This window comes from Amycolatopsis sp. NPDC051045 (genome assembly GCF_040682955.1).
In the GTDB taxonomy this organism is placed as follows: domain Bacteria; phylum Actinomycetota; class Actinomycetes; order Mycobacteriales; family Pseudonocardiaceae; genus Amycolatopsis.
Genome location: NZ_JBFBCC010000023.1, coordinates 57,672 through 113,708, shown reverse-complemented (window position 1 = coordinate 113,708; position 56,037 = coordinate 57,672). Strand labels below are relative to the sequence as shown.

The following is a 56,037-nucleotide window of genomic DNA, read 5'->3' as shown; positions in this document are numbered from 1 at the left end:
CGCGCAGCCGGCGGAGAACACGCGCAGCGACCCGTAGGCCGCGGCGACGCCCACCGTCAGCACGCCCAGCGCGATGGCGGTGGGCCGCACGAACCGGGGCAGGGGCCCGACTTTCAGGGCCGAGGGCGGCGGCAGCGGCCTCGCCGAGGCGAGCACGCGATCGTTCAGGGCCGGCAGCAGGCTGAGCGCGGCGAGGGTCGCCACCAGCACCACCACGAGCACGGCGGCGGCCAGCGGCGCCAGGCCCGCCGTGCCGGCGAGCGCCACCGCGGTCAGTGAGACGGCCAGGCCGACGCCGGAGACGAGGGCGGCGTTTCCTGCCGTGCTCGCGACGATCCGGGCGGCGCGCGACGCGTCGTTCCCGCTCGCCCGCGCTTCCCGGCTCCGGCAGAGGGCGAACAGCATGTGCTGGACCGCGACCGTGATGACGATCAGCAACGCGGCGTCGGCGATGAGCGGCGATATCGGGACGGACTCGGAAACCGCGTCCAGCAGGGCCGCCGACGCGGCCGTGACCACGCTGATGAAGAGCGCGGACACGAGCAGCAGCAACCGGGAGAACGGCGCGATCAGCAGCACCGCGACCGGGGCGGCGACCACCGGCCACCAGTTCGCCGCCACGTTCGGGTCGGACAGGGAGCCGTCGCCCAGCCGGCGCCCGCCGGCGAGGCCGGGCAGCTCGGCGAGGGCCACGAACACCAGCCACAACGCGATGACCGCGCTGGGGTGCTCGGCCGACCAGCAGGAGGCGCGGACGGCGAGCGAAGGCTTCACGATCGTCCCCGTTCGACCCGATGGGCAAGGCGGCGTTCGCGGCCGTCCCTATCCGCGCATGAGTTCGAGTCTACTGGATCGTGACCACGCGTTCACGGGGTGTGAGACCCGGATCCGCGGTGGTGCTAGGCCGTGTGTGGTGGATCACAGCCCCGGGCCCGGTCATCGGCCGGGCCCGGTGGGCTGGATCGCGGTGCCGTCTTCGAGCAGGCCGTCTTCGAGCAGTTCCTCGCCGTAGAGGTCCGCCACCCACTGGTCGTGGTAGACGGTGTCGAGGTAGCGGTCACCGAGATCGGGAGCGATCGCCACCGCCGTCCCGATCTCTTCGTGCCCGGCCAGCCAGGCCAGTGCTCCGCTCACCACGGTCCCGGTCGAGCCGCCGAAGCAGAACCCCGCCCGGGTGAGGGCCCGGCAGGCGCGCACGGTGTCCGCCTCTTCCACGTGCACCACATCGTCGACGTAGGCGAGGTCGAGCATCGGCGGCCGGATCCCGGTGCCCAGGCCGGGGATCATCCGGCGTGCCGGAGGGGTCCCGAAGGTGACCGAGCCGACCGTGTCGATCGCGACCACCCGGGTGGCGGGCTGGTGCTCGCGCAGGTACCGGGCACACCCCATGAGCGTCCCGGTGGTGCCCGCCCCGATGAAGACGACCCCGGCGTCGGGAAAGCCCCCGGCGATCTGCGGACCGGTCGTTTCGTAGTGGGCGCGCCAGTTCCCGGCGTTCTCGTACTGATTGAGCCACACGTGGCCGCGCTCGGCGCACAGCTGCTTGACGAGTTCGATGCGCGCGCCCAGCAACCCGTGCTCCGGGTGCGGCTCGGTGACGATGCGGACTTCCGCGCCGAGCGTCTCCATCAGCTGCCGGGCCCCGAGCGTGCACCGCGAGTCGGTGACGCAGACGAACCGGTAGCCGGAGCTGGCGGCGACGAGGCTCAGCGCCACGCCCAGGTTGCCGGACGAGCTCTCCACGAGCGTCGAGCCGGGCCGCAGGTCGCCGCGGCGTTCGGCGGCGGCGACCATCGACCGGGCGGCCTTGATCTTGATCGACCCGGCGAAGTTGAAGCCCTCGCACTTGAGGTAGAGCGAGCGGCCGGCGAACCGGCGGAGGTCGACGAACAGGTCGTCGGTGTTGAAGTCCTGCGGAACGGTGATTATCGGCACGCGAAGCTCCCGGTCATCGCTTGCCGTACCGGTCGAGTTCGAAGAAGAACTCGTCCACGGTCCGCAGGTCGCCGGAAGCGCGCAGGTGGTCGTAGACGTGCTTGCCGACGGCGAGGTCGAGCACCCCGAGCCCGAACGGCGAGAAGATCAGCGGCCGGTCCCGGGGCAGGGTGGCGCGTCCGGTCATCACGTCGTGCAGGGTCCCGGACAGGAAGTCCCGGCCGCCGGTCCGCTGCTCGGCCAGGTGCACCGACGTGTTCGCCTTGAGGCAGTGCTCGACGTCGTCGACGACGTTGGTCGCGGCGAGGATCACTTCCGGGGCCAGGTCGCGCAGCGAGACGTGCAGGACCAGCGGGTTGTGCGCGAACCACGCCGGGTCGTGGACGTGCGGTTCGCCGGCGACGGTCGCGAACACGACCAGGTCGCTCCCGCGGATCAGGTCCTCCGCGGTGTCGTGCACGGTGACCGACGGCTGCCCCGACGCGCTCAGGTAGCCGCTGAACCCTTCGGCGTGCGCCGGGTTCAGGTCGAACACACCGACGTCGTCGAAGCTCCAGCCGGCGGCGGCCAGGTACGCGTGGACGTAGCGCGCGATCAGGCCGGTGCCGACGATGCCGAGGCGCGCGGGCCGGGCCCGGTCCCGGGTCAGCCAGTCGGCGGCGAGCGCGGCCGACGCGGCGGTGCGGGTGGCGCTGATGATGGAACTTTCCAGGCAGGCCAGCGGATAGCCGGTCTGCCGGTCGTTGAGGACCAGGATCGCCGAGGCCCTGGGCAGCCCGCTCGCGACGTTCTCCGGAAAGCTCGAGATCCACTTGAGCCCGTCGACCGCGATGTCCCCGCCGATCGACGCCGGCAGGGCGATGATCCGGGACGACGGCCGGTCGGGGAAGCGCAGGAAGTAGGACGGCGGGTTGACCGTGTCGCCTTCGCCGTGCAGGCGGTAGGCCGACTCGATCAGGTCGATGACCAGTTTCTCCTGTCCACTGAGGACTTCGTGGACCTGCGCCCCGGAGACGACGGCGAACTCCGGGACGGACGTGCTCGTGCTCATGCTGGAAGCCTCCTGAGGCGATGGGTGGGCGTGGGTCACGCCGCGGCGAGCGTGGTGAGGCGCTCGGTGATCCGGTGGTCCAGTTCGTCGAGGTCCGCCACCGATGGCCCGATGAGCACGCCGTACAGGCGCCCGGCGAACGCCTCGCCCGCGGCCGCGAGGCCGGCGCCGGCGTTGACCGTGGCGAAGTTGTTGACGAGCAGCCCGCTCCCGGAGCCGAAGAACAGCAGGTCCCCGAGCGTCTCCCGCAGCCGCGCGAACGGCAGGGGAGCGGCGAGGCGCACCGGGTAGTGCCGGGCCATCGCGACGGCGCCGTCGGGCACGAACCGCTCCTGGAGCGGCACCTGGTAGGTCGACATGTTGTTGCGGGCGTTGATCTCCAGCACGGGGAAGATCCCGCCGTCCGGTTCGACCAGCGCGTCTACGCCGACGACGCCGTAGTAGCCGTCCGCGGCCAGCCGGGCGCCCAGCGCGTTCGCCGCGTGCCGGATCACTTCGTGCTGGAGCTCGTCGAGCCGGGCGGGCATCCGGTGTCCCTTGTGGACACCGTTCTCGGTGATCGCCTCCTTGACGAAGTCGAACCGCACCGAGCCGTCGCGGCCCACCGTGAACTGGTAGTTCAGGTCGGCGCGCTTTTCGACCCAGGTCTCGGTCACCAGGGCGAGCCGGTCGCGCCCGGCCCGCTGCGCGGAGCGCTCGATCATCCGCTGCAGGCGCAGCAGCCGCTGTTCGCTCGTGACGACGGCGATGCCCTTCCCCGACACGCCGAACGCTTCCTTCACCACCACCGTGCCGCCGTCGGCGAGCACCTTGGCCGCTTGCGGCACCGCCTCGGCCAGCTCGGCGGGTGTGTCGCAGATCCAGCCGGGCGGCTGCCGCAGCCCGAGCTCGTCGGCCAGCCGTCTGCTGTAGACCTTGCTGTTGACGGCTTTGCAGAGCGCGGCGGGCGGGGTGGCCAAGGGAACGCCCGTCCGGGCCGAAAGTTCCTCTTCGACGGCCGACGCGCCGTGCGGCAGCAGGTGCGCGCCGTCGGTCGCCAGCTCGGCGAGCGCGGCGACGAGCGCCGGGTCGGCGAGCGCGTCCTGGCTGACGTTGCGCGCCGGGTCCGGTGCCGCCACGACGTGGATCTCCGGCAGCTCGAAGCCGAGGCCGAGCAGGTAGCGGTGGTAGTCCGGGTCGGGCGCGTGCTTCAGCACGACGTGATCGCCCTTGCCGCCGAGCAGCAGCGCGAACTCGTCCATGCTGTTGACCACCGCCGTGCTGCCCGCGGCGGACACCCGCGGCAGGCCGAGCTCGTCGGCGGCCCACAGCTCCTCGACCTCGAAGTTGCCGAGGAAGACGAACGGGTGCTCGGCCGAGCCGAGCGCGGCCGCCTTCAGCCGGGCGATGAACCGCGGGCTCGTGGTATCAATCGACACAGTATCGGTGCTTTCGGACTCCATGACGGAGCCTCCCCTCAGACGACCAGACCGCCGTCGATTTCGAATACGCTTCCGGTGATGTAGGCGGCGCGGTCGGAGGCCAGGTAGGCCACCAGGTCGGCGACCTCCTCGGCCGTGCCGAACCGGCCCAGCGGGACGGCCGCGCGCAGCTTCTCGCGGGCCTTGTCGGTCATCTGGGCGGTCATGTCGGTTTCGATCAGGCCCGGCGCGACCGCGTTGACCCGGATGCCGAACCGGCCGACCTCCTTGGCGAGCGCCTTGGCGAGGCCGATGACGCCGCTCTTGGACGCCGAGTAGTTGACCTGGGTCGGGTTGCCGTGCACCCCGGACACCGACGACAGGGCGACCACGCTGCCGCGGCGCTGCTTGAGCATGAGGAACACCGCCGGCTGGCAGACGTTGTAGACGCCGTCGAGGTTGGTGCGCAGCACCTGCGTCCAGCGTTCCTCGGTCATCGTCACGAACGCGCCGTCCCGGGTGATGCCCGCCGACGTCACCACGGTGTCCGGGACGCCGAGGTCGGCGGCCGTCCGGGCCACCCACTCGCCGGTCGCTTCGCGGTCGGTGACGTCGACCTTCGTCGCGACCGCGCGCCGCCCGAGGTCGTGCACCTCCTTGGTGAGCACGTCGGCGGACTGCTCGTCCGCGCGGTAGCAGAACGCGATGTCGTGGCCGCTTTCGGCGAGTTTCAGCACGACCGCGCGGCCGATGCCCCGGGAACCGCCGCTGATCAGCGCGACCTTGGGCGCGCTCATCCGACGGGCTCGCCGAGCCGCAGCAGCGTGCACGCGACCGAGCCGTCGTCGTCGCAGGTGGTGACCACCGTGTGGTCGGCGCCGGACCGCCCGGCCGATTCGGCGACGCTGAGGACGGCGGCGAGCTGGAACATCGCGCTCGCCGAAGCCGTGTCACCGAGGAGATCCGCGGACGGGACCCGGTCGACGGCCGCGTCACCGAACAGCTGCCGCAGGGCCACCGTCTCGACCGGTTCGCCACGCGAGTCGGTGAAGCCGCTGCCGGTCGCGGCCCACACCTGCTCGGGGGCGACCCCGGCGGCCGACAGCAGCGCGCGCACCGCCACGGCAACCGTTCCGGCGAGGTCACCGTCCAGGCACACCCGGGACTCGAACCCCTCCAGGGTGCCGAGCACCCGGCGGCCCGGGGGCCGCAGTTCGGCGGGCTCGAGCAGGAACATGGCGCAGCCCTCGCCGATCACCACCGGGTCCGGCCCGCCGCGGCGGTGGTGCTCCACCCACGCCCGTGCCGGCGAGTACTCCTCGGCGGCGCCGCAGAGCACCCGGGTCGCCCGGCCGGTCCGCAGCAGCCGCCGGGCGTAGTTGAAGGCGTGCGGGCCCGTGGTCCGGCCCGCGGCGATCGTCGCGTTCGGACCCTTCAGCCCGTGCCAGATCGCGGCCTGCCCGGCGGCGCAGTTCATGACGCAGCCGGGTACCGCGGCCGGTTCGACGTGGTCGGGTTTGTCGCCGGTGAGCGACGCGCGGGTCAGGTCCATCATGCTCTGCACGCTGCCGGTCGTGGTGCCCAGCACGAACCCGATGTCGTCGCGCTCGTCACCCGGCTCGACGCCGATGTCGGCGAGCAGGTGCTTCGCCGCGACGACGGCGAGCCCGCTGACCCGGTTCATCGCCCGGGTGCCCTTCGAACCGAGGATCGCCCGCGGCTCGAAGCCGGGAACGGTGCAGGCCGTCTCGCCGGGGCCCCGCGACCAGCGTTCCGGGTCCAGGGTGGACACCGGCGACGTCCGGGTGCGGACGCCGTCGGCGAAGGAAGACCGGTCGTGGCCGAACGGCGAGATCGCCGTCCAGGCGGAAATGACCGGGGCGTTCAGCGTTCCGGTGCTCATGCCACCGCCTCCCTGGGACCGTCGTAGCGGCCGATCAGCACGACCGAGTTGTTGCCGCCGAAGGCCCAGCCGTTGTTCTGCACGATCCGCAGGTCCGCCTCGATCGACACGTTGGGCACGCAGTCGACGGCGCACTCGGGGTCGGTCTCGATGTGGTTGATCGTCGGCGGGATGAACCCTTCGGTGATGGCGACCGAGCAGCCGATGGCGGCCAGGGCGCTCGCCGCGCCCATCGAGTGGCCGAGCATCGACTTCATCGACACCACGCGGGGTGTGTCTTCGCCGAACAGCTCGCGGATCGCCGCGGCTTCGGTCTTGTCGTTGGCGTGGGTACCGGTTCCGTGCGCCGAGATCAGGTCGACCTCCGCGGGCTTGACGCCGGCGTTCTCCAGCGCCAGCTCCATGCACCGGGCGATGCCGCCCTGGTGCGGGGCCACCGGGTGGTGGGCGTCGCAGGAAAGGCCGTAGCCGAGCACTTCGCCGTAGATCCGGGCGCCGCGCGCGAGCGCCGAGTCCAGGCTCTCCAGCATCAGGATGCCGGCGCCCTCGCCGGTCAGGATGCCCATCCGGTTCTTGTCGAACGGGCGGCAGAAGTCCGGCGCGATGCTGCGCAGCCGGTAGAAGGAGGTGAACGTCTTGCGGCAGACGGCGTCCGCGCCGCCGCACAACGCGAAGTCGGCTTCCCCCAGCCGGATGGCGTCGAACGAGTGGCCGATCGCGTAGTTGCCCGCCGAGCAGGCCGTCGCGATGCTGCCGACCTCCACATTGGACAGCCGCAGCTCGTGGGCGATCGACGTGGCGAGCCGGCCGGCCGAGGTCCGCCGGGCCAGCCGCGGGCTCATCGCCTCCGGCCCGCCCGCGATCTCCAGCGAAACCATGCTGTCGAGCTCGTGCGACTCGCCGTCGGTCGTGCCGACCGAGAGCAGGCAGCGCGCGTCCCGGAGCACGTCGAGGTCGATGCCGGAGTCCGCCACCGCGAGCCGGGCGGCCGCGGTCGAGAACCGGCTGGCTCGGCCGAGTGAGTCGATTTCGACGTTGTGGATCCAGCGTTCCGGCTCGAAGCCGATGACCTCGCACCCGTTGTTGTGCTCGAAGCCGGTCGTGTCGAAGACGCTGATGGGCCGGACGTTGCTGCGCCCGGCGCGGAGCGCGGCCGTGAACTCCTCGATGCCCGTGCCGAGGCTGGAAACCACCCCGCAACCGGTGATCACCACCCGTCTGCCGGGTGTGGTGGACTGTTCGCTCATCGGATCTTCCTTACCAGCCGGCGGATTCCGCGACGACCTCGTAGGCGCTGTTGAGATCGACCATCCGCCGGAACTGCGCCTGGTCGATCGTGACGCCGAACTCCTTCTCCAGCGCCGCGAGGACGTCCATCAGCGTGAGCGAGTCGGCTTCGTGGTCCTCGATGAAACTGCTCGTCTCGGAAAGCTCGTTGTCCTCGAGTTCGAGGTGCTCGCGAACGATCGCGCGGATCTGTTCCCTACGTTCGGACACTGCCGCTGTCATGACGACTCCTGTACCGGTTTCGGACGAACTTCGGCCTCGCCGGAAACTAGCCAGGGGAGATGACCGCCCTCTGACCGAACGCTGACGAAGCCCGGCGTCGGTGAGCCGTCAGCCGTCGGTCATCCCGGTGCGCCACGATCGTGCTTGTCGATCATGACCACCGGGCACGACGGGGAGGGTGGATGAGCCGGGCGGTGTCCGTGGACACGGAAACAGGGACGGCCGGTGGTCGCGCCGTCCCTGCTGTCCCATCGAGCGTTGCGGGTGAAGTGCGGATCAGTGTGGATCCGGTGTGGATCAGTCGAGCATGCAGTCCTGGACCAGGATGGCCTGGTACAGCTGCCGCAGCGCCCGGCCGGGTGAAAGGCCGAGCTCATTGCCGAGCCACTTGCTGGTGTGGTGGAACACCGACAGCGCCTCGCTTTGCTGGCCGGTGCGGTAGAGCGCGAGCATCAGCAACTCGCTGAGCCGCTCCCGTCCCGGGTTCTCGCCGGCCAGCTGCCGCAGTTCGTGCATGATGTCGTGCTGCTGGCCCACGGCCAGCCGCGCGGCGATCAGGTCCTCCTGGACGGCCAGCCGCCGCTCGTTCAGGTGCGTGGCCGCGGCCCGGCACCGCACCCCCTCCTGCACGTCCATCAGGGCCGGCCCCCGCCACTGCACCAACGCCTCCCGGAGGATCCCGGTGGCTTCCTGCGGCGCGGAGCCGACCAGGGTGGTGCCGCGCCGCGCGAGTTCGAGGAACCGGTGCGAGTCGATCGAATCGGCGGGGACCTCCAGCTGGTAGCCGCTGTAGGTCGTCCGGACGATCTCCTCCCCGCTCGCGTCGGTGATCGGCTTGAAAAGCCTCCGCAGTCGTGCGATATTTGCTTGCAGTGCGTTGCGTGAGTTGGCGAGTGACCGCGGGCCCCAGAGCTCGTCCGCCAGCTGCTCGTAGGACACCGGGCGTCCCGGCGACAGAGCCATCATCGCCAGCAAGGTCCGCACTTTCTTCGCGCGTATCGGGTAAATTCTCCCATTCGCTCTTATTTCCATGGCGCCTAGCAGTTCGATTTGCACTTCGATCGACCCCCAGATTCGGGCAGCCCGATACTTATCGACCGAGCCACCCGAAGATGTATTTTGCGTGGATAGTGGCAGAGGGCTGGTGGCTTAGGTACCTCCGTTCGGACCAGTGAAACGCCCAACTCGTGAGTAGTATCACCTGGTGGGCAGTCGAAGTTCACATGTATTCGGACATCGCCGGTGATGGTGGTGTTAGCACCACCATTAATAGTGGTGCTAACACTCCGGCGGCGCTGCTGATCTTCGCTGGTAGGGCCGCCGCGGACGGCCGGGACCGGCGGCATCCGTCCGGGGTACCTGCGCGACCGGCGAGCGGATCATTGCACCCTGAATGCACGGTGATCGACCCGGTCGCGCTCGTGGAGCCCCTGGTTGGGCCCGGCAGAGAGCGCCGGCGGCGGCTCTCCGGCGGCTGCGGTAGCACCCCCGGGCGGTGCGCCGGGACACACCGCGGGCGAGCGGCCGGATGTCCCCGGTGATCGGCGCGCAAACACCATTCGGGCATTTTCCCGTGATCGGTGCATCCGTGGGTGCGCCGTTCAGCCCGGCTTTATTGCCGGCCTTTTGCCCGGGCGGTGAACAGGACCCGATGGCCTTCGGCGCCATCTCGATGCGGAAAGCACCACTCGGGCTGCCTCGGCAAAGGCCACCACCTGAGCTTCGTGAACTGCGCCGGGACGTGGTCGTCGAGCTCGTCCGGGAACTTCTCGATGAAGTCGAGCGTCCGCCGGGATTCGATCCAGGCTTCCCCTTGGCGCCTTGTCGCGGCGAGGCCTGGACGGACGCAGAATGGTGACCTCCGGGTTGCTCCGCCGGCCGGAGCGCTACGAGGGGTCTGCGTGCACGTCAAGGAGGCCAGGGGATCCACGTGTCCGCTTTCGCGGCGATGTCCGGTTTCGCGTGATATCCTGGTCCTGATCGGACCACTCGATTACCGAGAAGTCTCGCCCGGTCGAGCCCCTGCCCGGCGAGATCCGCCCGTTTCGATGTCAGCCGTCGATTTCCGGTGCCTTCGCCCAGTCCTGATCCATGTCCGGTGTGACGCACGAGCCGCTGTTCCACGCGAGCGTGCGCGTGGACCGATGTGAAGGGGAATCTCCATGAGTGACACAGTTCTGGCCCAGGCCGCCAACATCAACCCCGGCCTCGCCGCCATCGGGTACGGATTGGGGGCGATCGGCCCGGGAATCGGTGTCGGCCTGATCTTCGCCGCCGTCATCAATGGCACCGCCCGTCAGCCGGAAGCGCGCGGGAAACTGCAGACCATCGGTTACTCGACGTTCGTGCTGACCGAGGTGCTCGCGTTGATCGGCATCGTCGTGTATTTCATCGCGTCCAACCGGTGACCCCGCCGCCTGCACGCGCCCGCCGCTCAGGTCGGGCGCGTGCAGGTCCTCGGGACGAACGTCGAGCGCCTTGGCCGAGGCTTTCACCGGCTGGGAAAGCGGCTCGCCGTCTCCCGCCGCTCGCACGGCGCGATCGCGTGGCCGCCCAGTGACCGTCCGCGGACGCTAGCTGCTCCGCATCAGGATGAAGTCGCCGTGGCCGCCGTAGCCGAGGACGTTCTCGGCGTACTGGGTGCCGTCGAAGGTGGGCAGCCACCAGCGGCGGCCGATCCGCACGAGCATCGGGTGCGGGATGTTGGTGCCGTAGGGCGCGTTCAGCGTGCCGAGCTTGCGCAGCCGCAGGTCGTAGATCGGGTATTCGCGGGCGTCGCCGTCGCTGGCGAACAGGTACCACCGGCCGCCCACCCGCTGCAGGATGGTGCCTTCGGTCTGGTCGACCGACAGGTCGGCGCCCAGCAGCGTCAGGCCGTGGTCGTAGTCGGCGCCGCGCGGCGCGGCCGCCAGCGCGGGGTGGAACACGAAGGCCGGCTGCTGGGCCGGGCTTTCGACGAACGCGATGTGCCAGCGGCCGTCGATCTTCGTCAGCGCCGGGTCCCACGAACTGACCGTCGTGGGCAGCGCCAGTTGTTCGGTCGGCAGGACGTGCACGCCGGAAAGCACGTCGGCGCGGGTGACGGCGTGGCGCACGTGGACGCCGTTGAAGGCGAAGTCGCCCCAGGAGCTCATCAGCAGGATGAACCGGTCGTGTTCGTCGTCGCGGACGATCTGGCCGGCGTGGTCACCGAGCACGACGCCGTCGCGCGCGAAGAACAGGGTCCCCACCTGCTCCAGCTTCGTCGGGTCGGCCAGGTCGAGCGTCCACACCGCCCAGTGCGCCTGCTGGAAGAACCCGAGACCGGCGTTGGTCATGGTCAGGTAGAGCTTGCCGTGGCGGATGTAGGGCCGGCCGTCGGCGTACTGCACGACGTGGGGATCGCGGACGCCGGCCTGGCCGAAGTAACCGGCCCGGACCCGGCCCAGCCGCGCCGGCCCCCGGCTGCCGTAGGCGTAGCCCAGCCCGCCCAGCACGGCGGGGTCGCGCAGGTCGATCCGTGCGCGGACCTGATCGCGCTCGGTCAGCAGCGGCTGCCAGCCGGTGCCCCGGTCGGCCAGCACCGTGACGGCGTTCTCGTTGACCACCACGGCGAAACCGAACGGTGCCCGCAGGTCCGCCGGGGCGGTCTTGACCACGGTGGTGCCGCCGGGCGTGGTGATCTCGATGCCGGCCTGTCCCGCGACGGCGTCGTAGGTGCCGAGCACGGAAACCCCGTTCCCGGCGAGCCCGGCGACGACGGGGGCGCGGTCGTCGAGCACCTGCACGGTCACCGTCCCGTAGGACGCCTTCGGCCGGATGCCGGTCTTGACGAGTGTGCCGGGCCGGGCGGGGGAGTCGAGCTGGACGAACTTCGGCGCGATCAGGTCGAACGGCCGGAACCGCTCCGCGACGGAGAACTCCAGGTCCAGCGGGCTCGTGCCGGACGCTTCGGCGGTGCCGCCGAACAGGCTCGCGGTCACGCCGGTCACCCCCAGCGCGGTGAGGGCACGCAGCACGTCGCGTCGATCGAAGTCGGTCACCTTTGACCTCCGTGGGTGGGGAGCGGGACGGCGGGGTACCCAGTTTGCAACGTGGCATGCAACGTGGCAACCGCCGTCGTCCTCAATCCTCGACGAGGGAATCCAGGAGTCCGCCGGCCAGCTCCTCGGCCGGGCGCGTCCATTGGTGGCGCAGGGTGCGGAACAACGCCGCGGCGCGCGTGCCCGGCCAGTCCGGCGGCAGCAGCGCCGGCGGCAGGACCGGGTCGTGGCGGATGAGCAGGAGCCATTCGGCGCCCAGCCGGATGCGCCGGGACAGTTCGTCGCCGGGCTCGTCGTGGGCGCTGCCGGTCCATCGGCGGAGGAAGTGCTCGTAGCCGGCCGCGATCCGGGGGAGGTCCCAGGCTTCCCGCGCGATCCGCACGGGATCGGTCCACATGAACGGTTCGGCGCGGAACACCTCGGCGTGCTCGAGGAGGTCGAGTTGGGCCAGGGCGGGCGAGATGTCGGCGGCCGAGGTCGAGACCCACAGGCCGCTGCGCAGCAGCCCGAAACCGAACCAGTCCAGCCGGGTGCGCAGCGCGTGCCGGTCCGCGCGCCGGGTCTCCGGCACCGAGAACGTCAGCAGCGTCCACCGGCCGTCCCAGTGCCGGTCGACGATGTCGCCGTCGAGCTTGCGCTGCCCGTCGCGCAGCACGGCGGTGCCGTGCTCGGTCAGTCCCAGGAACGCCTGACGGCCCCGGCGGACGGTGCGGAGCAGGTCGCGGCGGCTCATCCGGCTCAACGTCGCCCGTGTCGCGTGCTCGCCGACGCCGAGACGTCCGAGCGCGGCGAGGACACCACCGGTCGACACGGCGATCCCGCGATCCAGCACGTGGTCGCCGAACAGGGTGAGCAGCAGGGTCTCGGGCCGCACGCCCGGCGCGCCCTCGTCCTCCGCCCAGCCGGCCGCTTCGAGCATGCGCCACCTCCTCGCCGGATCCGCCGTGTCAACCTACCGCGAAGGACTGTTCGCTGTTTCTGTGACGATCGCCAATGTTTTGTCCAGTGTTCCGAACGGTTCAAGGAGTTCGAAACTTTCGCCGTGGCAGAATATTTGATGAATTGTTGACGACCGTCGTTGATCTGCCTAACCTCATTCGCGAGGGGGACCGCCGACCGGAGGTCACCGATGAGTGGATTCAGAACGGCGTTCGTGACAATCGCCAGCACCCTGCTGATCGCCGTCGCCGGAGCCGTGGTGCCGGCCCCGGCGGCGGCCGCGTCGCTGGTGGAAGTGACCGGCTTCGGGAACAACCCGGGCGGGATGCGCATGCACATCTACGTCCCGGACACGCGGCCCGCCAATCCCGCGATCGTGGTCGCCATGCACGGCTGCGGGGGTTCGGGGCCCGGCTTCTACTCCGGCAGCGAGTTCGCCTCGCTGGCCAACCGGTACGGGTTCCTCGTCATCTACCCCAGCGCCCAGCAGCAGGCCGGCTTCGGGAACTGCTTCGACACCTGGTCCGACGCGGCGAAGCGGCGCGGCGGCGGCAGTGATCCGGTTTCGATCGTGTCGATGGTGACCTACGCCGAACAACGCTACGGCGGCGACCCGAACCGCGTGTTCGCCACCGGCTCGTCTTCCGGCGGCATGATGACCAACGAGATGCTCGCCCTCTACCCCGACGTGTTCAAGGCGGGCGCGGCCTTCATGGGCGTCCCCTTCAACTGCTTCGCGAACGCCGCCGACTTCCCGCCCTGGACCAGCAAGTGCACCGGCGGCAGCATGAACCGCACGCCCCAGCAGTGGGGTGACGCGGTGCGGCAGGCCTACCCCGGCTACACCGGCACCCGCCCGCGCGTCCAGCTGTGGCACGGCACCGCCGACACGCTCGTGCCCTATTCGCTGCTGCAGGAGGAAATCGAGCAGTGGACCAACGTGTTCGGCCTGAGCCAGACGCCGACGTCCACGGACACCCCGCAGAGCAACTGGAACCGGCGCCGCTACGCCGACGGTTCCGGCACCGTCCGGGTCGAGGCCTACAGCATCCCGGGCGCCGGGCACAGCCTGCCCACGACCGGCATGGCCGCCGTCGCCATCGCCTTCTTCGGCCTGACCGGGTAACCGGGAGCACGTCGTTTCGCGCCGGTGAGGGGTGACCCTCGCCGGCGCTTTTCGCGGCCGCCCCCGTCGTCGGAGAATAATCGCCGAAAGAATCGAACGATCGGCCGGTGGTGGTAGTTACCCGGGGAACCATTGACACGCAACGAAATGCGAGGCCATAGTGCGGTGTCGCACCGGTGGCCCAGCGATTGAGAAAGCGCTTCCAGTCGCCGGTTTCGCCGCCCGACCCGCTCCCGAAGGGATCCGCGCCGTGTCCGAACTTTCCCGTCGTGGGCTGCTGAAAGCGGCCGCCGCCTCGTCGATGCTGCTGGGGTGGCCCGCGCTCGCCGAGGCGTCCGTCGTGGACGATCCGGCCGAGTTCTTCGTGAACCTGCGGTTCGGGATGTTCCTGCACTTCAACATGGGCACCTTCCACGACGCGGAATGGGTGGACCCGGGCCAGGACCCGAAGACGTTCGCGCCCACCGCGCTGGACTGCGGTCAGTGGGCGGACGCGGCCAAGGCGGCCGGGATGACCTTCGGGGTCCTGACCACCAAGCACCACGACGGCTTCTGCCTGTGGCCGTCGAAGCTGACCGGCTACACGGTGGCGAACAGCTCGCACCGCCGCGACGTGGTCGCCGAGTACGTCCGCGCGTTCCGTTCCCGGGGCCTGGTGCCCGCCTTGTACTTCTCCATCTGGGACCGGACGCAGGGCGTCGCGGCGGGCTCGGTCAGCCGGGCCGACCTCGACTTCGTCAAGGGCCAGCTGACCGAGCTGCTGACCGGCTACGGGGAGATCCCGGCGCTGGTGATCGACGGCTGGTCGTGGCAGATGGGGTTGCGGGAGGTGTCCTACGGCGAGATCCGCGACCACATCCGGTCGCTGCAGCCGCGGTGCGCGGTCGTCTGCCTGACCGGGATCACCGAACCGTGGGGCACCGACGTCGTGTTCTACGAGGAGCCGAAGGGCGTGTGGACCGCGCCGGACAACACGTACGCGGCCTGCCAGGGGCAGACGATCGCCGCCAACGGCTGGTTCTGGCACCCGAGCACGCCCACGACATCGCTGCTGACCGCGGACGACATCGTGCGGCGGCACCTCGCCGAGCTGGAACCCCGCTGGTCGACGTTCATCCTGAACTGCCCGCCGGGCCCGCGCGGCCTGCTCGACGACAACATCGTCCAGCGGCTGCGCGAAGTCGGCGCGCTGTGGCGCCCGAACCCCGCCCGGCCACCGCTGCCGCGGCAACGCCCGGCCCTGACCCACCCGGTCGCCCCGGTGTCCGCGACGGCCACGAGCGGCGAGGCGGCCAAGGCGATCGACGGCTACAGCGACTACAACGGCGGCGCCCAGCAGACGCTCTGGCAATCCGCCGCGCAGTTGCCGCAGTCGGTGACCCTGGACCTGGGGACCGTCCGGCCCGGCATCGACATGCTCACCTACCTGCCCCGCCAGGACGAGGTGGCCGGCCAGTACGCCACCACCGGCAACGTGACCGGCTTCCGGGTCGAGACGAGCACCGACGGCGTCCGCTTCACCCCGGCGGCCCGAGGCGGCTGGCCGGCGGACAAGACGCTGAAGCACGCGAAGTTCAGCCCCCGCCCGGCACGGTACGTCCGCTTCACGGCGACGGCCGCGAAGGGCGGGTTCGCGGTGGCGAGCCAGATCGACTGCGGACGGTCCTGACCCCCGGCGACTGCCGGAAGCCAGGCCACCTCGGGCGCTTGGGTCAGCGGGTGACGGTGGGGCGAGCAGCAGCCGCCCAGCGGACCGCCGGGCCCATCGCCCGGCCCGCGGCCAGGAACACCGCGCCCATGAGCAGCCACCCCGGGAAGCCCCAGCCGACGACCACCGTGCTCAGCAGGACCGGGCCGATCGCGCGCGCCACCGACGTCCCGCTGCCGAAGAAACCCTGGTACTCGCCCTGCTTGTCGGCCGGGGCCAGCGCGAAGCCGATCTCCCACGAACCCGCCGACTGGAGCATCTCGCCGAGCACCTGCACCAGTGCGCCGGCGACGAGCACCGCGAACGCCACCGCCGGCGACGTCCCCAGCGCCGAGAGCGCGAACGCCACGCAGGAGACGAGGAGCAGCACGCCGGACCGGTGGACCATCCTCGCCGCCGAACCGAGGCTCGTCAGCCGCCCCGCGACGCGGACCTGCAAGAGCACCACCACGACCGTGTTGAGCACGAACAACGCCGACACCGTCCAGCCCGGCGCCGCGGTGCGTTCGACGATCCACAGCGGGATCGCGACGCTCAGCAGCGGCATGCGCAGCAGCAGGATCGCGTTGAGCAGCGTCACCAGCGCGTAAGGCCGGTCGCGCAGCACGGCGGACTTCGGCGCGCCGGTGCGCGGGGACGACGTGCGCGGGATCGCCGGGAGTGCGTGCAGCAGCGCGGCCGTCACCACGAACGTCGCCGCGTCGAGCACGAAGACCGTCAGATACGCCGAAGCTGTGTCGGCCGAGAGCGCGAGCCCGCCCAGCCCGGCGCCGACGGCGAGCCCGGCGTTGCCGGCGGACTGCAGGTGCGCCCGGATGCGCGTCCGCCGCTCCGGATCGGCGAGCGTGGCCAGCAGTGCTTGCCGGGCGGCGGCGAGCCCGGTCTGGCAGCTGCCGTAGAGGCACGCGGCGAGGGTGAACGCCAGCGGTGAGCGCACGAAGAGGAAGGCGAGGATCGACGTCGCCGTGGCCAGGGCCAGCAGCACCGCCGAACCGCGGGCGCCGTGGCGGTCGGCGAGGTGCCCGAGGGGCACGCCCGCGACCGAGCCGACCGCCCAGCCGAGCGTGAGCCCCAGCCCCACCTGCGCCGGGGTCAGCCCGGCGATCCGCGTGAAGAACAGCACCGAGCAGGTCAGGAACGCGCCGTCGCCGAGCGAGCCGGCCAGCTGGGCGGCGGCGAGCAGGTGGCCGGCCCGCCGGGTCTTCGGACGTTCGAGAAGCGCTGTCATGGGAGGTACGTTAGAGCCCGATTTGGCCCGATCCCAGATCCAATTCTGGCCTCGTGGATTGGGCCAATATAAGGTCGCGGGATGGACTTCCACGTCAGCCTGGCCGGGCGCGGCGACCTCAGCCTCCGGATCTACCGGCAGCTGCGCGACGCCGTGCTCGACGGCAGGCTGCGCGCGGGGGAGCGGCTGCCGCCGACCCGGGAGCTGGCGCGGCGCCTGGCCGTTTCGCGCAACACCGTCGCGGTCGCCTACGACCGCCTCACCGCCGACGGCTTCCTCGCCGGCCGCGTCGGTGCCGGCACGTACGTCTGCGCCGCAGTCCCGGCGCCGAAGCCGCGCAAGGCCCCTTCGGCGCGGGGACCGCAGCCCAAGGCGGTGTGGCGGTCGCTGCCGCTCCCGGCCGCCGCGGTGGTGCCCGCACCGGCGTTCGACTTCCGCGTCGGCATCCCCGACGCCGCGCTGTTCCCCCTGGAGACCTGGCGGCGGCTGCTCGCGCGGGAACTGCGCGACGCAGCCGGGTTCGCGCACTACGCCGGGCCGGGCGGCCACCCCGGGCTGCGCGCGGCGATCGCCCGGCACGTCGGCGTCTCACGTTCGGTGCGCGCCGGCGCCGACGACGTGCTCGTCACCCAGGGCGCGCAGCAGGCCCTCGATCTGCTGTGCCGCGTGCTGCTCGAGCCCGGCGACCGGGTCGCCGTCGAGGAGCCGGGTTACCGGATGGCGAAGCTGCTCTTCGCCTCGCACGGCGCCGAGGTCATCGGAGTGCCGGTCGACGGCGAAGGTCTCGACGTCGCCGCGCTGCCCCCGCGCACGAAACTGGTGTACGTCACGCCGTCGCACCAGTTCCCGCTCGGCACGCCGATGTCCCTCGCGCGGCGCACGGCGCTGCTGGCGTGGGCGGACCGCGCCGGCGCGGTCGTCGTCGAAGACGATTACGACAGCGAGTTCCGGTTCTCCGACCGGCCCCTGGAACCGTTGCAGAGCCTGGACCGCGACGGGCGGGTGGCCTACGTCGGATCGTTCTCGAAGACGTTGCTTCCCATGCTGCGCCTGGGTTTCGTGATCGCCCCGGCGTCGCTGCGGGACGCGCTGCACCACGCGCGGCAACTGTCCGGCTGGCACGGCGACCTGCCCGCGCAAGCCGCGCTGGCCCGGTTCGTCGACGAAGGCCTGTTCGCCCGCCACCTCCGCCGGGCGACGAAGGTGTACGCGGACCGCCACGAGCGCATCACGGCCACCCTGGAAAAGACGTTCGCCGGCCGGCTGACCCCGGTGCCGTCGGCGGCGGGTCTGCACCTGTGCGCCCTGGCGGAGGACGGCACGAACCTGGAACCGATCGCCGCCCGCGCCGCCCGGGCCGGAGCGGCGGTCCAGACGCTTTCCGATCTCTGCGGGGGATTTCCGCGCCAGGGCGTGGTCCTCGGCTACGGCTCGATCCCGTTGGCGAGCATCGACGCCGGGCTGGCAGTGCTGGACGAGGCTTGGGGCTCGACATAGTGGTCAGTGCGCCGGCGCGCGGCGATCAGCAGGCCGCCGGCGCCGGTCGCCGCCGCGGTGGCCAGGACCACCAGCCAGCCCCGGCGGAAGTCCGTCAGGTCCGGCGTTCCGGCGAAGACCGCGACCAGCACGGCCGTACCCAGGACCGTGCCGACCTGCCGGGCCGTGTTGACCATCGACGAGCCCGCGCCCCAGCGGGCCGCCGGCAGGACCGTGCCGACCACCCCCGACAGGCTCGGCAGGATCAGCCCGACGCCGATGCCCGTCAGCAGCTGGCCGGGCAGCATCGCCCCCGCGTAGTCGGGCACCGATCCCATGCGCAGCAACCAGATCAGCGCGCCCGCCCCGAATGCGACGCCGCCGAGGGCGACCACCGGGCCCGGTCCGAAGCGGTGCACGAACCGGCCGCCGAGGATCGACACCGGCACCACCATCAGCGGTCCCGGGGCCAGGGACAGCCCGGCCACCAGGATCGAGTCGTGCCAGATCGAGGTCAGGAACAGCACGTTGCCGAACAGCATCGCCGCGAACCCGGCCGCGAACACGCCCGTGGTCAGGCAGGCCAGCCACAACGTCGGGACGCGCAGCGCCGGCAGGTCCAGCACCGGCACCGGGTGCCGGGCCGAGCGCCACGGGACCCAGGCCAGCGCGACGACGGCCACCGCGAACGCGAGCAGCACCGGCCGCCCGCCCCAGCCGTGGTCGGACGCTTCGACCAGCGCATACGCCAACGCGCCGACGCCGGCCAGCAGCCCGGCGGCGCCGAGGACGTCCGGGACGCCGGTGGCGGTGTCCCGCGACTCGCGCAGCACGCGCGGCCCGGCCAGCAGCGTCACCGCGCAGATCGGCAGGTTCACCAGGAACACCCAGCGCCAGGACGCTTCCACGAGCAGCCCGCCGACCGGCGGGCCGAGCGCCGCGGCGGCCGCGCCCACCGACGCCCAGACGCCGACCGCCATCGGACGCCGGTGCGGCGGGAACGCCGTCAGCAGCAGCGCCAGTGACGTCGGCATCACGAGCGCGGCCCCGATCGCCTGCACCGCGCGGAAGGCGACCAGCGCGGGGATCGACGGCGCGGCCGCGCAGGCGGCCGAGGCGAGCGTGAAGACCGCGACGCCGACGAGGAACAGCCGCTTGCGGCCGTACCGGTCGGCCAGCCGCCCGGCCGGGGCGAGGCAGGCGGCGAACAGCACCGTGTAGCCGTTGAGCACCCACGACAACGTGGCGAGGTCGTCGCCGGGGAACGCCGCCCGGATGCCGGGGAAGGCGATCGTGACGATGAACGTGTCCAGGCTGGCCAGGAACGCGGCCGCCGAGACGACCAGCAGCACGAGGCCGGGCTTCGGCGCGATGTCGGGCATGGTCCTCCTAGGTTCGAAAAAGCAACCTAGCTGGACAACATGGGTCCTAACAAGAGACTGATCAGTTCAGGGCGTCTCAGGTCACGCGGCGGCGCGCTCCTCGGCCCGGGCCTTCAGGGCCGCGAGGGTGTGCTCGATCGACCCGGCGTTGTAGCCGGGCCGGTCGGCCCGGCCGGTGACGCGCGGCCCCATGAACTTCCGCACCACCCAGCTGCCGATCCGGTACCAGTTCTCGGTGACCAGGCAGCCGCCCGGCGCCGACGCCAGCACGTACTCCCACCGCGAAACCCGCGAGCCGAACGGCGTGCGCACGTCGAAGGCGAACCGGCGGCCCGGCTCGAACGCGACCACCCGCACCCGCGTCCACCACTGCAGGTCGCCGTTGCGGTTGCGGCCGCGGAACCGCGCGCCCAGGGCCGGCCCGGCGCCGTCCAGCCAGCGGCCGCCGACGTTCTCCGGGCTCAGTTCCCCCATCCGCGGCAGGTCGGTGACCCACGACCAGACCGTGCCCGGGTCGGCCGGGACGGTGACACTGCGCGAAATCGTCGGTTCCACGCTCCGACGGTGACAGCGGTGGCCGGGGCCGGGCAAGGTGTCCCGGCGTTCACCGCAGCCGAGAAGAGCCCGCCCGGGAAAAACGGCGGCCGGTTCGGGTTGCCGTCCCGCCGTTCTGGGTATTACGCGCGCGGAGGAATCCCGCGACACGGAGGGTGCGGTGGTCAGCGTGATCCCGATCGAAGTGGTGGGGATGGCGGTCCCGGTTCCCGGTGAGGCGCCCTTGATGCTGCTGCGCGAGCCGGAGGGGGCCCGCCGCTGGCTGGCGATCATGATCGGGTACGGCGAGGCCGAAGCCCTGGTGCGCGCGCGGGAGCAGATCGCGCAGCCGCGCCCGGGCACGATCGAGCTGCTCGGCGACGTGCTCGCGGCGTTCGGCCAGGGCGTCGCCGCGGTCGAGCTGACCGAGGTGCGGGACGGCATCTTCTACGCCGACCTCGTGCTCGCCTCGGGCACCCGCGTGTCGGCCCGGCCGAGCGACGCGGTCGCGCTGGGCCTGCGCCAGGGCGCGCCGATCCGCGTGGCCGAAGAGGTGCTGGACGTCGCGTCCGTGCAGCTGGAGGTCGAGCAGGAGACCGAAGGGCCGGCCGCCGACGTGCTGGACGCCGAGGCCGAGGTCGCCCGGTTCCGCGCCGAGCTGGACGAGCTGCGGCCGGAGGACTTCGACGACCTGGGGTGAGAATCTTCTCCCGTCGGCGATGAATCCCGGCGGCGGCGCCGGTACACCCACCGCCACCGTCCGGACGGGAGACCGATGCAGGACTTCGCGACGCGCACCGAACCGCACCGGCGCGAGCTGCTGGCGCACTGCTACCGCATGCTCGGCTCGGTGCACGAGGCCGAGGACCTGGTGCAGGAGACGCTGGTCCGCGCCTGGAAGGCGTGGGCGGGCTACGATCCGGCCCGCGCGTCCGTGCGCACCTGGCTCTACCGGATCGCCACCAACGCCTGCCTCACCGCGCTGGAGGGCCGGGCGCGGCGGCCGCTGCCGTCCGGGCTCGGCGGCCCGGGCGAGGACCCGGGCGCGCCGCTGACGCCGTCGCTCGAGATCCCCTGGCTCCAGCCGTTCCCGGACGCCCGCCTCGACGACCCCGGCCTCCGCCTGGCCCGCCGCGGCACGCTCCGGCTGGCGTTGCTGGCGGCGATGCAGACGCTGCCGCCGAAGCAGCGTGCGGTGCTGATCCTGCGGGACGTCCTGGAGTTCAGCGCGGCGGAGGTGGCCGGCTTCCTCGACACGACCCCGGCCGCGGTCAACAGCGCCCTGCAACGCGCCCGCACGGGTCTCGGCGGCCTGACGGCGGACGAAGTACCCGAGCCGGACGATGCCGCGGTGGAAGCGGTCCTGGACCGCTACGTGCGGGCGTTCGAACGGGCGGACGTCACCGGCCTGGTCGGACTGCTGACCGACGACGTCGTGATGGAGATGCCGCCGGTGCCGCTGTGGTTCCGCGGCCGCGGTGACTACGGCCGGTTCATGGAGCGGCTGTTCGCGATGCGCGGCCCGGAGTGGCGGATGACCCGGACGGCCGCCAACGGCCGGCCCGCCCTGGCGGCGTACTGCCGCGACGGCGCCGGGGGGTACCGGCTGCACACCCTGCAGTCGTTGACCGTGCGCGGCGCGCGGATCGCGCACAACGTCGTGTTCGCCGCCCCCGCCGTCCTGGCGCTGTTCGGCCTTCCCGGGACTCAGCCGGCGACGCGCGCTTCGGACGGACGGCCATAGGCGCCGCCGTCGTTGCTGCGCTGCAGGAGGCCTTGGTCGACGAGGTAGCGGCGGAGCGTCGCGTGGTCGTCGTGGACCATCGACAGCTTCTCGCGGACGTCCTGCTCGGTGTAGAGCCGGCCCGGTTCGAACCGCTCGGCGAGGTACTCCAGCAGCAGCTGCCGTCGCCGGCCCGAGTGGGGGATCGAGACGAGCCGGCCGCGGCGGAAGAGCGCGTCGAGCGGGTCGGCCGGTGCCTTGGCGAGCGCGTCGCGGAACACCTCCGGCACGGCCCGGTAGCGGCCATCGGCCACGGTGACGAGCCCCGCGTCGACCAGCCGTTTCGCGAGCTTGGCGGTGGCCGGGCCCGCCTCGAATCCCTCCGGCGCTGTGCAGATGCGGGCGAAGAGCTGCAGCCGGTCCGGGTCCGCGAGGGCGGAGACCAGCGCTTCCGGTGAGGCCATGGTCTGCGACCGTACCCGCGCCCCGCCCCGGTGGTGAACCGGGTTTCCGGCGTCCAGTACGTTGCGCAGCGTGCCTCGTCCGACCGCGCCGGCGACCGTGCCCGAGGCGGTGCTGCGCACTTCGATCGTGGAGCGGCTGTTCGCCCGCAAGGACGACTCGCGGCCGTTGTTCACCCACCAGGACCACACGCGCGCCGCCGAGCACACGCTGACCTGGACGGAGTTCACCACCCGCGTCCGCGTGGTGGCGGGCGAACTGCGGCGGGTGGCCGGGCCGGGGGAGCGGGTCGCCATCCTCGCGGGCCAGGAACTCGCCTACCCGCTGGCGTTCTTCGGCGCGCTGGCCGCCGGTCTCGTCGCCGTCCCGTTGATGGTGCCGTCGAACGCCGCGCAGACCGGCCGGCTCACCGGTGTCCTGGCCGATTCCGGTGCGCGCGTGTGGCTGACGTCGTCGGCCGCGGCGGAGCGGCTGCCCGCGCACGAGCACGTCGTGGTGGTCGACGAGCTGACCGGGCCCGGCGCCGATCCCGTGCCGGTGCCGCCGGAGAGTCCCGCCTACCTGCAGTACACGTCGGGTTCGACCCGCGAGCCGGCCGGCGCGGTGATCCCCCACCGGGCGATCGTCGCGGCCTGCTGGCAGGGCAGCCGGGCCTACGCCGTCGACGAGGGCACGACCTGCGCGGGCTGGATCCCGTTCTTCCACGACATGGGCTTGATCCAGCTGCTGTGCCTGCCGGTCTTCGCCGGCGCGCGGTCGGTGTTCATGGCCCCGGCGGAGTTCGTGCACCGGCCTTCGAGGTGGCTGCGGCAAATCGCCGAGCACCCCGCCGTCTTCACCGCCGCCCCGAACTTCGCCTACGACCTGGCGGCCGACGCCGGCACCGGCGAAGACCTCGACCTGTCGGACGTGCGGGTCGCGCTCAACGGCAGCGAACCGGTCCGGCCGCGCACGATCGAGCGTTTCCAGGAGGTGTTCGGGCGACACGGGTTCCGGCGCGAGGCGCACCGGCCGTCGTACGGTCTCGCCGAAGCCACCGTGTACGTCGCGAGCGCGGGCGAGGAAGGGCCGCGCGGCGCGGTGTTCGACCGCGAAGCCCTCGCGCAGGGCCGGGCCGTCGAAACCGACGGCGGCCAGGAACTCGTGTCGGTCGGCCGGGCGGTCGGGCAGCTCGTCCGGATCGTCCGGGACGGGCAGGAGCAGCCCGAAGGCGTGGTCGGCGAAATCTGGGTGCACGGCCCGAACGTCGCGAACGGCTACTGGGGCCGCGGCGACGCCACCGCTTTCGGCGCCGAGCTCGACGGCCTGGGCGGCTGGTTGCGCACCGGCGACCTCGGCGTCGTGCACCGGGGCGACCTCTACGTCACCGGACGGCTCAAGGACCTCATCGTCATCGACGGCCGCAACTTCCACCCGCAGGACATCGAAGCGGCGGCCGGCGAAGCCCATCCCGCGGTCCGCCGCGATCGCGTCGCCGCGTTCGGCGTCACCGACGACGAAGGCGAGGGCGCGGTGGTGGTGGCCGAGTGCGCGCGCGGGGCCGACGCCGATGCCCGGGAGGTGACCCGGGCGGTGCTGCGCGCGGTGTCGCGCGAACACGGTCTCACGCTGCGTGCGGTACGTCTGGTCCCTTCCGGTGGACTTCCGCGCACATCGAGCGGCAAGGTCGCCCGATCGGCCGCGAAGGCACGTTATGGTGACGTCCGTGGGTGATCACCGCGCCGAGGTCACGAAGGTCGTCTGCGACACCTTCCGGCTCGACCCGGCTCTCGTCGAGCCCGACGCGCCCCTGGAGGAGCTGGGCATCGACTCGAAGGGCCGGATCAAGCTGCTGGCGGCACTGGAGATCTACTACGGCGTGACGATCGACCTGGACCGGCTCGACCGGTTCACCGACGTGGGTTCGGTGGCCGCCGTGCTCGCGGAGGCCCTGGGAACCGGCGGACCTACGGAGAGGCGCTGAAATGAGCGGCGGGGGGTACACCGCGACGACCGAGGCGTTGTCGACGGCCTCGAAGACGATCGGTGACCTGGCGGAGCACCTGCTGGACGACAACCCGGACCTGCAGACCCCGCAGGTGACCGCGGAGAAGTTCGGGCGGGCGCACGGCGCCCACGCGGCCAAGTACACCGCCGGCGCGCAGGCCCTGTGGGCCGCGGTCTCCGGCTACAGCAGCACGCTCGGCTCGTTCGGCACGAACCTCGGCACCGCCGGGACGAGCTACGGCACCAACGAAGACAACCAGGCCGGCACGATCACGAACGCCGGAGCGCGCTGATGGCGGACAGGAAGAAGTGGTCCGACGTCAAGGCGCTGCTGGACGATCCGAGCGTCCCGGCCGCGCAGAAGAGCGCGCTGATCAGCAGCTGGCTGCGCGAAAACCCGCCACCGCCGCCGTTCCTGGCCGACCAGGAACCGGACGAGATCAAGCAGAAGCGGCAGGAAGCCGGTAAATACGCCGAGGCGTACAGCGCGAACCCGCTGTTCGCCGGCCAGTCGGTCGACGAGGCCTACGACAAGGCGAAGAAGAGCGGCGACCAGAACAGCTACAACGAGGACCAGGAAAAGAAAGCCGTCGACGACGGCAAGGCGAAGCTGGACGCCACCCGGCCGCCCGCCGCCACCGGCGACGGAGCCGGCGCCTCCGGGACGAAGACGTCCGACGAAATCTTCGACGCCGCCGCGCCCGCGCTGAAGCTGTTCGAAACGTTCGGGTCGCTGCTGGCCAAGATCCCGGCCGACTGCCGCGGCAACACCCGCGCGCTCGACCTCGACAACGACATCCGCAAGCCCTTCGACGAGCAACGCGGGATCAGCTTCGCCGACTTCGTCGCCGATGCCGCGCACTTCAAGCGCGGTGCGGAGACGGTGGACCGGACGGTGCAGGACACCGGCTCGCAGCTGGGCACCCTGTACCGGACCTGGAGCGGCGCGGGTGCGGACGCGGCGTCCGACACCTACAACGACAAGATCCAGCCGAAGGCGACCAAGCTCTCCCAAACGCTTTCCACCGCGAGCGAGGCGACGCTGAGCACCGTCACGACGGTGTTCCAGCTGTGCAAGGGCAAGGCCGACGCGGTCGTCGGGATGTACACCGACCTGGTCGGCAAGGCCGACTACACGATGGCGCAGAAGGTGGTCGCCGTCGCCAACGGCGAGCACGGCAACGAGCAGGACCTCGCCCAGATCGCCGGCTGGATGGACCTCAACTTCGGCACCAACCTGGTCAAGACGCTCAACGACCAGGGCTGCTGCGACGGCGACGAGATCAAGAAGCACGGCCAGGACCTGGCCAAGCAGTGGGTGCAGAACCAGTTCAACCCCGACATGTGGGACCGGCTGTACCAGGGGTTCGCGAAGACCTGCAAGGACACGAAGGACCTGGTCGACCAGGCCTACGACGCGCTCGACAAGGTCATGGGCGGGATCCGCAACGAGTTCGAAGGCGTTTCCCTGCCCGGTGGGTCCGGGACGGGCGGTGCGGGTACCGGCGGTGGCTCCGGTGCGGCCGGCGGCTCCGGCGGTGGCCCCGGCGCGCCCGGTGGTTCGGGCAGTGGGTCGGGCTCGGGTTCGGGCGGGTCCGGCTCGGGCGGGTCCGGCTCGGGCGGGTCGGGTTCGGGCGGGTCCGGCGGTGGTTCCGGGTCGGGCTCGGGATCCGGTGGCTCGGGGTCCGGTGGCTCGGGCGCCGGCGGAGGTGGCGGTCCGGTGCCGTCGATTCCCGACACGGGTTCGGGGTCCGGTGTGCCGGGCGGGGGCGCCGGGTCCGGTGGCGGCTCGGGGACCGACCTGCCGAGCGGCGCGGGCAGTGGTTCCGGCAGTGGCTCCGGCGGTGGTTCCGGGTCGGGCTCGGGCGCGGGTGGCGGCGGTCCGGTGCCGCCGATCCCGGACGGGTCCACGCCGTCCGGAGGCGGCTCCACGGGCGGTGGCTCCGGCTCGCCGGCCGGCCAGGACGACGGAGCGGCCGCGGCGGCGGCCAAGCAGCAGGCGGCGGAGGCGGCCGAGGCGGCGAAGAAGCAGGCCGCGGACGCGCTGAGCCAGTTCAGCGGTCCGGGCATCCAGACGGAGTCCGGCGCCGGGTCGGGCTCGGCTGGTTCGGGCTCGGGTGGCGCGGACTCGGGTGGCGGCGCGGGTCCGGGATCCGGCGACACGACACCGTCTTCGGTGCCGCCACCGTCCGGTGATGGCCAGGACGCGGCAGCCGCGGCCGCCGAAGCGGCCAAGAAGAAGGCCGCGGATGCGCTGAAGGAGTTCAGTGGCCCGGGCATCGAGACGGAGTCGGGCGCCGGTGCCGGCGGCTTGGGCGGCGGTTCCGGTTCCGGGGACGACGGCAAGGCGGCGGCCGAGCAGGCCGCCGAGGAGGCGAAGAAGAAGGCCGCGGACGCGCTGAAGGAGTTCAGCGGCCCGGGCATCGAGACGGAGCCCGACAGCCTGCTCGGCGACAACCGCAAAAACACGGGCGACGACGACCCGGACGTCCTCAAGGTCAAGCAGGGCGACAAGACCTTCGAGATGACCGAGCCGGACCACGACGGCAAGATGGACATCAAGGTCGGCGACGGGCCCGGCGACCCGAAGGACTTCAAGCTCGACTGGTCCGACGACGGCCAACCCGGCGACGGTCCACAAGGGACGGACACCGACACCTACCGCCCCGGCCCGGACGGCAAGATCCACATCCGGGACGGTGACCTCGAGATCACCGCCGAGCAGCCCGACGGCCCGGACGGCCCGACGGTCGTCACCGTCGACGACGGCCAGGGCACCCCGACGACCTACACCCTCGGCGACGAAGACAAGGACGAGGACAAGGGCGAGGACAAGCCGGACAGCGCCCTCGGTGACACCCCGGCGAAGAAGCTCGACGACCTGCCCACCCACCGAGGCACGCTCGAGGACCTCAAGCCGCACGACGGCGGCGGCTCCGGTGACCCGGGTTCGCACGGTGGCGGGGACGGCTCGCACCACGGCGGCGGCGCCGGTGACCCGGGTTCGCACGGTGGCGGTGGCGGCCCGTCGGCGGCCGGGATCGGCGGGGGCTCGCACGGCGGGTCCGGCGTCTCGGGCGCCGGCTTCGATCCGGGCTCCGGCGGGCTCGGGGAGACGCCGATGTCGGGCGGCGCCCACACCGGTGCCGGGGCCGCGCAGCCGCAGCCGGCGGCCGCGTTCGCCTCCGCCGGCGGGGCGGCCGGGGCGCCCAGCTCGTCGATGTCCGGGATGCCCGCCATGGGCGCCATGGGCGGGGCCCAGGGAGGCGGGGGCGGCGACACCGAGCGCCGGTCCTCCGCCTACCGGATCGAAGGCGCCGTCTTCGACAACCTCGGTGAGCCCGGCCGCCGGATCATCGGCTCCCTCAACGACGACGAAGACCCGCCGTCCGCCCGGACCTGGTAGGAGGACGCATGACCGACATCGCCGGGATGAAGGCCGAGCTCGACGGCCTCGTCCGCGAACAGGCCGATCGCCGTGCCCTGCGCGAACAGCAGGGCGAGGAGATCAAGGCCCGGTCGCACGAGTACATGACCAAGCAGGTCCAGGCGGCCGAGCGGTACGTCCAGCACGTCCGCGAGATGGCGCAGCGCAAGACGAAGTCGGGCTGGAGCACCGACCGCACGCACGCCGAGCCGGCTTCCGCCTTCGCCGCGGAGGAGTATCCCGGCCCGGGCGGGTTCGCGCCGGCGCCCGCGTCGCGGCCCGTGCGGGACGAACCCCGTGCCGCACGCCGTCCCCGCACCGCCGTCGAAGAGGAAGAGGACTTCAACAACCCGTGGTGAGCGGCCACCAGAGGTCGACGGCGATCTCGCGCAGCCGCACGGTGAACGTCTCCACCGGCTCCAGCAGCCGCCGCAGCTCGGCCTCGAACTCCGCACGGCGGTCGCCGAACAGGTGCGGCGCCGAGCTCGACAGCGAGAACACGCCGGCGACGACTTCGTCGACGGTCCGGGTGACCACGCGGCCCGGCACCTCGAACCGCCGCGGGCCGTGGAACCCGGCGGCGCGGTAGATCGCCGCCTCGCCGCCGGCCGTGCCGCCCGGCAGCGAACCCCGTCCCGCGCGCCGCACCGGGCCGAGGTACCCGCGCACCAGCTCCGTGATCGCCGGGTGCACCTCTTCGTGCGTCGACGCGTGCACGTGGGCGCAGACCCCCGCCGGGCGCCAGCATGCCGCGCACCGCGGCCGCGACCGGGAGCCGGTCGAACCAGTGGAACGACTGGGCGAAGGTGACCAGCCGGAACCGGCCCAGCCCGGCGGGCAGGTCCTCCGCGCGCGGTGACATCCGGGGCTCCGCCCCAGGCCGGGGGCTTCGCCACCCGGACCCCCGCAAAGCGATCAGTGCACCCACCGGCAGTTCCCGATCCCCGCGTCCGCCGCGAGCCGGCCCGCCTCGGCGAGCATGTCCCCGTCGGCGTCGAGCCCGACCGCCTCCTCGAACGACCCGGCCAGCAGCAGCGTCAGCGACCCGGGCCCGCAGCCGACGTCGAGCAACCGGCCCGATCCGTCGAGCTGCAGTTCGGCGGCGAAGGCCGCCGCGAGGCCCGGGGGATAGGCGACGCGGCCCCGCGCGTAGTACTCCGCGCTGCCCGAATAGAGGGACGGATCCCATTCCCACGCGTCGGTCACGCCCCCCAGCGTAGATACTCGGGTGTCATGGACGACTCCGCGAACTGGTGGCGCGACGCCGTGGTCTACGAGGTCTACGTACGCAGCTTCGCCGACGCAGACGGCGACGGCACCGGGGATCTCGCCGGCCTCCGCACCCGCCTCGGATACCTGGCCGAGCTGGGCGTCGACGCCGTGTGGACCACGCCGTGGTACCGCTCGCCGATGGTCGACGGCGGGTACGACGTCGAGGACCACCGGTCCGTCGACCCGCTGTTCGGCACCGACGACGATGCGGTCGCGCTGATCACCGAGGCGCACCGGCTGGGCCTGCGCGTCGTGATCGACGTCGTGCCGAACCACACCTCCGACCGGCACCGGTGGTTCCGGGCCGCGCTGGCGGCCGGTCCCGGCTCGCCCGAACGCGCGCGCTACCACTTCCGGCCCGGGCGCGGTGCCCACGGCGAGCGGCCGCCGAACGACTGGCGCAGCGTCTTCGGCGGGCCGGCCTGGACCCGCGTCGCGGACGGTGAGTGGTACCTGCACCTGTTCGCCCCCGAACAGCCGGACCTCGACTGGGGCCACGCCGAGGTCCGCGCCGACTTCGAGGACGTGCTGCGGTTCTGGTTCGCCCGCGGGGTCGACGGCGTCCGCATCGACGTCGCCCACGGCCTGCTCAAGGACCCGGCGTTCCCCGACCTCGGCGCCGACGACGAAGAGATCGTGCGGCCGCCCGACCGCAGCCGCCACCCGCACTGGGACCGCGACGGCGTGCACGACATCTACCGCTCGTGGCGGCAGGTCGCCGGCGAGTTCGGCCCGGACCGGGTGTTCGTCGCCGAGGCGTGGGTCGACCGCCCGGACCGCCTCGCGCGGTACGTCCGCCCGGACGAGCTGCACACCGCGTTCAACTTCGACTTCCTCCGCTGCGCCTGGGATCCCGGCGCGCTGCGCGAGGTGATCGACCGGACCCTCGAGGCGCTGCACGCGGTCGGCGCGCCCGCGACGTGGGTGCTGTCCAACCACGACGTCGTCCGGCACGTGACGCGGTTCGGGCGCGGGGACGGCGAGGAGCCCGACCTGGCGCTGGGGACGCGGCGGGCCCGCGCCGCGCTGCTGCTGATGCTCGCCCTGCCCGGGGGTGCCTACCTGTACCAGGGCGAGGAACTGGGCCTGGCGGAGGTGGAGGACCTGCCCGAGGACGTGCTCGCCGACCCGACGTGGGAGCGCTCCGGCCGCACCCGGCGCGGCCGGGACGGCTGCCGGGTGCCGCTGCCGTGGTCGGGGACGGCGCCGCCGTTCGGGTTCACCGGCGACGGCACGCCGACGTGGCTGCCGCAGCCCGCCCGGTGGCGGACGTTGACCGCCGAGGCCCAGGCGGACGACCCGGGCTCGATGCTCCGCCTGTACCGCGCGGCCCTCGCCGCGCGCCGGGACCACCCCGCGCTGGGGGACGGGACGATGACGTGGTCGCCCGCGCCGGAGGGCGTGCTGTCCTTCACGCGCGAGCCGGGGTTCGGCTGCGTGGTGAACCTGACGCCCGAACCGTGGGAGCTGCCCGGCGACGCGCGGGTGCTGCTGGCGAGCGGGCCGCTGGAGGCCGGGCGCGTGCCACCGGACACCGCGGTATGGCTCACCGGGAGTTGAACGGACACCACCCGGAAGGGTTCGGTGGAGGGTGTGAAACGCGGCGAGTCGGGGTACCCGGTCGCGTTCGTTTCGCCGCCGAAACAGCCGGAGGTCTTCCGATGCCCGTGCGCACCGCCACCCCACCCGCCACCGATGTCGTGGGTGTGGCCCTGGAAGTCCTTGCGGCGCAAGGCCTGACGCGCCCGGCCGCGCACGCGGCCCTGGTTTCGATGGCGAAGGAGAGAGGCCTGACGGTGGCGCGTTGCGCGGCGCTGGTCGTGGCCGCGGTCGACGGGAGGATGAGCTGATGGCGATCACCGGAGGGTTTTCCCGGAACGAGGACACCGCCTCGGTGGGCGGGGGCGTGCTGCTCGCCGTCGGGCTGGTCGTCGCCTTCTTCGGCTGGTGGTCGTGGTGGACCGTGGCGGGCTTCGCCGTGGCCGTCGCGGGCGCGCTGTGGCTCACAGTGGCGAACCGGGACGAGTAAGCCGCCCGGGACGGGGAAAGCCTCTTCCGACCGATCACCGACCGATCATCGACCGAGGAGGAGGTTCTCCATGGCGGAGAACGACGAGGACGTCATCGAGTTGCTGCAGCGGCAGCACGGGGAGATCCGCGAGCTGTTCGCCGCGCTGGAGACCGCCGACGGCGACCGCCGGCCGGAGCTGTTCCACGATCTCGTGCGGTTGCTGGCGGTGCACGAGACGGCGGAGGAACTGGTCGTGCACCCGGAGATCCGCGACCTGGAGCCCGCGGCGGGGCCCGTCGTCGACGCCCGGCTGGGCGAGGAGCACCGGGCCAAGGAACTGCTGACCACGCTGCAGAAGATGGGGCCGGAGGCCGACGGGTTCGACACCCTCCTCGTGCAGCTGCGGGAGGACGTGCTCGCGCACGCCGAGCACGAAGAGCGGGAGGAGTTCCCGCTGCTGCGGGCCCACCGCCCGCCGGAGCGGCTGCGGGCGATGGCCGCGACCGCCAAGGTGGCCGAAGCGGTGGGGCCGACCCGCCCGCACCCCGGTGTCGAGAGCGCGAAGGCGAACCTGCTGCTGGGTCCGCCCGCGGCGATCATGGACCGCGCGCGCGACCTCATCCGCGGCGTCCTGGGGAGCTGAGCGGGATGACCGAACCCGACGACGACGTCACCGACCCGGAGGAATTCGCGGAGGAGGCCGGCACCGACCCGACCCCGCAGGAAGTCGCCGAATACGAGGAACTGGCGAAGAAGCAGCCACCCTGGTCGGCGCCGTCCTGAGTGGGTACTCCCACGGCATGGCAGCAGACCCGGCTCGCAAACTGCGGCGCTACCAGGAGATGCGCGACTTCGACCGGACCGCGGAGCCGGCCGGCGGGGCCGCGGCCGGTCCGGACGGCCACCGGTTCGTCGTGCAGCGGCACCGGGCGCGCCGGCTGCACTACGACTTCCGCCTCGAACTCGGCGGCGTGCTGGTCAGCTGGGCGGTGCCGAAGGGTCCCACGCTGGACCCGAAGGCCCGCCGGCTGGCCGTGCACGTCGAAGACCACCCGATCGAGTACGCCGGCTTCGAAGGCGTCATCCCGCACGGCGAGTACGGCGGCGGGGACGTCATCGTCTGGGACCGCGGGGTCTGGCGGCCGGTCGAGGCCGATCCGGCGCGCGCGATCGAGGCCGGGACGCTGCACTTCGACCTCGACGGCGAGAAGCTGGCCGGGCGGTTCGTCCTGGTCCGCACGCGCCGCGACGGCGGGGACAAGGAACAGTGGTTCCTCCTGCACAAGCAGGACGAGCACGCGCAGGCCGGCTGGGACGCCGAAGACCACCCGCGCTCGGTGAAGAGCGGCCGCACCAACGACGAGGTCGCGGCCCACCCCGACGCCCTCTGGCACGGCGACCGCCCCGCCGCGCAAGCCGAAGAAGCCGTCGGTGGCTGGCAGGCCCCGACCGAGGACGAGCTGGCGGCCCTCGACGCCTTGGGCGCCAAGGGCCGGTGGTCGGTGGCGGGCCGCGAACTGGCCCTGACGAACCTGGACAAGGTGCTCTTCCCCGCGGCCGGTGGCGGTGAGCCCGTCACCAAGCGGGACCTCATCCGCTACTACGTCACCGTCGGGCCGGTGATGCTGCCCTACCTGGCCGGCCGTCCGCTGAACACCCACCGCTTCCCGCAGGGGGTCACCGAGCCGGGCTTCTGGCAGAAGGAAGTGCCGCAGCACGCGCCCGGCTGGCTGACCACCTGGCGCAACGAGCGCGCCGAACCGGGGGAGAGCCAGCGCTACGCCGTGGCCGACAGCGTCGCCACCTTGGCGTGGCTGGCGAACTACGGCGCGCTGGAGCTGCACGCCTGGACCTCCCGCGCCGCCGACGTCGACCACCCGACGTGGGTGCTGTTCGACATCGACCCGGGCCCGGAGACCACGTTCGAGGAGGTGCTGGAGCTGGCGCGGCTGCACCGCACCGCGCTCGAGCACTTCGGCCTGACCGGCCGGCCCAAGGTGACCGGGCAGCGCGGGATCCAGGTGTGGGTGCCGATCGCGCCGCACTGCACCTTCGAGCAGACCCGCGCGTGGGCGGAGACGGTGTCCAGGACGATCGGGCGGGTGCTGCCCGACCTGGTCAGCTGGGCCTGGACGAAGGACAAGCGCCGCGGCCGGGCCCGGCTCGACTACACGCAGAACGTCCTCAACAAGACCCTCGTCGCGCCCTACAGCGTCCGTCCGCGACCCGGTGCGCCGGTCTCGGTGCCGCTGGAGTGGGACGAGCTGGACGACCCCGGGCTCGCGCCCGACCGGTGGACGATCCGGGACGTTCCGGACCGCCTGGCCGCGCACGGCGATCCGTTCTCGGCGCTGCTGGGTCTCGAACAAAAGCTGCCCGGCCTGTAGGTCCTCAGGCGCGCACGGTTTCCAGCTGCCGGGGCTGCAGCCGGTCGAGTTCGGCGCGGGACAGGTGCGGGCGCCCGCCCGCGTGCTCGGTCGTCGCCGCGGCCGCCGCGACGGCCAGGCTCGCCGCCGTCTCCAGCGGCCGCCGGCGGGTCAGCGCCGCGGTCAGGGTGGCGACGAGCGCGTCCCCGGCGCCGGTCGGGTCGACGACCTCGGTCTCGACGTGCGGCACGAACCAGGTGCCTTCCGGACCGGCGAAGAGGTTCCCCTGCCCGGACACCTCGAGCACCACCAGCGACGGCCCGCGCCGCCGGAGTTCGGCGGCGGCACGAGCGGCCGAAGCGACGTCATCCGCCGGCTGCCCGGTGAGGAGCTCGGCCTCGTGGCCGTCGGCGCGCACGACGTCGGCCAGGGCCAGCAGGTCCGAGGTGAGCGCGGCGTCCTGCGGTGCGCCGTCCAGCACGACCCGGGTGCCGGCGGTGTGCGCCAGCCGGGCCGCCAGCAACGCAGCCGGGGCGGGCTGCTGCAGCTGCACGATGAGGGAGGCGGCGGCCGAGATCGGGGCGGACGCGGCGAAGACGTCGGTTTCGGTGAGCAGCGTCGGCTCCGGGACGTGCTCGAGGTAGCGGCGACGGCCGTGGTCGTCGACGACGTCGATGAGCAGCGCCGTCTCCACGCCGGCGCGCCGGATCACGTGCGAGGTGCCGATCCGGTCGGCCCGGGCCTGGGCGAGCAGCGCGTCCCCGGTGCGGTCACGGCCGACGACGCCGACCAGGGACACCGACACCCCGAGCTGGCTCAGCGCCACCGCCTGGTTCGCGCCCTTCCCGCCGAGCAGTTCCTGCCGGTGCCGCACCGGGGCCGAGGAGTCCGGTGCGGGTGCGTCCGGGACCTCGATCACCAGGTCGCGGGCGATCTGCCCGGCGACGACGACTTCGCTGAACATCACCGGTACCACCGGTCGGTCATGGCGCCTCCTCGCATCACCGGATGGCTACCCGGGACGCGGCGCCCGGTAAACCGCTCGTTCGGGTCGTGCCCGGTCGTGCGGAGCAGGCCGCAGCGGATCGCAGCCGGGTGATCCCGTTCCGCCGGACGGCCGCTCCGGTTCCGCCCTCCGCGTGGCCGGGCCCACAAACCGGCGCGGTGACGGAGGCGGAGCAGCGCGTCTTGGGGTAAATCAAGGGAACCAAGACCGGTGGAGGTTCGGTGACCGAGACACTGATGAACGCGGCGGACCGCTGGAGACCGCTGACCGAATTGCTGCAGGCGCTGCTCGAGCGGATCGCCGCCGAGCTGCCCGGGTGCCTCGGCGCGGGCCTGACCGTCAGCCGCGGTGAACGGCCGCTGCGGGTGCTGGCCACCGCGGGCGTCGCCGAACACCTCCTGCCCGCCCAGCTGGCGCACGGCGGCCCGGTCGCCGTCGCGGCCGCCACCGGGGAGCCGGTCACGACCGACCGCCTCTTCGGCGACAGCCGCTGGCCCGAGTTGACCCGCGAGGCGGTGTTCGACGGCGGTCCGGCGACCGCGGCCGTCCGCGGCGCCGTCGCGCTGCCCGGGTACTGGGACGAAGACGGGTCTTTCGTGCTGTCGGCCACGCTCGACCGGCCGCCCGGCGCCGACACCCTGAGCGTCCTGCTGCGTTACGCGAAGCTCACCGAAATGACCCTGGTGGTCGCCGAGACCGCCACCGCGGGCGACCCCGACCAGATGCTCGACCTGCTGGCCTCCCGCGCCGCCATCGAGCAGGCGAAAGGGGCGATCATGGCGCTCCGGCGGTGCCCGCCGGAGGAAGCCTGGCAGACCCTGCGCCGCGCCAGCCAGGAGTTCAACGTCAAGGTCCGCGAGCTGGCCGTCGCCCTCGTCGAGCACCTGGGCGGCCACGTGGCCGCCCAGCCGGAGGGCACTCCGGAGATCCGGCCCGGTGCCCCGGCCCGCGAAGCCGCGGAACGGCTCTGGTCGGCCTTCACGACCGGCTCGCCGTGAAGAAACCGGTTTCCGGGCCGGGCGTTTGGGTATCAAGATCCCGTCCTTGATCACGTCACTGCGGTGCCGGCCCCGGCCGGCGCGGAAGGCCTGCCGAACCCGTGTCCCCCACCTCCCCGGTCCCCACCCGGTCCGCGCCCCTCACGGCGCGCCGGACGGTGTACCGCCCCGGCTTCCTGGTGCTGACCTTGGCCGGCGAAATCGATGCGCTGACCCTGCCGATCCTCGAGCGCGAGCTGCGCGCGGCGCCACCGGGGACGACCGTGGTCGACCTCAAGCAGGTGGCCTTCGTCGGCCTGGCCGGCGCCCGCGCGCTGGCGGCCGCCGCGGAGCGGGCCGGTGCCGAAGGACGGCGGTTCGGGGTGGTGGCGAACAGCCGGACCCTCGCGCGGCTGTTCCGGATCACCGGGCTGGCCGCGGTCGTCCCGATGTTCGCGTCCCTCTCCGACGCCCTGCGGGAGCTGCTGTCGGCCGAAGTGCACGACACCGCTTGCTGAGCAGGCGACGGTCCTCTCAGCGGGCGACCCAGCGGGTGATCAGGATGCCCGCGTCCTGCCGGAATTCCCCGCGGCCGTGGTCGAGGACGGCGCGGGTGAGCCGGCGGGCGATTTCCGGCGGCAGCTCGTCGGCGTCGTGGCCGAGGTGCTCGGCGATCCGCGCGCGGCCGAACGGCTCCCCGGCGCCGTTCGTGGTCTCGGTGACGCCCCGGGAGTACAGCGCGAGCAGGTCGCCGCGTTCGAGCCGGATCTCCGTGACCGGGGGCGGCCCGCCGGCCGAAGCGAACCGGGTGGCGGCGCACTCGGCGGCCGGCAGGGCCTCGCCGCCGCGGACGACCAGGGGCGCCGCCTGCCCGGCGCCGAGCAGGCGCAGGACGCCGGTGCCCAGGTCCAGCTCGGCGAGCACCCCGCTGACGGCCGGCGCGCCGGCGCGGGCTTCGAGCTCCGCGCCGACCGCGGCGAACTGCTCGGCGAGGGAAGCCCCGCCGTGGCGGGCGGCGCGGTAGGCGGCGAGGGCGTTCAAGACGGCGGTGTTCGCGCTGCCGGTGCGCGCGCCGGTGTCGAACATCGCCAGCTGCGCCCGCCCCTCCGAGAGGGCGTAGTCGAACACGGTGCCGCAGAGGTCGTAGGCCGGCTGGACGCTCACGCCCACGACGACGCGTTCGGTGGCGCCGGTGAGCGGCGGCAGGCTCTGCCACAGCAGTTCGGTGGGGGAGCGGCGGAGCCGGTGCCGTCGACGGCGGTCGAGGCCGTCGCCGTACTTGGTCGTGATGGTGACGAGGTGCCCGAGCAGCGCCGACAGCCAGCGGCACTGCTCCCGCAGCACCGGGTCGTCCGGGTCGGCGTCGCCGGACGGGACGATTTCCAGCACCCCGAGCCGTTCGACCCCGTCGAGCAGGACGGTCCACATGGTGCCTTCCCGCGTGACAGTGGTCCCGGCGCGGCGGAACACGTCGCCGCCGACGGTGGTCTCGATGTCGAGCTCCGTGGCGCCCGGCCGCAGCGGCACGAGCGTGCGCTGGTCGTAGTCCGCCAGGTAGACGTCGATCTTCAGGTCGAGGGCGCGGCCCGCCTCGGCGACGATGGCCGGGAGCCGCTCGGGCGGGGCGCGGTGGGCGCCTTCCAGCAGGTCGACGAGCGCCTTCAGAGGGCCGTGCAACGGCTTGGCGTCGGTGACCGAGTGGCTGTAGGGCGCGCGGGCCGGCCCGGTCACCTCGTCGAGCCGCTCGTTGACGGCGTGGGCGACCATGTCACGGTCGACGCGGGGCAGCGCGAACAGCCCGTTCAGGTAGGCGTCCAGCTCCAGCAGGCTCAGGCTGCCGCCGAGCGCGAAGTACCGCATCCACAGCTGTTCCAGCGTCAGGTCGCTCCGGGCGAAGCAGGCGGCGACCAGCCGTTGCTGTTCCTCCTCGGGCAGAAAACGCATGTGTTCACCCTTCCCGCGGCGCGGGGCCGACGAGCTGCTCGGCGGCCTCGGCCGGGCTGACGCCGCCGGCGCGGGCCTGGGAGAGCAGGCGGTCGAACGCGGCTTCCTCGCCGAGACCGTCCCGGCCCATGAGGAAGCCCTTCGCCATGGTGATCAGGTCCCGGTCGCGGAGGGTGTCCTTGAACCGCTCGCTGAACCGGCTGGCCCGTTCGTAGGCGCGGGCATTGGCGACCAGGACCGCGGCCCGGTCGGCGAACGTCATCAGCTCCCGCTCGTCGGAAGGCCCGAACGCACCGGGAGCCGTCGCGTAGATCTTGATGGCCCCGTGGCACCCGTCTTCGGTGACCATCGGAGCGGTGACGACCGACCGCAGCCCCGAGCCGGCCACCGCGGCGCACCACCGCACCCACCGCCGGTCGGTGGTGACATCATCGATCCGCTTCGGCGAGCAATCGGCCAGGGCGGCCATGCAGGGACCTTCGCCCAGCTCGTACTGCAGGGTGTCGGCCTCGCGCACGAGCGGCCCCGACGCGCTGGAGGTGACCAAGCCCCCATCGGCATCGACGAGGGTGACGCCCACCCCCGCGGCGGCGGTGATGGTCGTCCCGGCCAGCGAAACGATCAGTTCCAGCACGGAATCCACGGTTTCCCGCGACAGCAGCAACCCGGACATCCGGGCGGCAACGGTGGCCAGCTCACCATCCAGCGGCAGCTCGCCCGGCGCAGCCTGTTCCGACGACATGGCCGCTGATTACCAATTCCGGGTCATCGGTAAACCTGGGGGCGGGACGTCGTGGTCCCTCCAGGTCAGGAGGTGGATGAGGTGCCGGGGGGCGTGCTGGAATCAGCGTGCACCAGGTCGTGACCGCCTCTGCGCCAGTCGGTGGACCGGCGTTCGACGTGGTCGCCGAACACCGCTACCGGGTCACGGCCGGGCCGTCGGTCAGGTCGCCGACGATGTGGTCCAAGCAGCGCTCGACGATGGCGGCGATGGTGAGCACGGGGTTGACCGCGGCGGTGGAGCCGGGCATCAGGGCGCCGTCCAAGCAGTACAACCTGCGGTAGCCGTGCAGCCGTCCGCAGCTGTCGGTCGCCTTGCCGAGCGGCGCGCCGCCCAGGGGGTGAGCCGCGTGCGGGCCGATCGGGTCGAGCACTTTGATCGTCGGGAGCCCGGCGGCGACCTTGCGGACCGTGGCCGCGAACTGACGGCGCGCGGTGGCGTCGTTGGCGGGATCCCACTCCAGGTGCGTCGTGCCGCTTTCCGGCCGGTAGCGCCACTGCCCGAATCCGTCGGGCAGCCCCATCCCCAGAACGAGCAGGAGCCCGCTGGGCAGGGGGATCGGTCCGTGCAGGACCGAAAGGCCGTCGTCGTGGTCCCAGCCGAAGTACGAGGGCGGCCCGGCCGGTGGCCGGTTCCGGCGGACGGCGGGGGTCACCAGGAAGCACGCCTGGTCTCCGTTCGTGCCCCACTGCCGGCCCACGTGCTCGTTCAGCCGGGGCAGCCCGCCACTGTCGCGGGCGGCGACGAGCAGCTGCGGCGTGTGCACCGCGCCGGCCGCGAGCACGAGCTCGTCGCAGACCAGCACCAGCCGCTCGACGACCGCGCCGCCGATGTCCAGGCGGTCCACCGAAACGCGGTAGCGGCCCTCCTCGTCCTCGGCCAGCCCGGTGACCAGGTGCAGGGGGCGGACTTCGGTCCGGCCGGTCGCCTCCGCGCGGGCCAGGTACGTCCGGTCCACGCTCGTCTTCGCCCCGCTCGCACAGCCGGAAAGAGAGTATCTGCCGATGGTGACCGCGGGTGTGGCCCGGCCGGCCAGTTCCGCTTCGATCGTCTCGGCGTCGAAGCCGCCGACGATCGGCTCGACCCGCAGGCCCGCCGTACCCAGTGCCTCGTGCCAGATCCGCGCGTCGCGGTACTGGGGGTGCTGCAGCAGGGATTCGGGAAACGCCGCCGCCCCCAGCCGCCGGCGCGCCCGGGGGTAGTAGACGGCGTCGAGCTCGGCGTAGTCCAGCTCGGCCGGGAACACCCGGGAGAACGGACCGGGATGCGGCTGCCCCAGCACCCCGCCGTAGGTCAGCGTGCCGCCCCCGACGGCGGCTCCGCAGGCCAGGACGAGATCGGGGTGCACCACCAGCTCCAGCGGCCCGGTGCGTCCTCTCGCCGCCGTGACGGCACCCGCCATGGCCAGCCGTGCGGCCGTGGCCGTGACACCCCCGCGCGGCCGCAGTGACGGCCGTGCCGTGCGGCCCCACAGCAGTTCTTTCCGCCACGGCGAAGCCGCCCCCTCGATCGCGACCGGCCAGCGGCGCCCGCGTTCCAGCACCACGTTGTCCACCCCGGCTTCGGCCAGCCGGAACGCGGCGATGCTCCCGCCGACACCCGAGCCGATGATCACCGCGCGCTGTCGTTCTTCTCTGGCCGTCCCGGCCTCCACGGCGCTCATGTGACGGTCAGCTTCGCCTGGGGGATGACCAGGCGGGCGTGCTTGAGGTCGGTGTTGACGACGGTCACGTCGGTGAACGTGAGGTAGGGCAGCACCAGTGGTGGCGGTTGGGCGGGGGTGAAGTCGACCGGGATGCCGATGAGGCCGAGCAGGCTCAGGGTGCCGGTGAGCCGCAGGGTGAGCAGCTCGACCGGGTCGCCGGTGGCCGTCGAGACGCTTCCGGGGGGCGCGGTGATGGTGCCGGTGTGGCCGTCGGCCAGTTCGCTGGTCTGCCGGAGGCTGGTCAGGTCGACGCGGTGGGCGGTGAACCTGAGCACCGCGACCGTGGCGTCGCCCATCCTGGTGGTTCCCACCCCGAGGTACTGCAGGCCCGCCAGCCGCAGGACCGACGCCGTGAGCACCCACGCCCGGCCCGACGGCGGCCCGTGCGTGACCGCGGCCGCGGAGACCTCGGCGGCCGGAACGGGTTCGGCCGAGCGGGAGACCGCCGGGACGGCGGCCAGCACACCGAAGACGAGGATCGTGGTCCCCGCGGACCGGAACGAGGACGGTGAAGAGCCGGTTTCCCCCTCCCGCCCCTCGTCCGGCTCGGCGGACGGTCCGGCCGGCGGCGCCCACGCCAGCGCCAGTGCCCCGCCGACGAGTCCCAGCACCGTGCCCACCAGGAAGCCACCGAGGTTGCTGCTGACCAAGGCGGCCAGGGACACCACGATCGCCGTCACTCCCGCGGCCACCCGGTACTGGGGTCTGGTCCACAGCGCGACCGTGCAGATCAGGAGCAGGGCGGCGATGAGCAACGCCGACAGCCCGCCGATCGTCCTGATCGAAAGGACCACGTCGCCCAGCCGGAACGAGGCGTACGGCGGAAGCCCGATCACGACACCGGCCGCGAGCAGGAACAGCCCGGCTCCGAAGGGCCGACGGCGGTGCCAATCGCGGAACCTCCGCCAGGCGGCCTCGATCCGGTCACGCCGTCCGCTGCTCATCGGAAGTCCCGTCCGGGCGACCACGGGCGGACCGGGGGCTCAGAAGCACTCATTCTTGCCACTCCTCAGCGACACGGCGAGGTTCTTCAGCCGCAGGGTCTGCGCGTTGGTGCTCCAGGCGACCTGGCGCAGCCGGCCGATCGTCGCGGTGCCGGCCTGCATGCCGAACGCTCCGGGTTGGCCCTTGGCGTCAGCCGGCCCCTTGGTGAGCTGTCCGGCGTCGATGCCGATCTGGGTGTCGGTGAGGGTGAGGTCCCCGGTCAACGAGGCGATGCCCAGGACGATGTCCGTGGCGGCCATGCCACCCGGGCCACCCGAGGTGAGCACGAGGGTCGTGTCGCCCACGAGAGGCACCTTGGGCAGGAAGATCGACTGGCAGAAGTTGTCCAGGGTCGCCTTCCGGAAGGCACCCACGGCGACGACGTGGGCCGCCCCCGAGCCCCGGTCGACATCGCCGTACAGGACGAAGCCTTCGCCGACCAGCTGGTCCGCGCTCACCTGGAACGAACTCCCCGACACCGCGAACGACGCCGCGAGCGCTCCCTGCGACAGCCCCGTGACGAGCGAGGCTGCCCCGGCCAGCGCCAGCCCGAGCACCCCGGCAAAACGGCCCCACCGGATCCGGCCTCGCGATTCCGAGCGTTTCATTTCCGCATCCCTTCCTGGTTTGCCTGGCCTGTCGGCGACTTCGCGACCGCGGCGCGAACGGTCACGGTGCCGCCGGGCGGGTTGTCCCCGCGGAGGCGACCGCCCGCATTCCGATGCGCGGCAGGTGGTAGATGCGCCGGCCGTCGACCCACAGCCACGCCCGGCCGATCGCGTAACAGCCGTGCGCGTCGGTACCTGCCTCGACGACGTCCAGTTCGACGGTGATCAGGCCGTCGGCGGGCACCACTTGCCCGCGGTACTTCCAGCTGACCGGGCTGTCGGTCATGACCGGTTCGAAGCGTGCGCCGGGCACTTGCGCCGTCCGCCCGGACACCACCAGGTAGTGCTGCAGCAGCCGGCAGATCGCCTCGACGCCCAGGGAGCCGGGTTGCACCGGGTCCTGGAAGAAGTGCGCCCGGAAGTACCACTCGCCGGGGTCGACGTCCTTCTCCGCCCGCAGCCGCCCCAGCCCGGCCGGCCCGCCGTCCGGCCAGTACCCGGTGATCCGGTCCAGCATCCGCAGCATGCGGCCGGGAGGGTCGAGGGCGGTCCGGTCCGCCTTCTCCGGCGCCCGCAGGTCCAGTACCGGCCCGCCCGGTGCGGCCAGCCGGGCGCGCTCCGAGGCCGAAGGTGACAGCCCGACCTGGTCGGCGAAGGCCGACGGGGGGAAGAAGCCGAACGTCGTCTCGAGGGTGAACAGGACGGCGCCGTCGGCGGTGCACTCGACCGCGAACGACTCGATGATCATCCCGCTTTGTTCGGCCACCGAGAGGAGCTCGACCTCGGTACGCAGAACCCGGGGCCCCGGCCCGACTTCGCCGAGGACCGTGCCCTCACCGTCGAGGTTGCGGAACCTCAGGTCGTCGGCGCTGTGGCGAGTCCCGACGGTGTGGATCGCCAGCCAGCCACAGGGCTGGAGCACGACCTCCATCAGGACGGCGAAGGGCATCGTCGGCGTGCTGTTCTGCTCGAAGTACCACGCCTCGGCGGGCACGTCGTACTCCGCGGTGACCCGGGATCCCGGACGTGCCGAGCCGAAGGCCCCGTCGACCGAGACCACCCTGCTGAGGAAGTGGTAAGGCGGGCCGGGCAGGCGTGGCCAGCGGGGCACGCCGTCGAACTCGGCGACCTGGGGGCCGAGGGCCGTCGAGGGGCGGCCCCATGCCGAGGCCAGCACCGAAGCGAGATCGGCGGGCACGCCGTCGATCAGGGCGACCGGGCCGGGATCGTGGTAGCCGGCCAAGCCGCCGAGGGCGGGCAGGGGAACGGGCGCGCCGGTGGTCTGTTCGCGGTGTGGCCCGGCGAGGCGCCAGTGCTCCAGTGGCCAGTCGGGAACCAGCCGGAGCCCGACGCCGCTCGCGTGGAACGCCGGGACACCGTCGACGGTGCACAGCAGATCGGCGATCAGGGTGGGCACGGGACCGGCCACCACCGAGACGACGAAGACCTCGTAGGTGAGCAGGCGCGAGTCCGGCGTCGCCTGCGCCCGGCAGCGCAGCGGGCTCGGCCGGTGCGGCACGGGCTCGAACCGCCAGCCGTCCCGCTCCGTGGTGTACCCGAGTCCGGTGAGGAGGAACGCCATCGCCTGGATGCCGCCCTCGAGCATGAGGGTGCCGGGCATGCAGGGGTCGTTGTGGAAGTGCCCGGCGAAGAACCATTCGGTGCCGGTGATCGGCGCCCGCGCCCGCAGGTAGCCCCTTCCCCACGGGCCTCCCCGTGGGTCGAATTCGGGAACATCGTGCAGCAGCAGCAGGTCGCCGGCGGCGATCCGCGGAGTCCGCACGTGGCTGCGGGTGGACCGCCAGCCGGGACCGAAGCACGTCGCCGGGTCGCCGGCGGCGAACGCCCGCACGGCGTCCGCGTCGAAACATGCCGGTGCGCCGGTGATGGCCGGCGGATCGACCGGCGCGGCCGCGGGTGGACTGCCGGCGGCGTCCCACTGCACCCCGGCACTCGCCGCGAGCTCGCGATCGGTGAAGAAACCCGCTTGGCCGCCCCGAAGGGACAGCCGGAGCTCCGCGCCGACATAGCAGTCGTAGTGGAAGAACATCAGCCGGGCGCCACCGTGTTCGGCATGGCCGTCGATGTGGATTTCGTACCGGGGCATCTCGCCGGGACGCGGCAGCTCGCCGTGGTAGGTCAGTTCGCAACCCAGCAACCGGTACCCCCGGTCCTCGTCGATCGCCAGGTCGATCCCCATCCAGCTGATCAGCAGCAGGTCGGCCTGGCCGGCTTCGACCAGGATTCCGGCGGGCATCCGGCCGGCCGGGTCGAGGTACCAGCTGCCGACGCCGACGTCGGTCTCGGTGTGGATGACACCGGTGCCCAGCACCCCCGGCGCGGCGTCGATCGCGGTGACCCGGTCCACCAGCAGCATGGGGGGAGCGGGAAGTCTCGTCTGCCGCCGCCGGTGGTCCTGGGCCGCGAACCGCGGGCCGAACAGGGCGGAGATCCGGCCGGTGGCCAGGTATTCCAGCTGGGACCGGTCGAAGTGCGGACGAGTGCGTGGACCGGGGACCGTGGCGACCGCCCGCGAAACCTTCACGTTGGCCATGCAATGCCTTCTCGAGCTTGGGTCGACCAGGAACGGGTGGGCTGTCCATGTCTGCTTTTTGTCATCTTTTCCGGAATCTTTCGCGACCATAAAGCAAGTATTCGAGGCTGCGGTGATCAGAAATCGGTGCCGATGATCAGCGCCTCAGTCGTAAAGGCAATTGTACGCACATCAAGGCGCGCATTGAACCTTGGTGTCGTGGCCGCTTCGAGGATCACTCCATGTCCGCAGTGGACGCCTGGATCGGGGGAAGATCGACGCGGCACGATTACGGCGAGCAACGTGCGGCGCATTCGCGAGGAAGCCGGTCGGATTCGCCCGATCGGCCCTATGCACCATGCGCCGGTTGTCCGCTATCTTGGATCGCCGTTACTCGTTGAGTCAAGGCAATTCGAAGCAGTCCGCGCGGTGGCGAGACAGGCCGAGGCACGAAAGTAGGGCGACCTGATGCGCCGAAAAGAGCTGGATCCTTCTTCCGGGCAGGACGGCGCCGACGAGGTGGCCGTCCCTTCACCCGGTGAACTCGGCGCCGCCCTGCAGCTCGTGCGCGATCTGCTCGACTGGCAAATCGAAACCACTCGCGAAATCGAAGGAATCATGATCGGACTGCTGGAGGCTTCCTGGGTCAGCGCGCGCGATCAAGGCTCGGCCACGGCCGTGAAGCTGATCGAACTGCTGACGAGCCAGGAGGCCAAGGTGCTGCAGCAGATATTTCTCGGCCGGACCAACCGGCAGATCGCAAAAATGCTCGGCATCACCGAAAAGACGGCCAAGAACTACGTGCAGGCAGTCTTTCGCAAGCTTCGCGTGCACAGCCGGACGGAAGCCGTGTTGGTGGCTGTCCGGAACCAGTGGTTCGACAACGACGTCCACATCGCCGAGCAGCGGTCCGGCGAGGCCGACGCCAGGCGCCGGCCTCGCCGACCCTAAACGCGGTTGTCGGCTGCGGTCCATTCCGGGGTGACGCGAAGCCGCGACGGCAGAACCGAAAGGGGAATGTCGACATGACGCGCTCGCAGGAATTCGCCGACCCCCTTGCCCAGCTGATCCAGTGACAGCCCCGCGGAACTGCTGGGGGCGAGGTAACCGCCCAGGACGAAGCAGAGAGCACGGAGGTTCGGCAGCTCGTACCGTTCGACGGTCACCTCCGCGGGGGCAGCGAGCAGTTCGGTGAGCCGGTCCGTGGTGAGGAAGGACACCAGCCACGGATAGGCGACGTCCTCGGGCACCCAGACGCCGAGGTTGACGTTGCCCGCCTTGTCGCCGACGCGCGCGTGCACGACCTCGCCGAGCGGGCGCCGGGCGGTCGGGCCCGGAGACGGCAGGCCGACCGGTGTGGACGGGCCGCCGGGACCCGGCGGCTGCCCGCCGAAGGGCTTCATGCCCGGCGGGGGAGAGATGTCCAGGACGCGGCCGTCGGCCAGGTGGACCTGGTGCCGCAAGCTGTCCTGGCGGACCTGCCCGGGCCAGTAGTCGATGCGGGGTTGTGGTGCGTTGACGAGCATCTGGGTGATGTCGATGTACAAGCCCGGCACGCTGTTCAGCCAGTAGGAGGTGAGCTGGGACAGGAAGTCTTCGACGTCCTTCGCGGTGGCCCCGGCGACATTCACCTTCACCGGAACGGTGGCCTGCCACTGGTCCGCCGGGTCGTCGGCCGGCCGTCCGCAGGTGAACCGCCGCAGCTCCACGTGGTTGTCCCGGGCGGCGATTTCCCCTTGCCGCGTGAGCACCCGGACCTTCTCGTCGATCTGGAGGCCGGTCAGGAAGTACCACATCGATCCGCGGTAGCCGCGCTGGAAGTTGATCCCCACGCGGGTGGTCTCCGACGGCGCGCTGCCCTTCGCGCCGGTGACCCGCACCCGGTCCGGTCCGTCGGCGGTGACCGTCACCGAGTCGGTGTGCCAGGTGACGTCCGGATTGAGGTACCGGGGTCCCTGGATTTCGTAGACCAGCTGGGCGGTGACGGTGTCGACGGTGACGGCGCCGCCCTCGCCCGCCCGTTTGGTGATGACCGAGTCGCCGTTGCCGTCGATTTCGGCGATCGGGAATCCCGGCAGGGTGTTGTCCGGCACCGTGGTGAAGCCGGAAAAGTTGCCGCCGGTGGCCTGGGCCCCGCACTCGATGATGTGCCCGGCGGCGACCGCGCCGGCGATCTTGTCGAGCTCGTCGCGTTCCCACCCGTGCCACCAGGCGGCCGCGCCGCTGATCAGCGAGGCGTCGGCGACGCGACCCGTGACGACGATGTCCGCACCGTCGTCCAGCGCGGTCTTGATGCCCCAGCCCCCCAGGTAGGCGTCCACTGCGAGCAGCTGCCGTGGGCTCTTGCCGATCGGCTCGCCCGTGTCGATGTCGACCAGCTGTCCTTCGGCGATGAGCCGGCCGGCCTCCTCGCGCAGGTCGTCACCCGTGACGCTGGCGACGTTCAGCCGGAGGCCGCGCTCGGTCACCGCCTGGCGGATCTTCCCGGCCATCTCGGAGGGCGCGTGGACGCCGGCGTTGGTGACGATCTTCAGCTTCTTCTCGGCCACGGTTTCCAGTTCCGGCACCAGCTGCTGCATGAACAGCGGCGAAGAGAACCGGCGGTGCTTTTCCGGCTCGTCGAGGAAGCGAGCCACCACCATCGACTCGACGAACTCGGTCATCGAGTCGCCGACCAGCACGTCGACGGGCTCCCCGTGGACGGCTTCCCCGAAGGCGGAGAACTTGTCCCCCATACCGCCGGAGAAACTGGCGATGCGGACGGGACGGCGCGCGGGCATCGGATACCTCCTGGGGTGGTCGGTCCGGCGGCTGCTTGCCGCCGGTTTGCCGGGCGGGCGGCTCAGGTCAGGACGTAGCGGCCGGGGGCCGGGTCCGTGGCCGGGTGGCGGTCGTTGCCGAGTGGCGGGGGCGGGCGCTGCGGTCCCGCACGCTCGGCGAGCCAGCCGGCCCACGCCCGCCACCAGGTGTCGTGGTGTTCGGTGGCGCCGGCGAACCAGCCGGGCGCCTCCGCACGGCCGTGCGGTCCGCCGGTCCAGTAGCTGGCCCCGGTGTCCGGAGGCGCCACGACGGCGGCATTGTGACCGCCCGAGGCGAGGTAGAAGCGGACATCGCCGGGTAGCAGCCGCACGGTCCGGTAGGCGGACATCCACGGCACCAGGTGATCGTCACGCGCGGCCACCACGAAGACGTCTTGGGTGACCCGGTCGAGCCGAAGCCGCCGCCCGGCGAGTTCGGCGGTCCCACGGGCGAAAGCGTTGTCCAAGCACAGGTTTCGCAACAGGTACTGCTGCGCGCGGTGCGGGACGTTCAGGGTGTCGCAGTTCCAGTACAGGAGGTCGTAGGCCGGCGGGGCTTCGCCCATCAGCCAGCCGGCCTTCATCCGCGACCAGATCAGATCGTCCGAGCGGAGCAGGCGGAAGAACACCTCGAGGTTCCGGCCGCTCATGACACCCCGGGCCGAGGTCAGGGCTTCCACCAGCCGGACACCGAGATTCCGCAGGATCCAGCCGGTACCACCGGTCCTGGTGAGGGCGGTGATGTCGGCGAAGTCGACCAGGGTGTTCAGCGCGGTGATGCTCCGCAGCCGCGGGCGGTGGTGCTCGTCCAGCCAGGCGGCGAGCATCAAACCGATCAGGCCGCCGAGGCAGCCGCCGAACAGGTTCACCTCTTCGGAGCCCGTGATGTCCCGGGCAACCGCGAGGGCGGGGAGCAAGGAGTCCCGGAGGTAGTCTTCGAAGCCGATGTGCCGCAGGGACGCGTCCGGGTTCCGGTAGCTGATCGTGAACACGGTGTGCCCGTGCTCGACGGCCCACTGCACGATGCTGCGTCCGGGGCTCAAGTCGGCGATGTAGTACTTGTTGACCCAGGGCGGGCAGCACAGGAGCGGGACGGTGTGGACGGTGGCGGTGCGCGGCTCGTACTGGATCAGTTCCATGAGGTGGTTGCGGAAGACGACCCGGCCGGGGGTGGTCGCCAGGTCGCGGCCGGCTTCGAACGCCCGCTGGTCCACCAGCGACGGCAGGCCGCGGTTGTACTGCACGTCGGACAGCAGGTGCTTGGCCCCTTGGAGAAGACTGCGTCCGCGCGTCCGGGCTGCCTTCCTCAACGCGGTCGGATTGGCGGGCAGCAGGTTGGGCGGGGCCAGTGCGTCGGTGACCAGGCGGGCCAGGAACCGGGCGGCCTTCCGGTCGGCGGGGGACAGGGGGAGGGCGCCCGCCGTCCGATCGGCGATCCGCGTCCCCGCGAGGTAGGTGTCGCGCACGGCGCGGAGATAGCGGTTCGACGTCCAGGCCGGATCGAGGAAACGGGGATCCCTGGCCGCGCCGCGCAGCAGGGCGGCCGTGGCGGGGGCGGGGGTTTCCGTCGTCATCACCGGCTCGCGGCGGCCCGCTCGGCACCGTCCGGAATGGACGGTGCGTCGGGTTCGTCGCGGACGAAGGGGCCGAGGACGTCGGCGAACTCGACGTGGCTGTCGAGGTAGCCGACGTGCCCGGCACCCGCGAGGACGGCCAACCGCCCCCGCGGGATCTTCCCCGCCGCGCGCATCCCCTGCCAGACCGGGAACACCTCGTCGGTCAACCCCCAGATCACCAGGGTCGGCATCGGCAGCTCGCCGAGCCGGTCGTCCACCCGGTACGCACGGCGCTGCCCGGTCGCGCCCACGGCCATCCGCGCCATCCGGAAGGACGTCGACAGGAGCGTTCGCGCCTGCGTCTTGCTGATCTGATCGCGCCACTCCCGGAAGGACACCCGCCAGAGCCGCCGCATTTGGAGGCCGCTCATCAGGGCTCGCGGGATACTGCCCCCGGGGAAGACGAGCGCCGCGGTCACCAGGTCGAGGGCCCGGTCGGGAAGCAGGCTGCCGAGGATGAGGATGGGGCTCGCCGCACGACCCAGGCCGGCGGAGTCCACGAGCACCAGGCGGGTCACGCGCCCGGGGTGCTCCAGCGCGAACGTCGCCGCGATGAGACCGCCGGCGGAGTGGCCGAGGACGATCGCCTCGTCGACGGACAGCACGTCGAGGAACGCGGCGAGGAAGGAGACCTGACTGTCGAGGCTCGTCTCCCCGAGGGGGCTGGTGCCGCCGTAGCCGGGAAGCGAAAGGGCCAGGACCCGGTGCGTGGTCCGGAACTCCTCGACGATCCGTTGCCAGCTGCGGAAGGTGGTGACGTTGCCGTGCACCAGGAGCAGTACCGGCCCGGTCCCCTCGTCGAGATAGGCCGTCGACAAACCCTGAACCAGCACGTGGTGCTCGCTGAGCGTCTCGGTTTTCACAGTGATTCCTCATCCTTCCGGCGATTCTGGTCGCGCCTGGTCTTCCTCGGAGACACCACGCTCAGCGTCATCCCCCGGACCTGGCACACGCATCCCCGGCCGGCGTACAGCCGGGCGTCGGCGGTCGCGAACCGGCCGGTGGCATCGGACCCCGTCCCGGTGACCTCCAGGTCGAGGACGACCCGGCCACTGGCGGGGAGGACCTCACCGTGGTGGGTCCAGGTCAGCTCGCGCCCGGCGGCCGGCGTCCGGAAGCGCGTGCCATGACCGGCTTCCGCACCTTCGAGCAGGTAGAGCTGCAGCAGCTGGGACACCGCCTCCAGCGCGAGACTGCCCGGCAGGACGGGGTCCTGGAAGACGTGCGCCTTGAACCACCAGTCGCCGGGGTCGAGGTCTTTCTCGGCGTGCAGCCGGCCGAGCCCCGCGGCACCGCCGTCCGGCCGGAAGCCGGTCACCCGGTCGATCATCAGCAGCATGGGGCCGGGCAGGCGCAGCCGGCCGCCGAACAGGTGGCGCGGACGGGTCCGCAGGTCGAGCACGGTGCCGCCGGGGTCCGGAGGTGCCTCCTCCGGGACGGGCGCCGGCGTGGCCGACGGCCACGCCGTGGCGCCGGCCGGCAGCAGCCCGACCGCGGTTTCGAGGGTGAGAAAGGGTGCATCACCGAGGTGACAGGCGACCGCGAAGGTGCAGACGGTGGTGCCCTCCCGCTCGGTCACTCCGGTGAGGTGCGCGGTCGTCCGGACGACGCCGTCGGACGGGCGCAGCTCGCGGTGCACGGTGAGGGTGCCGCCGAGGTTCCGCAGCCGTGCGCCGGGTCCCGCCTCCCGCGCGAGGCCCAAGTGCCCGATGAGCCAGGAACACGGTTGCGACGCGAGCTCGGTCAGGACGCCCAGCGGCGCGACCCCGGAACAGCTCTCCTCCCGGAACCAGGCGCGGTCGGGCAGGTCGTACTCGGCGACGACGTTGCTGCCCGCCCCTCCGGACGCGGCGGAAACGTCCCGGATCCGGGAGACGAACAAGTAGGGCGGCCCGGGCAGGCGGATGGTCGGCGGGCCGTCCCGGCGCGCGGGCCGTCCCCACGCCGCGGCCAGCAGGTCGGGGTAGCCGAAGCGGCTCCCGTTCACCGTGGCCGGCCGCTCGTCCTGCTCGCCCAAGAGGCCACCGAGGCCTTCGGCCGGCACGGGTTCGCCGGTCGGCTGGGTCGCCGGCCGGGCGAGCCCGCGCCAGTGAGCGAGCGGCCAGTCGGGCGAAAGCCGCAGGCCGAGGCGCCGGGCGTGGAACGCCTTGACGCCGTCGACCGTGCACAGGGCATCGGCGAACAGGGCCGGCCGTGGACCGTCCACGATCTCGGACACGAACAGCTCGTAGGTCAGCAGCCGGCTGCGCGGAGTGGCCTGCCCTCGGCAGAGCAGCCGGAAGGTCTCGTCGGGTACCGGTTCGAACCGCCAGCCGTCGCGGTCGAGGGTGTAGCCGTAGGCCGCGAGGTAGAACGCCATCGCCTGCAGGCAGGCCTCGAACATCAGCGTCCCCGGCATGCACGGATCGCCGGTGAAGTGGCCGGGGAAGAACCACTCCTGCGGGCTGATGGTGTACTCGGCCCGCAGGTACCCGCGCTTCCACGGCCCGCCGGACGGGTCGAAGACGGGGACGCGGTGCAGCAGCTGCAGGCGGCCGTCGCCGGTGCGCGGAGTGCGGACGTGGGCCCGGGTGATCTCCCAGCCCCGGCCGAAGCAGACGTCGGGCCGGCCTTCGGCGAAGGCCCGGACGTCGGCGAAGCCGAAGGACGTCTTGGTCGTTGCCGCGGGGGGAGACCACCGTCCGTTCGGCGGCTTCTCGCCGCCGGGGTCCCAGATCACTCCCTTCGAGGCGGCCAGCTCCTCGTCGGTGAAGTAGCCGGCCTGCCCGTTCTCCACCGTGAGCCGGGGTTTTCCGCCGGCCGCACACCGGCTTCGGAAGAAGAACAGGTACACCCCGCCGTGCTGACCGTGACCGTCGACGGCGATGTCGTACCGGGCGGTCGCACCGACCGCGGGCGGGCTGCCGTGGAAGGTCACGTCCATCCCGAGCAGGCGGTACACCCGGCTTTCGTCGACGTGCAGATCGGCACCGAGCCAGGTGAGCAGCAGCAGGTCCGCCTGCCCGGCTTCGACCACCAGCCCGGCGGGCATCCGCCCGCAGCCGTCCACGTACCAGGCGTCGCGGCCGATGTCGGTCTCGGTCCGGATGGTGCCCTTTCCCAGGGAGCAGGGTTCGCCGCCGATGTCCAGGACGCGGTCGGCGAGCAGCATCGGGGGCTCGGGCATGCGCGTGTGCCGTGCCCGCTTTTCGACGGCGGCGAACCGGTCCCCCAGCACGGCCGCCACCCGGCCGGCGGCCAGGCTTTCCAGCTGCGTCCGATCGAGGGTGAGGGCGGGCGCCGCGCGACCCGGTACCGGGTGGTGCCCGTTCGGTGAACCGGTGGACTCGCGCGCCGGGACCCGGGTCTCGTCGTCGCGGGCCTGGAGGGCGCGCCGCAGGGCCGTGACCCGCCCTTCGGTCTTCCGGAGAACCGCCGGCTCAGAGGCACGTGCTGCCGGTGCCGAAGCGGGGGGAGACCCCGTTGCGCCGCCCGGTCGCGGCCCGGTGAAGGGCGGCCGCGCCAGTGCCGTCGCGACGAGTGGCGGATGGGCGGGAGTGACCAGTGACCGGGGCCGCTCCGCGGCCGGAAGCGGTACGGGCGCCAGCCGGTCCAGCACCGGGTCCGGGTCCGTGCAGATCCCGGCGGCGGCGAGCTCGGCGATCGCCCGGGCGAGGGCCGCGAGGGAGTCTTCGCCCGCTCCGGTGCCGTCCAGGGCGACGGTCAGGTGGTCGCGATCGTGGAGCGTCGAGGAGATCCAGCCGGAGCACAGGTTGCGCGGGCCGTGCTCGACGAACACGCGGACGCCGTCGTCCCAGGCCCGGCGCACGGTGGCCGCGAAGTCGATCCGATCGAGGGTCAACGTCGTGAGTACCTCCGCCACCGACTCGGGCGTGGGAACGTACGGGGCCCCGGTCGTGCTCGTGTAGAAGCGCAGAGGGGGATCGACGTGGACCGGGTGGCGATAGATCCGCAGCAGCTCGGTTCGCGCCTCGCTCAGGACGCGGGAATGGGCGGCGATGTCGTAACCCAGGGGTATCGCCGTCACCGCGCCGCTGATGCGGCGGACGACGCGGTCACAGGCGGCCGCCGCCCCTCCGACGACGCACTGGCCGGGCGTGTTGACAGCCAGCAGAAAAGCGGCCGGTTCGCCCTCGAGTGCGGCCTCGACCCGTTCGGCCGGGGCCGCGACCAGCAGGTTGACCCAGCGTTCGTCCGGCAGGCCCATCCGGCGCCAGGCCCGGCGGGCGATGCGCTGCTCACCGACGAGCCCGTGGGTGAAGCACCCGGCCCCGGTGAGCTCGGCGACGAGTGCCGGGATGTCGCGCCACACCTGCAGCGCCACCATCCCGCTGGCCTCTCCGGAGGAGTAACCCAGCACCGCGTCCGGCCGGATCGCGAGCGTGTCCCGGGTCAGGCGGGTGTGCAGGTCGGCGAGCAGGGTCGCGGCCAGGTTCTTCCGCAGGGGGTCGGCCGGGTCGCCGGCGAACACGGGTTCGGCGAACCGCGCGAGGTCGCCGCACCGCTCACGGATCTCGGCCACGAGCTCGGGAAAGGCCAGCATGAGGGAGCGGCCCATCTGCGGGTAGCAGGCCGATCCGTTGGTGTAGACGAACGCGACCTCCCCGTCGGCGGGCCGGTCCCGGAAGGCCATCGCGGCAGGCCGTTCGCCCTGGCCGATGAGCCACCGGTGGGCCGCCTCCCGGCGGGCGGCGGGGAGGTCTCCGGGCCGTTCGACGAGGGCGAGGCGGCAGGGCCCGGCACCGCCGCGGTGTCCGTCACGCACCGCCTCGGCGAGCTCCTGCCGGTCCCGGCCGGTGTACACGTGGACCGCGTAGCCGCCGGTCGACCAGGCCGCGGGAGTCACCCCCCGGACCCAGACCTTGCTGGTGGGGGCGCCCATCGGGGCCACGGTGACCTCGGCGACCGGCGCGCACAGCATCGGGTCCGCCGGGCGGCCGGGCCGGGGCACCGCACGGTGCCGCACCGCCAGCGCCGCGGCGGCGACCGCGACGAGACCCTCGGCGGCGTGCGCGCTGCCGAACCGGTCCACCGGATCGAAGCCGGGTACCTGACCGCCGGACGCGTCCGGTCCGACGCCGAGGCCCGGGCCGCTACCGAGGATGTCGGCCTCGCCGACCAGCGCGATGACGGCCGCTCCGTCCCGCTCGGCGTCCGCGCGGCGGCGCAGCAGCAGCACCACCGCGGCGTCGCCCGGCCGGCGGCCGCAGCCGAGAGCCCGCAAGGATGCCTCGTGCACCGGCTCGCACGACAGGTCCACCGCTCCGACCACCACTGCGTCTGCTTCGCCCGCGCGCAGCGCGCGGCAACCGAGCTCCAGGGCGGCCGGCCCGGACGCCTCCTCCGCGAACACGGAAAAGCTCGGGCCGGCCAGATCGAACTGGGAGTTCAGGCGGTTGGTGACGATGTTGGGCATGGTTCCGACCACGCCGGCGGAGGTGAACGGCGGTGCGAACACGTCTCGCGCGGCCGGATCGTCGGCGACCTCGTCGGGAGCCCCGCCTTCGGCCAGCCAGGACGGAACCCGCCAGCGGGCCGCGTTGCGCACCACTTCGGGGTCACAGCCCATCCCGACGAGGACCATCGTGCGTTCGCGCGGCAGGTCCTGTCCGGCCAGTGCTTCCCGTGCCGCGTCCAGCACCAGCAGTTGCTGCGCGAGCGTGTGTTCCAGGTCGGACGGCGGGAACCGGAGGCCCGGAAGCGGTGTCGCGACCGTCTTCCGCCGCGTCGACGGCGCCCGCCCGCCGAACAGGTCCTCGGCGAAGTCCCGCACGCTCGCGCCGGTGCCGACCCGGGCGCCGATGGCCACGATGGCCACCTCGTCGTCCACGAAGCCGTTCCTGGAGCTGTCCAGGGAACCGTCCGCGGAGCGGCCGGGATCCGACGTGTCCGCCGAACGCTCGGATCCGGCCGGGTACGGGCCGGGGTACGTCTCCGCGGCCGGGGGCAGGGCGTCCAGCACGAGATGGGCGTTGTTGCCGCCGAACCCGAAGGTGCTGAGACCCGCGCGCCGCACACCTTCCCACGGTTCGTGTTCGGCGAGCGGCCGGAGCGTGGTCCCGGTCAGCGCCTCGGCCGGGTCGTCGGCTCCCAGCGTGGCCGGGCGGACGCCGGCGTGCATCGCGCCGATGAGCTTCAGCAGGCCCGCCAGCCCCGCCACCGTGACCAGGTGGCCGAGGTTCGACTTGGCCGACCCCACCGGCAGGTCGCGGGCCCCGGCGAAGACCTTCGCCGTGGTGCGGGCCTCGACGGCGTCGCCGAGACTCGTTCCCGTGGCGTGGCACTCCAGCAGGGACACCGAGCCCGGATCCAGCCCGGCGGCCCGGTAGGCGCCGAGGATCGCGCGTTCCTGGCCTTCCGGGGACGGGGCGAGGAGGCCTTCCCCGCGTCCTCCGTTGGACAGCCCCAACCCGCGGATCACCGCGAAGATCGGCGTGCCCGCGCGGACGGCGTCGGCCAGCCGCATCAGAGCCACGCACGCGGCCCCCTCCGCCGGCACCAGCCCGTCGGCGGTGCGCGCGAACGGCCGGCTCCGCCCCGTGCGGCTGAGCGCGCCGAGGGCATCGAACGCGGCGTGCAGGAACAGGTCGTCGGCGCGATTGACGGCGGCGGCCAGCATGACGTCGGCGACGCCGTCGTGCAGCCGGTCCACGGCGATCTTGATGGCGTACAGCGACGAGGCGCAGGCGGCGTCCAGCCCCATCGAGCCGGCGGTGAGGCCGAGTGCCTTGGCCGTGAGGTGCGCGGTGAGCCCGCCGGAGAACCTGTTGCGCGGGTCGTGGTCGCCGCTGTCCGCCGCCGCTCGCCGCAGGTGCTCGGGCCGGGCTCGCGTCCAGGTCCGTTCGGCGAACCGGCTCATGCCCGGTGACGGGTAGCCGAGGACACCGAGAACGAGCCCGGTTCGCGGCAGCGGCCCGGCCAGGCCGGTTTCGCGCAGCGCCTCCCGGCCGCAGTGCAGGGTCCAGTGGACCAGCGGGTCCAGGGAACCGATGTCCGCCGGCTCGACGAAGAAGCCGTCCGGTTCCCACACCGTGTCGAAACCGCGGACGTATCCGCCGAGCCCGGTGGCTTCGCCGGCGGGCTCGGCGAAGGGTTCTCCGGCGAGCGGATGGTCAAGGCGCCAGTAGCCGTCCGGGACGGGACCCAGGCAGACCCGCTTGGCCATGATGTTGTTCCACAAGGCGTCCGGGGTCAGTGCCTCGGGGAGTACGCATCCGCGTCCCACGACGGCGATGGGTTCGAACATGGTTGCTCCCAGGCGTCGAAGAGGGGGAACGAGCGACGCGATACCGGCGCGCCGGGCGAGAAGAGCGCTCAGGGCCGGCGGATCAGGCGGACGCCGAGCAGTTCCAGGTGTGCCCGTCCGCCGGGATCCAAGAGCGCGATGTCGCAGACGGCGTGGTCGATGCCGGTGCGGCGGCCCCGCACGGCGCAGCGGAGGGGGTGGGGCAGCGCTCCGCTCACCCGCGACCGGGCGAACCTCACCGCCATGGGCAGGGTCGCCATCCGGAGTACGCTCTCGGCCCAGAGCAAACCGAGCTGGAACGCGGCGTCCACGGCGGCGGGATCGGTGTGGGGATACCGGCCGGGCCAGCCGCGCTCCCGCACGCCGGTGACGGTCCCGT

At 72.4% G+C, this 56,037-nt stretch carries 50 protein-coding genes (2 of these 50 running past the window's edge); 21 read left to right on the top strand and 29 right to left on the bottom strand.

The features are described from left to right. The 9 genes from AB0M80_RS36665 to AB0M80_RS36625 form a co-directional block, all read right to left on the bottom strand. A protein-coding gene (locus tag AB0M80_RS36665; RefSeq protein ID WP_364574133.1) for an MMPL family transporter crosses the window boundary here: on the bottom strand, positions 1-774 show its 5' portion. It extends 525 nt beyond the left edge of the window; the window shows 774 of its 1,299 coding nt (coding positions 1-774); the start codon lies at positions 772-774; the stop codon falls past the left edge of the window. Between the two features lie 162 nt (positions 775-936). Further along, positions 937-1,935 (bottom strand): 2,3-diaminopropionate biosynthesis protein SbnA, encoded by a 999-nt coding sequence (gene sbnA / locus AB0M80_RS36660; protein WP_364574131.1) that lies wholly within the window; start codon positions 1,933-1,935, stop codon positions 937-939. A gap of 13 nt (positions 1,936-1,948) precedes the next feature. Beyond that, positions 1,949-2,986 carry a 2,3-diaminopropionate biosynthesis protein SbnB gene (gene sbnB / locus AB0M80_RS36655; RefSeq protein WP_364574129.1) on the bottom strand — a complete coding sequence of 346 codons (1,038 nt, stop codon included), beginning with the start codon at positions 2,984-2,986 and terminating at the stop codon, positions 1,949-1,951. 35 nt (positions 2,987-3,021) lie between these two features. Continuing rightward, positions 3,022-4,428 (bottom strand): ATP-grasp domain-containing protein, encoded by a 1,407-nt coding sequence (locus tag AB0M80_RS36650; protein ID WP_364574127.1) that lies wholly within the window; start codon positions 4,426-4,428, stop codon positions 3,022-3,024. Positions 4,429-4,442: 14 nt separating this feature from the next. After that, entirely contained in the window at positions 4,443-5,183 is a 741-nt protein-coding gene (gene fabG / locus AB0M80_RS36645) for a 3-oxoacyl-[acyl-carrier-protein] reductase (protein ID WP_364574125.1), read from the bottom strand. Beyond that, positions 5,180-6,289: a beta-ketoacyl synthase N-terminal-like domain-containing protein gene (locus AB0M80_RS36640; RefSeq protein WP_364574123.1), complete on the bottom strand. Its 1,110-nt coding sequence runs from the start codon at positions 6,287-6,289 to the stop codon at positions 5,180-5,182. Before AB0M80_RS36640 ends, fabG begins: the two co-directional genes overlap by 4 nt. Further along, positions 6,286-7,536 (bottom strand): beta-ketoacyl-[acyl-carrier-protein] synthase family protein, encoded by a 1,251-nt coding sequence (locus AB0M80_RS36635; RefSeq protein WP_364574121.1) that lies wholly within the window; start codon positions 7,534-7,536, stop codon positions 6,286-6,288. The genes AB0M80_RS36640 and AB0M80_RS36635 overlap by 4 nt, the downstream gene beginning before the upstream one ends. Before the next feature lie 10 nt (positions 7,537-7,546). Continuing rightward, positions 7,547-7,798, bottom strand: coding sequence for an acyl carrier protein (locus AB0M80_RS36630; protein ID WP_364574119.1), 252 nt, complete (start codon positions 7,796-7,798; stop codon positions 7,547-7,549). Between the two features lie 297 nt (positions 7,799-8,095). Beyond that, positions 8,096-8,830 carry an AfsR/SARP family transcriptional regulator gene (locus tag AB0M80_RS36625; RefSeq protein WP_364574144.1) on the bottom strand — a complete coding sequence of 245 codons (735 nt, stop codon included), beginning with the start codon at positions 8,828-8,830 and terminating at the stop codon, positions 8,096-8,098. A gap of 496 nt (positions 8,831-9,326) precedes the next feature. Here AB0M80_RS36625 and AB0M80_RS36620 point away from each other — a divergent pair, with 496 nt between their 5' ends. Both AB0M80_RS36620 and AB0M80_RS36615 read left to right on the top strand, forming a co-directional pair. Continuing rightward, positions 9,327-9,656 (top strand): hypothetical protein, encoded by a 330-nt coding sequence (locus tag AB0M80_RS36620; protein WP_364574118.1) that lies wholly within the window; start codon positions 9,327-9,329, stop codon positions 9,654-9,656. Positions 9,657-9,960: 304 nt separating this feature from the next. Next, positions 9,961-10,206: an ATP F0F1 synthase subunit C gene (locus tag AB0M80_RS36615; RefSeq protein ID WP_364574117.1), complete on the top strand. Its 246-nt coding sequence runs from the start codon at positions 9,961-9,963 to the stop codon at positions 10,204-10,206. A gap of 165 nt (positions 10,207-10,371) precedes the next feature. On the opposite strand, the gene AB0M80_RS36610 is transcribed toward AB0M80_RS36615, so the two are convergent. Both AB0M80_RS36610 and AB0M80_RS36605 read right to left on the bottom strand, forming a co-directional pair. Then, the gene (locus tag AB0M80_RS36610) at positions 10,372-11,820 is read right to left on the bottom strand and encodes a hypothetical protein (RefSeq protein ID WP_364574116.1); all 1,449 of its coding nucleotides are present in this window, start codon (positions 11,818-11,820) and stop codon (positions 10,372-10,374) included. Positions 11,821-11,902: 82 nt separating this feature from the next. Further along, a complete protein-coding gene (locus AB0M80_RS36605; RefSeq protein WP_364574114.1) occupies positions 11,903-12,739 on the bottom strand; it encodes a PaaX family transcriptional regulator C-terminal domain-containing protein in 837 nt (278 codons plus the stop codon). Between the two features lie 210 nt (positions 12,740-12,949). On the opposite strand from AB0M80_RS36605, the gene AB0M80_RS36600 reads away from it, so the two are divergent. After that, positions 12,950-13,885 (top strand): PHB depolymerase family esterase, encoded by a 936-nt coding sequence (locus tag AB0M80_RS36600; protein ID WP_364574112.1) that lies wholly within the window; start codon positions 12,950-12,952, stop codon positions 13,883-13,885. 250 nt (positions 13,886-14,135) lie between these two features. Beyond that, positions 14,136-15,554 (top strand): alpha-L-fucosidase, encoded by a 1,419-nt coding sequence (locus AB0M80_RS36595; RefSeq protein WP_364574110.1) that lies wholly within the window; start codon positions 14,136-14,138, stop codon positions 15,552-15,554. Positions 15,555-15,597: 43 nt separating this feature from the next. On the opposite strand, the gene AB0M80_RS36590 is transcribed toward AB0M80_RS36595, so the two are convergent. Continuing rightward, positions 15,598-16,821: an MFS transporter gene (locus AB0M80_RS36590; RefSeq protein ID WP_364574108.1), complete on the bottom strand. Its 1,224-nt coding sequence runs from the start codon at positions 16,819-16,821 to the stop codon at positions 15,598-15,600. Between the two features lie 81 nt (positions 16,822-16,902). Here AB0M80_RS36590 and AB0M80_RS36585 point away from each other — a divergent pair, with 81 nt between their 5' ends. Beyond that, the gene (locus AB0M80_RS36585; RefSeq protein ID WP_364574106.1) at positions 16,903-18,318 is read left to right on the top strand and encodes a PLP-dependent aminotransferase family protein; all 1,416 of its coding nucleotides are present in this window, start codon (positions 16,903-16,905) and stop codon (positions 18,316-18,318) included. On the opposite strand, the gene AB0M80_RS36580 is transcribed toward AB0M80_RS36585, so the two are convergent. Next, entirely contained in the window at positions 18,246-19,679 is a 1,434-nt protein-coding gene (locus tag AB0M80_RS36580) for an MFS transporter (RefSeq protein WP_364574104.1), read from the bottom strand. The genes AB0M80_RS36585 and AB0M80_RS36580 overlap by 73 nt on opposite strands. An 81-nt stretch (positions 19,680-19,760) precedes the next feature. Beyond that, entirely contained in the window at positions 19,761-20,234 is a 474-nt protein-coding gene (locus AB0M80_RS36575) for an SRPBCC family protein (protein ID WP_364574102.1), read from the bottom strand. A 160-nt stretch (positions 20,235-20,394) separates the two neighbouring features. Between AB0M80_RS36575 and AB0M80_RS36570 the strand changes: the two genes are divergently transcribed. Further along, positions 20,395-20,913: a bifunctional nuclease family protein gene (locus AB0M80_RS36570; RefSeq protein ID WP_364574100.1), complete on the top strand. Its 519-nt coding sequence runs from the start codon at positions 20,395-20,397 to the stop codon at positions 20,911-20,913. Positions 20,914-20,988: 75 nt separating this feature from the next. Continuing rightward, positions 20,989-21,957, top strand: coding sequence for a sigma-70 family RNA polymerase sigma factor (locus tag AB0M80_RS36565; protein ID WP_364574098.1), 969 nt, complete (start codon positions 20,989-20,991; stop codon positions 21,955-21,957). On the opposite strand, the gene AB0M80_RS36560 is transcribed toward AB0M80_RS36565, so the two are convergent. After that, positions 21,921-22,400, bottom strand: coding sequence for a DUF2087 domain-containing protein (locus AB0M80_RS36560; protein WP_364574096.1), 480 nt, complete (start codon positions 22,398-22,400; stop codon positions 21,921-21,923). The two genes, AB0M80_RS36565 and AB0M80_RS36560, sit on opposite strands and share 37 nt — an antisense overlap. Before the next feature lie 70 nt (positions 22,401-22,470). Between AB0M80_RS36560 and AB0M80_RS36555 the strand changes: the two genes are divergently transcribed. The 5 genes from AB0M80_RS36555 to AB0M80_RS36535 are packed head-to-tail and all read left to right on the top strand — an operon-like array spanning position 22,471 to position 28,170. Then, positions 22,471-24,111, top strand: a complete 1,641-nt coding sequence (locus AB0M80_RS36555; protein WP_364574094.1) for a fatty acyl-AMP ligase — start codon at positions 22,471-22,473, stop codon at positions 24,109-24,111. Further along, positions 24,104-24,361: an acyl carrier protein gene (locus tag AB0M80_RS36550; protein WP_364574092.1), complete on the top strand. Its 258-nt coding sequence runs from the start codon at positions 24,104-24,106 to the stop codon at positions 24,359-24,361. The genes AB0M80_RS36555 and AB0M80_RS36550 overlap by 8 nt, the downstream gene beginning before the upstream one ends. Position 24,362: 1 nt before the next feature. Next, positions 24,363-24,677 carry a hypothetical protein gene (locus AB0M80_RS36545; protein ID WP_364574090.1) on the top strand — a complete coding sequence of 105 codons (315 nt, stop codon included), beginning with the start codon at positions 24,363-24,365 and terminating at the stop codon, positions 24,675-24,677. Next, positions 24,677-27,790: a WXG100 family type VII secretion target gene (locus tag AB0M80_RS36540; protein ID WP_364574088.1), complete on the top strand. Its 3,114-nt coding sequence runs from the start codon at positions 24,677-24,679 to the stop codon at positions 27,788-27,790. Before AB0M80_RS36545 ends, AB0M80_RS36540 begins: the two co-directional genes overlap by 1 nt. Before the next feature lie 8 nt (positions 27,791-27,798). Beyond that, entirely contained in the window at positions 27,799-28,170 is a 372-nt protein-coding gene (locus AB0M80_RS36535; RefSeq protein ID WP_364574086.1) for a hypothetical protein, read from the top strand. On the opposite strand, the gene AB0M80_RS36530 is transcribed toward AB0M80_RS36535, so the two are convergent. Together AB0M80_RS36530 and AB0M80_RS36525 are read right to left on the bottom strand one after the other, a co-directional pair. Then, positions 28,154-28,528 carry a hypothetical protein gene (locus tag AB0M80_RS36530; protein WP_364574084.1) on the bottom strand — a complete coding sequence of 125 codons (375 nt, stop codon included), beginning with the start codon at positions 28,526-28,528 and terminating at the stop codon, positions 28,154-28,156. The genes AB0M80_RS36535 and AB0M80_RS36530 overlap by 17 nt on opposite strands. A 198-nt stretch (positions 28,529-28,726) precedes the next feature. Beyond that, positions 28,727-29,017 carry a methyltransferase domain-containing protein gene (locus AB0M80_RS36525; protein ID WP_364574082.1) on the bottom strand — a complete coding sequence of 97 codons (291 nt, stop codon included), beginning with the start codon at positions 29,015-29,017 and terminating at the stop codon, positions 28,727-28,729. A 27-nt stretch (positions 29,018-29,044) separates the two neighbouring features. Between AB0M80_RS36525 and AB0M80_RS36520 the strand changes: the two genes are divergently transcribed. The 6 genes from AB0M80_RS36520 (at position 29,045) to ligD (ending at position 33,481) form a co-directional block, all read left to right on the top strand. Further along, the gene (locus AB0M80_RS36520) at positions 29,045-30,643 is read left to right on the top strand and encodes an alpha-amylase family glycosyl hydrolase (protein ID WP_364574080.1); all 1,599 of its coding nucleotides are present in this window, start codon (positions 29,045-29,047) and stop codon (positions 30,641-30,643) included. Positions 30,644-30,744: 101 nt separating this feature from the next. Continuing rightward, positions 30,745-30,933 (top strand): hypothetical protein, encoded by a 189-nt coding sequence (locus tag AB0M80_RS36515; RefSeq protein WP_364574078.1) that lies wholly within the window; start codon positions 30,745-30,747, stop codon positions 30,931-30,933. Continuing rightward, on the top strand, positions 30,933-31,112 hold the full coding sequence (locus AB0M80_RS36510; RefSeq protein WP_364574076.1) for a hypothetical protein: 180 nt from the start codon (positions 30,933-30,935) through the stop codon (positions 31,110-31,112). The genes AB0M80_RS36515 and AB0M80_RS36510 overlap by 1 nt, the downstream gene beginning before the upstream one ends. 70 nt (positions 31,113-31,182) lie before the next feature. After that, the gene (locus tag AB0M80_RS36505; RefSeq protein WP_364574074.1) at positions 31,183-31,737 is read left to right on the top strand and encodes a hemerythrin domain-containing protein; all 555 of its coding nucleotides are present in this window, start codon (positions 31,183-31,185) and stop codon (positions 31,735-31,737) included. 5 nt (positions 31,738-31,742) lie between these two features. Beyond that, a complete protein-coding gene (locus AB0M80_RS36500; protein ID WP_364574072.1) occupies positions 31,743-31,877 on the top strand; it encodes a hypothetical protein in 135 nt (44 codons plus the stop codon). Positions 31,878-31,894: 17 nt separating this feature from the next. Next, positions 31,895-33,481, top strand: a complete 1,587-nt coding sequence (ligD, locus tag AB0M80_RS36495) for a non-homologous end-joining DNA ligase (RefSeq protein ID WP_364574070.1) — start codon at positions 31,895-31,897, stop codon at positions 33,479-33,481. A 4-nt stretch (positions 33,482-33,485) separates the two neighbouring features. Here ligD and AB0M80_RS36490 read toward each other — a convergent pair whose 3' ends face one another. Continuing rightward, positions 33,486-34,424, bottom strand: a complete 939-nt coding sequence (locus tag AB0M80_RS36490; RefSeq protein WP_364574068.1) for a PfkB family carbohydrate kinase — start codon at positions 34,422-34,424, stop codon at positions 33,486-33,488. Between the two features lie 263 nt (positions 34,425-34,687). Between AB0M80_RS36490 and AB0M80_RS36485 the strand changes: the two genes are divergently transcribed. Both AB0M80_RS36485 and AB0M80_RS36480 read left to right on the top strand, forming a co-directional pair. Further along, on the top strand, positions 34,688-35,464 hold the full coding sequence (locus AB0M80_RS36485) for an ANTAR domain-containing protein (RefSeq protein WP_364574066.1): 777 nt from the start codon (positions 34,688-34,690) through the stop codon (positions 35,462-35,464). 101 nt (positions 35,465-35,565) lie between these two features. After that, the gene (locus AB0M80_RS36480) at positions 35,566-35,961 is read left to right on the top strand and encodes an STAS domain-containing protein (RefSeq protein ID WP_364574064.1); all 396 of its coding nucleotides are present in this window, start codon (positions 35,566-35,568) and stop codon (positions 35,959-35,961) included. Between the two features lie 16 nt (positions 35,962-35,977). On the opposite strand, the gene AB0M80_RS36475 is transcribed toward AB0M80_RS36480, so the two are convergent. The 6 genes from AB0M80_RS36475 to AB0M80_RS36450 form a co-directional block, all read right to left on the bottom strand. Further along, on the bottom strand, positions 35,978-37,387 hold the full coding sequence (locus AB0M80_RS36475; protein ID WP_364574062.1) for a PP2C family protein-serine/threonine phosphatase: 1,410 nt from the start codon (positions 37,385-37,387) through the stop codon (positions 35,978-35,980). Between the two features lie 4 nt (positions 37,388-37,391). Beyond that, entirely contained in the window at positions 37,392-38,129 is a 738-nt protein-coding gene (locus AB0M80_RS36470) for a GAF and ANTAR domain-containing protein (RefSeq protein WP_364574060.1), read from the bottom strand. A gap of 175 nt (positions 38,130-38,304) precedes the next feature. Then, positions 38,305-39,831 carry a GMC oxidoreductase gene (locus AB0M80_RS36465; protein WP_364574058.1) on the bottom strand — a complete coding sequence of 509 codons (1,527 nt, stop codon included), beginning with the start codon at positions 39,829-39,831 and terminating at the stop codon, positions 38,305-38,307. Beyond that, positions 39,828-40,817, bottom strand: coding sequence for a DUF6114 domain-containing protein (locus AB0M80_RS36460; RefSeq protein ID WP_364574056.1), 990 nt, complete (start codon positions 40,815-40,817; stop codon positions 39,828-39,830). Before AB0M80_RS36460 ends, AB0M80_RS36465 begins: the two co-directional genes overlap by 4 nt. 39 nt (positions 40,818-40,856) lie before the next feature. Then, on the bottom strand, positions 40,857-41,465 hold the full coding sequence (locus AB0M80_RS36455) for a DUF6230 family protein (RefSeq protein WP_364574054.1): 609 nt from the start codon (positions 41,463-41,465) through the stop codon (positions 40,857-40,859). Between the two features lie 61 nt (positions 41,466-41,526). Beyond that, positions 41,527-44,019, bottom strand: a complete 2,493-nt coding sequence (locus AB0M80_RS36450; protein WP_364574052.1) for a hypothetical protein — start codon at positions 44,017-44,019, stop codon at positions 41,527-41,529. A 447-nt stretch (positions 44,020-44,466) separates the two neighbouring features. On the opposite strand from AB0M80_RS36450, the gene AB0M80_RS36445 reads away from it, so the two are divergent. After that, positions 44,467-44,949: a LuxR C-terminal-related transcriptional regulator gene (locus tag AB0M80_RS36445; protein WP_364574050.1), complete on the top strand. Its 483-nt coding sequence runs from the start codon at positions 44,467-44,469 to the stop codon at positions 44,947-44,949. On the opposite strand, the gene AB0M80_RS36440 is transcribed toward AB0M80_RS36445, so the two are convergent. The 5 genes from AB0M80_RS36440 to AB0M80_RS36420 form a co-directional block, all read right to left on the bottom strand. Beyond that, a complete protein-coding gene (locus tag AB0M80_RS36440) occupies positions 44,946-46,778 on the bottom strand; it encodes an acyclic terpene utilization AtuA family protein (protein ID WP_364574048.1) in 1,833 nt (610 codons plus the stop codon). The genes AB0M80_RS36445 and AB0M80_RS36440 overlap by 4 nt on opposite strands. A gap of 62 nt (positions 46,779-46,840) precedes the next feature. After that, a complete protein-coding gene (locus tag AB0M80_RS36435; protein WP_364574046.1) occupies positions 46,841-48,370 on the bottom strand; it encodes an alpha/beta fold hydrolase in 1,530 nt (509 codons plus the stop codon). Then, a complete protein-coding gene (locus AB0M80_RS36430; RefSeq protein ID WP_364574044.1) occupies positions 48,370-49,275 on the bottom strand; it encodes an alpha/beta fold hydrolase in 906 nt (301 codons plus the stop codon). Before AB0M80_RS36430 ends, AB0M80_RS36435 begins: the two co-directional genes overlap by 1 nt. After that, a complete protein-coding gene (locus tag AB0M80_RS36425; protein WP_364574042.1) occupies positions 49,272-55,658 on the bottom strand; it encodes a beta-ketoacyl synthase N-terminal-like domain-containing protein in 6,387 nt (2,128 codons plus the stop codon). The genes AB0M80_RS36430 and AB0M80_RS36425 overlap by 4 nt, the downstream gene beginning before the upstream one ends. Positions 55,659-55,726: 68 nt before the next feature. Then, a protein-coding gene (locus AB0M80_RS36420; protein WP_364574040.1) for an SDR family oxidoreductase crosses the window boundary here: on the bottom strand, positions 55,727-56,037 show its end. Its footprint extends 1,981 nt past the window's final position; only the last 311 of its 2,292 coding nucleotides appear in the window; its start codon lies beyond the right edge, outside the window — the gene reads right to left on this strand; its stop codon occupies positions 55,727-55,729.

What these genes read in the sequence shown, in the direction of transcription:
- AB0M80_RS36590 (WP_364574108.1), bottom strand. Translation starts at nt 16,821, where the DNA reads ATGACAGCGCTTCTCGAACGTCCGAAGACCCGGCGGGCCGGCCACCTG.
- AB0M80_RS36630 (WP_364574119.1), bottom strand. Translation starts at nt 7,798, where the DNA reads ATGACAGCGGCAGTGTCCGAACGTAGGGAACAGATCCGCGCGATCGTT.
- AB0M80_RS36465 (WP_364574058.1), bottom strand. Translation starts at nt 39,831, where the DNA reads ATGAGCGCCGTGGAGGCCGGGACGGCCAGAGAAGAACGACAGCGCGCG.
- AB0M80_RS36540 (WP_364574088.1), top strand. Translation starts at nt 24,677, where the DNA reads ATGGCGGACAGGAAGAAGTGGTCCGACGTCAAGGCGCTGCTGGACGAT.
- fabG (WP_364574125.1), bottom strand. Translation starts at nt 5,183, where the DNA reads ATGAGCGCGCCCAAGGTCGCGCTGATCAGCGGCGGTTCCCGGGGCATC.
- AB0M80_RS36605 (WP_364574114.1), bottom strand. Translation starts at nt 12,739, where the DNA reads ATGCTCGAAGCGGCCGGCTGGGCGGAGGACGAGGGCGCGCCGGGCGTG.
- AB0M80_RS36600 (WP_364574112.1), top strand. Translation starts at nt 12,950, where the DNA reads ATGAGTGGATTCAGAACGGCGTTCGTGACAATCGCCAGCACCCTGCTG.
- AB0M80_RS36635 (WP_364574121.1), bottom strand. Translation starts at nt 7,536, where the DNA reads ATGAGCGAACAGTCCACCACACCCGGCAGACGGGTGGTGATCACCGGT.
- ligD (WP_364574070.1), top strand. Translation starts at nt 31,895, where the DNA reads ATGGCAGCAGACCCGGCTCGCAAACTGCGGCGCTACCAGGAGATGCGC.
- AB0M80_RS36455 (WP_364574054.1), bottom strand. Translation starts at nt 41,465, where the DNA reads ATGAAACGCTCGGAATCGCGAGGCCGGATCCGGTGGGGCCGTTTTGCC.
- AB0M80_RS36615 (WP_364574117.1), top strand. Translation starts at nt 9,961, where the DNA reads ATGAGTGACACAGTTCTGGCCCAGGCCGCCAACATCAACCCCGGCCTC.
- AB0M80_RS36510 (WP_364574076.1), top strand. Translation starts at nt 30,933, where the DNA reads ATGGCGATCACCGGAGGGTTTTCCCGGAACGAGGACACCGCCTCGGTG.
- AB0M80_RS36640 (WP_364574123.1), bottom strand. Translation starts at nt 6,289, where the DNA reads ATGAGCACCGGAACGCTGAACGCCCCGGTCATTTCCGCCTGGACGGCG.
- AB0M80_RS36515 (WP_364574078.1), top strand. Translation starts at nt 30,745, where the DNA reads ATGCCCGTGCGCACCGCCACCCCACCCGCCACCGATGTCGTGGGTGTG.
- AB0M80_RS36445 (WP_364574050.1), top strand. Translation starts at nt 44,467, where the DNA reads ATGCGCCGAAAAGAGCTGGATCCTTCTTCCGGGCAGGACGGCGCCGAC.
- AB0M80_RS36470 (WP_364574060.1), bottom strand. Translation starts at nt 38,129, where the DNA reads ATGTCGTCGGAACAGGCTGCGCCGGGCGAGCTGCCGCTGGATGGTGAG.
- AB0M80_RS36505 (WP_364574074.1), top strand. Translation starts at nt 31,183, where the DNA reads ATGGCGGAGAACGACGAGGACGTCATCGAGTTGCTGCAGCGGCAGCAC.
- AB0M80_RS36620 (WP_364574118.1), top strand. Translation starts at nt 9,327, where the DNA reads ATGTCCCCGGTGATCGGCGCGCAAACACCATTCGGGCATTTTCCCGTG.
- AB0M80_RS36490 (WP_364574068.1), bottom strand. Translation starts at nt 34,424, where the DNA reads ATGTTCAGCGAAGTCGTCGTCGCCGGGCAGATCGCCCGCGACCTGGTG.
- AB0M80_RS36535 (WP_364574086.1), top strand. Translation starts at nt 27,799, where the DNA reads ATGACCGACATCGCCGGGATGAAGGCCGAGCTCGACGGCCTCGTCCGC.
- AB0M80_RS36580 (WP_364574104.1), bottom strand. Translation starts at nt 19,679, where the DNA reads ATGCCCGACATCGCGCCGAAGCCCGGCCTCGTGCTGCTGGTCGTCTCG.
- AB0M80_RS36560 (WP_364574096.1), bottom strand. Translation starts at nt 22,400, where the DNA reads ATGGCCTCACCGGAAGCGCTGGTCTCCGCCCTCGCGGACCCGGACCGG.
- AB0M80_RS36585 (WP_364574106.1), top strand. Translation starts at nt 16,903, where the DNA reads ATGGACTTCCACGTCAGCCTGGCCGGGCGCGGCGACCTCAGCCTCCGG.
- AB0M80_RS36650 (WP_364574127.1), bottom strand. Translation starts at nt 4,428, where the DNA reads ATGGAGTCCGAAAGCACCGATACTGTGTCGATTGATACCACGAGCCCG.
- AB0M80_RS36520 (WP_364574080.1), top strand. Translation starts at nt 29,045, where the DNA reads ATGGACGACTCCGCGAACTGGTGGCGCGACGCCGTGGTCTACGAGGTC.
- AB0M80_RS36450 (WP_364574052.1), bottom strand. Translation starts at nt 44,019, where the DNA reads ATGGCCAACGTGAAGGTTTCGCGGGCGGTCGCCACGGTCCCCGGTCCA.
- AB0M80_RS36425 (WP_364574042.1), bottom strand. Translation starts at nt 55,658, where the DNA reads ATGTTCGAACCCATCGCCGTCGTGGGACGCGGATGCGTACTCCCCGAG.
- AB0M80_RS36565 (WP_364574098.1), top strand. Translation starts at nt 20,989, where the DNA reads ATGCAGGACTTCGCGACGCGCACCGAACCGCACCGGCGCGAGCTGCTG.
- AB0M80_RS36625 (WP_364574144.1), bottom strand. Translation starts at nt 8,830, where the DNA reads ATGGAAATAAGAGCGAATGGGAGAATTTACCCGATACGCGCGAAGAAA.
- AB0M80_RS36440 (WP_364574048.1), bottom strand. Translation starts at nt 46,778, where the DNA reads ATGCCCGCGCGCCGTCCCGTCCGCATCGCCAGTTTCTCCGGCGGTATG.
- AB0M80_RS36475 (WP_364574062.1), bottom strand. Translation starts at nt 37,387, where the DNA reads ATGCGTTTTCTGCCCGAGGAGGAACAGCAACGGCTGGTCGCCGCCTGC.
- AB0M80_RS36460 (WP_364574056.1), bottom strand. Translation starts at nt 40,817, where the DNA reads ATGAGCAGCGGACGGCGTGACCGGATCGAGGCCGCCTGGCGGAGGTTC.
- AB0M80_RS36500 (WP_364574072.1), top strand. Translation starts at nt 31,743, where the DNA reads ATGACCGAACCCGACGACGACGTCACCGACCCGGAGGAATTCGCGGAG.
- AB0M80_RS36545 (WP_364574090.1), top strand. Translation starts at nt 24,363, where the DNA reads ATGAGCGGCGGGGGGTACACCGCGACGACCGAGGCGTTGTCGACGGCC.
- sbnB (WP_364574129.1), bottom strand. Translation starts at nt 2,986, where the DNA reads ATGAGCACGAGCACGTCCGTCCCGGAGTTCGCCGTCGTCTCCGGGGCG.
- AB0M80_RS36435 (WP_364574046.1), bottom strand. Translation starts at nt 48,370, where the DNA reads ATGACGACGGAAACCCCCGCCCCCGCCACGGCCGCCCTGCTGCGCGGC.